The following is a 57671-nucleotide window of genomic DNA, read 5'->3' as shown; positions in this document are numbered from 1 at the left end:
TGATCACTTCGTTTTCCAACACCCCACAAGCCCAGGATGACCTGTACACCGTTGCGACCCTTGACTTGCAAGGGGGGCTTACCGAGGACTCGGAGAATGGCACGACATTCATCCTGAACGTGATGGCGAACGACCTTGGAGGCAAGGCGAAAACCCTCTACTCGCTGGACGACGGGTGCGAGAACGAAGGCTCTGCCAGCTCGGCGGACCTGCTGACCAAGGACATCGTCGACGCAGACAACACCAGCAAGTTCGGCGCTCTGATCGAGTTCACGGACGATGGAAAGGTCGCCTATACGATGACCGATACGAGCCGGGCACACTTCCAGTCTCTTGCTGCCGGTAAGACCGCCACGGATAGTTTTACCTACGCCATCCGCATGTCCAATGGTGCCTTGAGCTGGGCCACGGTGCAGATACAAATCACCGGAACCAACGATGCGCCGGTGGTGACAGGCACAGTAACCGGCAACGCCACCGAGGACGGGCAAGCCGTCACGTTGAACGCGCTAGCACACGCCTCAGACGTTGATCAAGGCACGACACTTTCTGTCATTAACGTCCCGGACTCTCTGCCTGCCGGCGTGAGCTATAACTCGGAAACGCATTCTTTCACGCTTGACCCGTCGAACGCTGCCTACCAACACCTCGCAGCAGGCGTGCCGATGACGGTGACGGTGAGCTTTGATGTTACCGACGGCATCGCCACGACTCCCGAGTGGGTGTCATGGGTGATTACCGGCACCAACGACGGGCCGGTGGTAGCCGCAGCGGATGTCACCGGTGGCGTAACCGAGTTGGTCGCGCCTGTCGGCAATCTCACCGACAGCGGCACCATTGCGTTCACCGACGCGGACCTCATGGATGCGCACAGCATCAGCGCGGTCACGTCTTCTGGTGGCGCACTCGGCAGCCTGACGGCCAGCGTAACCACGCAGGCCTCGGATGTGGACGGCGCCGGTGGCGTGATCACCTGGAACTACAGCGTTGCGGCCAGCGCCGTCGAATACCTGGCCAAGGACCAGACCAAGGTCGAGACTTTCACCTTCAATGTGCTGGATGGCAACGGCGGCAGCGTGGAGCGCACCGTCAGCGTCACCATCACCGGCACCAACGACCAGCTGCAAATCACCAGCAACGTGCAGGCTGGCAATGCCGAGGAAGACAGCGGCGACTACGCGGCCAGCGGCAGCATCACCTTCACCGACGTCGACCTGATCGACACCCACAGCGTCACCGTCACACCGGGCGCGGCTTCCGGCTACCTCGGCAGCTTCACCACCACTCCACTGAGCGACAGCACCGGCACCGGCAGTGGTTCGCTGGGCTGGAACTTCGCGGTAGACAACGCCGCCCTGCAGTTCCTCGGCGAAGGCCAGATCCGCACCCAGACCTATAACGTGGCGATCGGCGACGGCGTGGTGCAGACCGTGAGCATCACGATTACCGGCGACAACGACCAGCTGCACATCACCAGCGACGTGCAGGCCGGCAATGCCGAGGAAGACAGCGGCGACTACGCGGCCAGCGGCAGCATCACCTTCACCGACGTCGACCTGATCGACACCCACAGCGTCACCGTCACACCGGGCGCTGCTTCCGGCTACCTTGGCAGCTTCACCACCAATCCACTGAGCGACAGCACCGGCACCGGCAGTGGTTCGCTGGGCTGGAACTTCGCGGTAGACAACGCCGCCCTGCAGTTCCTCGGCGAAGGCCAGATCCGCACCCAGACCTATAACGTGGCGATCGGCGACGGCGCGGTGCAGACCGTGAGCATCACGATTACCGGCGACAACGACCAGCTGCAAATCACCAGCGACGTGCAGGCCGGCAATGCCGAGGAAGACAGCGGCGACTACGCGGCCAGCGGCAACATCACCTTCACCGACGTCGACCTGATCGACACCCACAGCGTCACCGTCACACCGGGCGCTACTTCCGGCTACCTCGGCAGCTTCACCACCACTCCACTGAGCGACAGCACCGGCACCGGCAGTGGTTCGCTGGGCTGGAACTTCGCGGTAGACAACGCCGCCCTGCAGTTCCTCGGCGAAGGCCAGATCCGCACCCAGACCTATAACGTGGCAATCGGCGACGGCGCGGTGCAGACCGTGAGCATCACGATTACCGGCGACAACGACCAGCTGCACATCACCAGCGACGTGCAGGCCGGCAATGCCGAGGAAGACAGCGGCGACTACGCGGCCAGCGGCAGCATCACCTTCACCGACGTCGACCTGATCGACACCCACAGCGTCACCGTCACACCGGGCGCGGCTTCCGGCTACCTCGGCAGCTTCACCACCACTCCACTGAGCGACAGCACCGGCACCGGCAGTGGTTCGCTGGGCTGGAACTTCGCGGTAGACAACGCCGCCCTGCAGTTCCTCGGCGAAGGCCAGATCCGCACCCAGACCTATAACGTGGCGATCGGCGACGGCGCGGTGCAGACCGTGAGCATCACGATTACCGGCGACAACGACCAGCTGCACATCACCAGCGACGTGCAGGCCGGCAATGCCGAGGAAGACAGCGGCGACTACGCGGCCAGCGGCAGCATCACCTTCACCGACGTCGACCTGATCGACACCCACAGCGTCACCGTCACACCGGGCGCGGCTTCCGGCTACCTCGGCAGCTTCACCACCACTCCACTGAGCGACAGCACCGGCACCGGCAGCGGTTCGCTGGGCTGGAACTTCGCGGTAGACAACGCCGCCCTGCAGTTCCTCGGCGAAGGCCAGATCCGCACCCAGACCTATAACGTGGCGATCGGCGACGGCGCGGTGCAGACCGTGAGCATCACGATTACCGGCGACAACGACCAGCTGCAAATCACCAGCGACGTGCAGGCCGGCAATGCCGAGGAAGACAGCGGCGACTACGCGGCCAGCGGCAACATCACCTTCACCGACGTCGACCTGATCGACACCCACAGCGTCACCGTCACACCGGGCGCTACTTCCGGCTACCTCGGCAGCTTCACCACCAATCCACTGAGCGACAGCACCGGCACCGGCAGTGGTTCGCTGGGCTGGAACTTCGCGGTAGACAACGCCGCCCTGCAGTTCCTCGGCGAAGGCCAGATCCGCACCCAGACCTATAACGTGGCGATCGGCGACGGCGTGGTGCAGACCGTGAGCATCACGATTACCGGCGACAACGACCAGCTGCACATCACCAGCGACGTGCAGGCCGGCAATGCCGAGGAAGACAGCGGCGACTACGCGGCCAGCGGCAGCATCACCTTCACCGACGTCGACCTGATCGACACCCACAGCGTCACCGTCACACCGGGCGCTGCTTCCGGCTACCTTGGCAGCTTCACCACCAATGCACTGAGCGACAGCACCGGCACCGGCAGCGGTTCGCTGGGCTGGAACTTCGCGGTAGACAACGCCGCCCTGCAGTTCCTCGGCGAAGGCCAGATCCGCACCCAGACCTATAACGTGGCGATCGGCGACGGCGCGGTGCAGACCGTGAGCATCACGATTACCGGCGACAACGACTCGCCAACGATCACCTCCAACGGCAGTGGTGCGACAGCCTCGGTCAGCGTGGCGGAGAACAGCACGGTGGTTACGACAGTGGTGGCGACCGATGCTGATCTGCCAGCGCAAACGCTGAGCTACAGCATCGTCGGCGGAGCGGATGCCGCGAAGTTCGCGATCGTTTCAGGCACGGGCGCACTGAGCTTTATCTCTGCGCCTAACTTTGAGGTGCCGACTGATTCGGGAACGAACAACGTCTATGACGTGATTGTTCGGGCGTCGGACGGCACGCTGTTTGACGACCAGGCGATCGCGGTGAGCGTGACGGGAGTCAACGACAACAGCCCGGTTATCACCTCCAACGGTGGTGGTGCGACGGCCTCGGTCAGTGTTGCGGAAAACACCACGGTGATCACGACAGTGGTGGCGACCGATGCTGATCTGCCAGCGCAAACGCTGAGCTACAGCATCGTCGGCGGAGCGGATGCCGCGAAGTTCGCGATCGTTTCAGGCACGGGCGCACTGAGCTTTATCTCTGCGCCTAACTTTGAGGTGCCGACTGATTCGGGAACGAACAACGTCTATGACGTGATTGTTCGGGCGTCGGACGGCACGCTGTTTGACGACCAGGCGATCGCGGTGAGCGTGACGGGAGTCAACGACAACAGCCCGGTTATCACCTCCAACGGCAGTGGTGCGACGGCTTCGGTCAGCGTGGCGGAGAACACCACGGCAGTCACGACGGTGGTGGCAACCGATGCTGATCTGCCGGCACAAACACTGAGCTACAGCATCGTCGGCGGTGCGGATGCTGCGAAGTTTGCGATCGTTTCAGGCACGGGTGCGCTGAGCTTTATCTCTGCGCCCAACTTTGAGGCGCCGACTGATTCGGGAACGAACAACGTCTATGACGTGATTGTGCGGGCGTCGGACGGCACGCTGTTCGACGACCAGGCGATCGCGGTGACCGTGACAAACACAGTCGATACTCTATCGTGGGTCTATACGACAAGTAACCCAAAGACTTTGACGGCTACGACTGAGGCCTCCGGTGTCGTCAGAGTTTCGGTCTACGATAACACTACGAACATGGCTCTTGCCGATGCGACAAACCAGGGTGGGGGAATCTGGAAACTAACACCGCCAGGGAACATAAAAAACGATAATGTGACGGTAACCGCGTGGGATGCTGCGGGTAATACTGCGACCTCGACGCATACAGCTCCGGCTGGCGTAGCCGGCGAGGCTATCAACCTGGCACTGACCGATCCCACGCCCGACACCTCCGACGCCATTACCTACACGGTGAGCGGGGTTCCGATAGATTGGGTGCTGAGTGCCGGAACCAACAACGGTGACGGCAGTTGGACGATACAGACCAGCGACCCTTCCGCACTGACGGTCATGACGCCATCCACCTATGCCGGTGCGATGGAGCTCACAGTAACCTACGGATGGACCAATGCGGACGGCAGCACAAGCAGTTATATCGTTTCCAACAACGTAGAAGCCTACGCCCCCGGCTCGCCGATCTTCGCCTTGTCCACCGACGACAACCTGACCGGCTCGTCCGGCGCCGACCTGTTCGTCTTCGCCCAGCCGATCGGCAACAACCAGATCTACAATTTCGATACCACGGCGGACAAGATCGACCTGATTGGCTTCGCCGGCGTCGACAGCTTTGCTGACTTGAGTATCACTAACGACGCAAACGGCAATGCACTGGTCAGCATCGGCTCCGGCCAGACGGTCACCCTCAAAGGAGTGGATGCGGCTAACTTGAGCGAAGCGAACTTCCAGTTCGATGTGGACCCGGTCACAACCAATACCGGTACCCTGACCATTGCCGACGGCGCGATCATGCCGTTCGGTGGCAGCATCCATAACAGCGGCACCATCGAACTCGGCTCCACCGGCAGCGAGACCGATCTTGAGATTCTGTTCCGTGGCGCGACCTTGACCGGTGGCGGCCAGGTGCTGCTATCCGACAGCGCGCAAAACGTGATTTTCGGTGGCAGCGCCGACACCGTGTTGACCAATGCCGACAACCGCATTTCCGGCGCCGGCCAGTTGGGCGCCGGGCAGATGGTGCTGGTCAATGCGGGGTTGATCCTGGCCAGCGGGCTGAACAGCCTGGTGCTCGACACCGGCACCAACACCATAACCAACAGCGGCGTGCTGGAGTCCACCGGCGCAGGCGGCATGACTGTGGCTAGTGCGGTCGACAACTCCGGTCACCTGTGGGCCAATGGTGGCGATGTGCGCCTGCTGGCCGACGTCACGGGCAACGGCAGCGCCACCATCGACGGCGACGCGACGCTGAGCTTCGCCGGCGCCGCCCATGCCTCAGTCGCCTTCCACGGCGACGGTGCGGGCACGCTGGTGATCGCACAGGCCGAAGCGGCGGGCTCGCTGGTCGGCATCCTGGGCCTTGAGAGCGATGACTTGCTGACGTTCGGCGATCTCGCCTTCGGCGCCAACACCCAGCTCAGCTACAGCGTCAACGCCAATGGCGCCGGCGGCCTGCTGACGGTGGACGACGGCGTGCAGCGGGCCGAGGTAAACCTGCTGGGGCACTACTCGGTGGACGACTTCCAGGTCACCGACGGCGGCGAGGCCGGCACCCTGGTCAGTTACAGCGGTGCGTCCAGCGGCACACTGGTGGGCAGCATGGCGGCAGACGTGCTCAGTGGCGGCGATGGCAACGACATCCTCGCGGGTCGTGGTGGGGAGGACACCCTCAGCGGTGGCGCGGGAGCCGATGTGTTCGCCTACCTCAACGTGAACGAAGGCGGGGACAGCATCCTCGACTACAACTTCGCCGAAGGTGACGCGCTCGACCTCTCCGCCCTGCTCAACGCCAACTTCGTCAGCGGCAGCAGCCAGGCGTCCGACTTCGTCCAACTGGTGCAGTCCGGCAGCGACGTCACCGTGCAGGTGGATACCGATGGCACAGCCAATGGTACGAACTTCGCCGATGTGGCGGTCCTTGCCAACGCTGGCACGACCGGCGCCGATCTGGTGCGTACCTGGTTCGGGGATACCGACCATACGCTGACGGCCTGACAGACTGGAGCTACCCGGGAGGGCAAGCATGTGCCTCCCGGGCTGCCTCCTCAGTGCACCCAGTCTTCGTAATCCAGCCCTGGAACGCGACTGAATTCACGCACGTTGTTAGTGACCAACATACAGCCCGAGGCCATCGCGTGACCGGCAATAGCGGTGTCATTATCGCCAATGATCAAGCCTGCTTCGGTGAGTTTGCGCTTCACCTCGACCGTCGCGTCTATGGCGCTGTGATCCCACGGCAAGACCTCATCCAGACGCTTCACAAACTCGTCGACCAGTGTTTTGTGCTTGGGCGATGCTTTCTTGCCAATCTGCCCGTAACGCATTTCGGCGTAGGTAATCGCAGAAATCACGATCCGATTATTTCGCGCGACCTCTGCGGCCAACCGCTGCAAAACAGACTCAGGGCGTTCGCGCATAATGAACGAGCAAATGCAGGTATCCAGCATGTACGTGGTCACAGATTGAATCTGCCTTCATCACCGACAATGCTCGGGCGCTCTTGCAGAAAATCCGCATCAGCCTTGGGCAGCTCAGCCAGCGACAGCCAGCTCGGGCGCACGGGGCGCAGGGTGATAGTGTCGCCGCTGCGCGTAATCTCCAGCTCCCCGACACCCTCATAAGCCATGTCAGCGGGCAAGCGAATCGCTTGATTCTTGCCGTTCTTGAAAATTGAGACAGTTCGCATAACGTCGCTCCTACATATGTCTTGCATATGCAATATAGCGGCAGCACCATACCTATGCAAGGCATATGGCACATTAGAGAGCCATTTCAAATGCTCGCCGGATCGTGGCTTGATCCACCGTCAGAACGTTGATAGCCCACGGCTTGAGTATTTAGAGAAGTGGGGACCAGACAGGAGGCAAGATCGAGAAAGCCAGTGCGCAATTGCGCTGACTACCTGATTATATTGGTGTCCCAGGGCAGGTTCGAACTGCCAACCTTCCCCTTAGGAGGGGGATGCTCTATCCAATTGAGCTACTGAGACATATCGGTGACCGCAAAGAAATGCGCGGTGCGAAGGACGGCGTGCATGTTAACGGGCAGGCCTGCTTTTGTCATGTCGTCCGTAGGCTTTTTAAGTGTAGGCCAGAGCCAACGCGGGACACCGGACGCAAAATCAGCTTTGATCGGGTTTTGCGCTGACACCCTCCTGCTCCAGCAGCCCGAGGAAATGCTCGACAGTGACGGCCAACTCGCCCGAATTATCCAGGTGCATGACTGGGGTCGCGTCACTTGAAGCACTGGCGAGAAACAAGTCATTGCGCCGCAGTCTCGCTTCAATTTCCTCGGCATTTTCACGCCCGCGCCGCACAAGCCGATGACGTAAAACCTCGCTATTCACCGTTAGCAAAATGGGTAGCAACGTCGGATAGCGCCTGCGTGCTTCAACCAGATGCTCTCTGGAGCCGTTGACCAGCACATTGCGCCCCAGGCTCAGCCACTCATCGATCTGGACCGGAATCCCGTAATCCAGACCGTTGGCCCGCCAATGCAAGGCAAAGCCTTCCAGCTGTCCAAGTCGCTCGAATTCCGCTTGAGAGACACCCAGGGCATCTTCCCCTAACGATTCGGCCGAGCGCGTGATGACTCGTCGCACCACCTCACAGCCGAGCCTGCGCAAAGGTTCACGGGATGCATCTATAAGGCTGTCTTTACCTACCCCAGACGGCCCCATCAAATAAATCAGTCTGCCCGGCATCTCGGTAACGTCTCTTATCGCTCGCCAACCTAGTAAATCGGCCATTTGCCACTATCCTATACGAGAAGGATAAATGATCGTATCCGCATAAAATGCGCGCACCGGAGGCTTAACACTCCTGTCGGGCAAGAGGACGCGGCCAGAGGTGCGGCTGGGGTAATTCTTTTCAAACCAGTCCGCATTTCTGATAATGGGTACTGGCATTGCGCCTTTACCCAGTTCAATATTTGTCACAGAATTGACGCCAACGATCTGGCATTTTAGAGGCATGATGCGGGCCTCTTAACAATTCAGGTTGAACATTTGGTTGCGAAGCTTGTCCAACTGACATCCTGCGGCCAATTCCGAAAACCGCTCCCCTGAACTAACCGGTTAAATATATGCGCCCATTGAAACAGGCAGTTTATTCCAGCCGTACGGCTGACAAGTTCGTCGTGCGTCTGCCCGATGGAATGCGTGAACGCATCGCCGAGGTGGCTCGCAATCATCATCGCAGCATGAACTCCGAAATCATCGCGCGCATGGAGCAAAGTCTTATTCAGGAAGGCGCGCTGGGGGAAGAGTTGAGCATGCGACTGGACAGCCCGGAGCTGTCACTGCATGAACGCGAACTGCTTCAACGTTTCCGCCAACTCTCACATCGTCAGCAAAACGCACTGGTTTCCCTGATCGCCCATGACGCTGAAATGGCAACAGACGCCTCCTGATTCCATCCCGAAAGCTCAGCCAGCCTTGATGCTGGCTTTTTTTTGGCCGAAATTCGGCATGGCCGACGAAGCGCTGCTGCGCCAAGGCCCCATAAAGAGTGGATACAAGGGATCGCGCAGCCCGCCAATTAGCGGGCTGCGCAGAGAAGACTCAGAGCAGGAAAATCGTCGCCAGCCCGAGGAAGATGAAGAACCCGCCACTGTCGGTCACCGCAGTGATCATCACGCTCGCCCCCATTGCAGGGTCGCGCCCGACACTCGACAGGGTCATGGGAATCAGGACTCCCATCAGTGCCGCGAGTAACAGATTGAGGGTCATCGCCGCGGTCATCACCACACCCAGTGACCAACTGCCATACAGCAAAAAGGCGACCACGCCGATCACTCCGCCCCAGACCAGGCCATTGATCAAGCCGACGGCCAGTTCCTTGCGCATCAGGCGGGAAGTATTGCCGGTACTGACCTGATCCAGCGCCATGGCGCGCACGATCATGGTGATTGTCTGGTTCCCCGAGTTGCCGCCAATACCGGCAACAATCGGCATCAAAGCGGCCAGGGCCACCAGTTTCTCGATGGAGCCTTCGAACAGACCGATCACTCGAGAGGCGACAAAAGCAGTAATCAGGTTGATTGCCAGCCAGGCCCAGCGGTTGCGCAGGGACTTCCAGACTGAGGCAAAAATATCTTCCTCTTCACGCAGACCCGCCATGTTGAGAACTTCGTTTTCGCTCTCTTCACGAATCAGGTCGACCATTTCGTCGATGGTCAGACGGCCGATCAACTTGCCGTTCTTGTCGACCACCGGAGCCGAAATCAAGTCATAACGCTCGAATGCCTGAGCGGCATCGTAGACATCTTCATCCGGGTGAAAACTCACCGTATCGCTGGCCATGACATCCGATACTTGCTTGTCCGGATCGTTGACCAACAACCGCTTGATCGGCAGCACGCCCTTGAGCACGCCGTCGTAGTCGACCACGAACAGTTTGTCGGTATGGCTCGGCAGCTCCTTGAGCCGACGCAGGTAACGCAACACCACTTCGAGACTGACATCCTCACGGATAGTCACCATCTCGAAGTCCATCAGGGCACCGACCTGATCCTCGTCATAGGACAACGCGGAGCGGACACGCTCACGCTGCTGGCTATCGAGGGTTTCCATCAGCTCGTGGACGACGTCTCGCGGCAGTTCAGGCGCCAGGTCAGCCAGTTCGTCGGCATCCATTTCCTTGGCGGCCGCCAGGAGTTCGTGATCGTCCATGTCGGCGATCAGCGTTTCCCGAACGGAATCCGATACTTCAAGAAGGATGTCGCCGTCGCGCTCGGCCTTGACCAGTTGCCAGACCATCAGACGCTCTTCGAGCGGCAAGGCTTCAAGGATGTAGGCAACGTCGGCGGAGTGCAGGTCATCGAGTTTGCGCTGCAACTCGACGAGGTTTTGCCGGTGAACCAGGTTCTCGACCCGGTCGTGATGAGCACCTTCCTGGCGATGAGTCAGGTCTTCGACCACCCGCTGGCGATGCAGCAGCTCAACGACTTGAGCGAGGCGGTCTTGCAGGCTTTCTTGCGTTTTCTTTACTTCAACTTCAGACATAGGCGAACTCCACTCCCAGCAGCGGGGCGCGCCGGAAGGATCAATCAGTCAATTCATGATTGTAAAAACGAGGTACTGAGTAACTACTGGGTAAGTCCATGGAGGTATTCCACAAGCCCCGGCGGGGCTGACGGGCGCAATGATACACCGCTTGATGCCTTTTAACGCGAAAAAATCTGGCGAAGAACAAGCGCTTGCGACGCAAACTTGAGCGCTGTCCGAATCTATAGAGCTGCGACGACTCATTCAGAAAAGAAAACACACACGGGCTCAAAAAAGTCCCGTCTATCCTTTTTCGGGACCGTCATGGAGGACGTCGCATGTCACTGAAAAAGACCTCGCTGTTGTTTTTCGCCCTGCCCTGGCTACCGCTGCAAGCAAACGCCAGCGCCGTGCACCGATGTGAAAATGCCTATGGCCATGTCACCTTCACCTCCCTGGGTTGTGCGCCCCATGAGACATGGCTGATTCAGAATGCGGACAATTTTGCACCGGGAGGTGTCAAGACGCTCTCCCCGAAGAGCAGATCCCAGGAAACATTCAGTACGAAATTCGCAAAAGACCAGCCGGTCATCGTCGGCCAGTCCGATGACCGCTGTGGAAATATGCTCAGTGCCAAAGAACGCCGCCAGGCGATCATCAATCAACGAATCATGCCCGGCATGAGCCAGCAGGAAGTCGAAAGCGCACTCGGCAAGCCAGACAAAATCAGCATTCGAAATGCGACCACGAGCTATCGCTACGACGCAAGGAAAGGTCGCAGCGCGCAAATCGTGTTCGATGAGAAAGGTTGTGTAAAAGGTAAAGGCTAGACAGCAAAAAGCCCGCACTTGGCGGGCTTGGTGTTTTACAGCCTGTTTACGCCTTCACACGCAGCTTCTTCAGTTCTTCGTCGCGCAACTCACGACGCAGAATCTTGCCCACGTTGGTGGTCGGCAGGGCATCGCGGAACTCAACGGCTTTCGGCACCTTGTAGCCGGTGACGTTGGCGCGCATGTGCGCCATCACCTGCTCTTTGGTCAAGGTCACGCCCGGTTTGGCCACGAGGAAAATCTTGATCGCTTCACCCGATTTTTCGTCCGGGACACCAATGGCAGCGCACTGCAACACGCCTGGCAACGTCGCCAGCACGTCTTCCAGTTCGTTCGGATAGACGTTGAAACCGGAGACCAGAATCATGTCCTTTTTGCGATCGACGATGCGCATGTAGCCATCTGGCTGGATAAGCGCGATATCGCCGGTCTTCAACCAGCCTTCGCTGTCGAGGATTTCGTCGGTGGCGTCCTGACGCTGCCAGTAACCCTTCATGACTTGCGGGCCCTTGACGCACAGCTCGCCAATTTCGCCCAGTGGCTGTTCGACGCCAGCGTCATCAATGACTTTGCACAGCGTGGACGGAACCGGAATACCGATGGTGCCAATCTGGATGTTCTGGTTCGGATTGACCGTCGCCACCGGGCTGGTTTCGGTCATGCCGTAACCTTCGCAAATGGAACAGCCGGTCACTGCTTTCCAGCGCTCGGCGGCGGCCAGTTGCAGGGCCATGCCACCTGACAGGGTGATTTTCAGCGCCGAGAAGTCCAGCTTGCGGAATGCCTCGTTGTTGCACAGCGCCACGAACAGCGTGTTCAAACCGACAAAACCGCTGAACTTCCACTTCGACAGTTCCTTGACCATCGCCGTCAGATCGCGCGGATTGCTGATCAGGATATTGTGGTTGCCGATCAGCATCATCGCCATGCAGTGAAAGGTGAAGGCATAGATGTGGTACAGCGGCAGCGGCGTGATCAGGATCTCGCAGCCTTCATTGAGGTTGGAACCCATCAGCGCCTTGCACTGCAGCATGTTCGCCACGAGGTTGCGATGAGTGAGCATCGCGCCCTTGGCCACACCCGTGGTGCCGCCGGTGTATTGCAGCACTGCGACATCGCTGCTGGCCGGATTGGCATCGCAAACCGGTTGGCCGCGACCTTTGCTCAACACGTCGTTGAACTTGATGGCCTTGGGCAAATGCCAGGCCGGGACCATCTTCTTCACATACTTGATGACGCTATTGACCAGCAGGCGTTTGAGCGGCGGCAGCAGGTCACCCACTTCGGTGACGATCACATGCTTGACCGAGGTCTTGGGCACCACGGCTTGCGCCAGGTGCGCCATGTTGGCCAGGCAGACCAGTGCCTTGGCACCGGAGTCATTGAATTGGTGTTCCATTTCCCGCGCGGTGTACAGCGGGTTGGTGTTGACCACGATCAAACCGGCGCGGATGGCACCAAACACGGCGATCGGGTATTGCAACAGGTTCGGCAACTGCACGGCGATTCGATCGCCCGGTTGCAAGTCGGTATGCTGTTGCAGGTAAGCGGCAAAAGCGCCCGACAATTCGTACAGCTCACCATAAGTGAGCGTCTTGCCGAGGTTGCTAAAAGCCGGTTTGTTGGCAAAGCGTTGGCAGGATTGCTTCAACACCGCCTGAATATTCGGATACTCGTCCGGATTGATATCGGCAGCAATCCCGGCAGGGTACTTATCCTTCCAAAAGTTTTCGATCATGGAAGCCCACTCCTCAGCAACGCGAATTCATCACCGCATTTGATGCGATTATTATTGGTGTGTGTTTTTTATTGGTGTCTCTTTGTTGGTGAGTCTGGCTGTTTACTTAGGCCGAGAAGTCACAAAGCGGGCCGAGAGTAGCAGCTTTGCCAAGGACCTACTAGAGCCAAAGAAGACCCGCACAGTCACATTTGTGACTTACGAATGCTAGGTAGTCACTTTTAGAGTAAAGATTCCATTGAGCCTTTGAGCGCTCTGAAATAGCCCTTGCGCCTGCCCCAAAAGCTTCGCGGGCAAGTCGGATCGCCGCACCGCCGCTCCCACAAGGACACGGCGATCCATTAATGTGGGAGCGGGCTTGCCCGCGAATGACGATCTACAAACCAATCACGCGATATCGCGCAGTTCCCGCCGTAAGATCTTGCCCACCGGCGTCATCGGCAGCGAATCACGCAGCACGATGTGTTTCGGCACTTTGTAGCCGGTGAAGTTTTCCTTGCAGTAAGCCTTCAGCTCTTCAAGGCTGACGCCTGACTCGCGAGCGACCACAAACAACTTCACCGCCTCTCCCGAACGATCGTCCGGCACACCGATCACCGCGCAATTGGCGACTTTCGGGTGAGCCATGACCACGTCTTCGATTTCATTCGGGTACACGTTGAAGCCCGAGACGATGATCATGTCTTTCTTGCGATCGACAATCCGGACGAAACCGTCCGGATCGATCACCGCGATGTCGCCGGACTTGAACCAGCCTTCGGCATCCAGAACCTGCGCTGTGGCTTCCGGTTGCTGCCAGTAGCCCTTCATGATTTGCGGGCCTTTGATACAGAGTTCGCCGCGCTCGCCCAACGGCTGCTCGACGCCTTCGTCGTCAATGACCTTCAGGGTAGTACCCGGCACCGGCAGCCCCACCGTGCCCAGCCGGGATTTGTCGCCGTAAGGGTTGGCGCATGCGACCGGCGAGGTTTCGGTCAGGCCGTAACCTTCGGTAATCCGGCAACCCGTCAGCTGCGCCCAGCGCTCGGCAGTGGCCTTGACCAGCGCGGTACCGCCGGAGTTGGTGAGTTTCAGGCTGGAGAAGTCCAGGGTCTTGAAATCCGGGTGATCCATCAGCGCGACGAACAAGGTGTTGAGCCCGAGCAATGCCGAGAAACGCCAGTTTTTCAGCTCTTTGATAAAGCCGGCAATGTCCCGCGGATTGGTGATCAGCACGTTGTGGTTGCCGGTGACCATCATGCCCATGCAGTTCGCGGTGAAGGCATAGATGTGATACAGCGGCAGTGGCGCAATCATTACCTCCTGGCCTTCCTTGAGCAGCGGCTGGCCATCGGCACCGAGCTGGGACAGACAAGCACGCACCTGTTGCATGTTGGCAACCAGGTTGCCATGGGTGAGCATCGCGCCCTTGGCCAGGCCCGTGGTGCCTCCGGTGTATTGCAGCACTGCGACATCGTTGAGGCCGACCTTCAACGGTTTGATGCCATGACCACGGCCCTGACGTAGTGCACTTTTGAACGAAATGGCCTGGGGCAGCTGGTACGCCGGCACCATCTTCTTCACTTTGTCGACCACGGTGTTGACCAGCCAGCCCTTGGCGGCAGGCATCAGATCGCCCATCTTCGCTTCGATCAGGTACTGGATGTCGGTATCCGGCAGCACTTCCTGGACTTTCTGGCCGAACATATTCAGGTAGACCAGCGCCCGGACGCCGGAATCCTTGAACTGGTGACGCATCTCACGCGGGGTATACAGAGGATTGGTGTTGACCACGATCAACCCGGCACGCAATGCGCCGAATACGGCAATCGGGTAGTTCAGGACATTGGGCATCTGCATCGCAATACGATCGCCAGGCACCAGATCCGTGTGCGCTTGCAGGTAACCAGCGAATGCTGCGCTGTAGCGTTCCAGCTCGGCATACGTCAGGGTCACGCCCATATTGCTGAACGCAGGACGATCAGCGAATTTCTTGCAGGAACGCTCGAAAACCTCGATCACCGAGGTGTAGGCACCCGGATCGATATCCAGCGGAACGCCGGCCGGGCGTTTGTCATTCCAGAAATCAGGTTGCATTGTTCTTGTCCTCTTTACCTGGGCATATCCGGGCCGCATCTCTGCTTCTTTGAAAGGCGGGGCTCTGCGGACGTTAGCAGCTATGGCGATTCAGGCAAATATGCGCACGAGCGTCATTGATAGCGTGAATCTTGTTCCTGAGGCATGCCCTGATCAGACGGCAATCGTCTGATGAGCTATACAATGCAACGACCCCGTGCAAAGGAATCGCCATGATCCACGATACTTTCTGGCTGACCGCGAGTGACCGCAGCCGCCTTTACGTCAACCAGTGGCTGCCCGAAGGCCCGCTCAAAGCGGTGATCCTGTTGGCCCACGGCATGGCCGAACACAGTGGTCGCTACGCTCGCCTGGCCGAAGTGCTCTGCGCCCAAGGCTATGGGCTGTACGCCCTGGACCAGCGCGGTCACGGCAAAACCGCCGAGCACGGGGTGCTGGGGCATTACGCGGACCAGGACGGCTGGCGCAAAGTGGTCGGTGACCTGGCGTGCCTTAACCAGCACATCGGCCTGCAACATCCGGGAACACCTATCGTGCTGCTCGGCCACAGCATGGGCAGCTACATCGCCCAAGGTTATCTGCTGCACCACAGCGCCAGCCTGCACGGGGCGATTCTCAGCGGTTCGAATTTTCAACCCATTGCGCTCTACCGCATCGCCCGGCTGATCGCCCGTTTCGAACGCTTGCGCCAGGGTGCCACCGGTCGCAGTGCGCTGATCGAGTGGTTGTCGTTTGGATCGTTCAACAAAGCCTTCAAACCCAATCGCACACCCTTTGACTGGCTCAGCCGGGATCCCGACGAAGTCGACAAGTACGCCAACGACCCGCTCTGCGGCTTCCGCTGTACCAACCAGTTATGGATCGACATGCTGGGCGGGTTGCAGCAGATCAGCAAAGCGTCCAATCTCGCTCAGATCGATCCGGGCCTGCCGCTGTTGGTGATTGGCGGTGAATGTGATCCGGTGAGCAACGGCATACGTCTCAAGAACCTCGCCAACGCGTTACGCGATGCCGGGAGCCAGTGCCTGCAACTGAATATCTACCCCCAGGCCCGGCACGAACTGTTCAACGAAAGCAATCGCGATGAAGTGATGAGGGATGTGCTGGCGTGGCTGGAGCAGGCCCTGAACAATCGTCGGCCGCCCAAAACAGAATAATTTTTCTTAAAACCAAGCTAGTTAATTTACTTATTTCGTCACAGGACTTGAGATAGATGACCCAGGTTACCAACACCCCATACGAAGCCCTCGAAATCGGCCAGACCGCCAGCTACAGCAAAACCGTTGAAGAGCGCGATATTCAGCTCTTCGCCGCGATGTCGGGCGACCACAACCCGGTGCACCTGGACGCCGAGTTCGCCGCAGCGACCATGTTCAAGGAGCGCATCGCTCATGGCATGTTCAGCGGTGCCCTGATCAGCGCCGCGGTGGCGTGCGAGTTGCCTGGGCCGGGCACTATCTATATCGGTCAGCAAATGAGCTTCCAGAAGCCGGTGAAAATCGGCGACACCCTGACCGTGCGTCTGGAAATCCTCGAGAAGCTGCCGAAATTTCGCGTGCGCATCGCCACTCGGGTGTTTAACCAGCGTGATGAGTTGGTGGTCGATGGCGAGGCCGAGATCCTGGCACCGCGTAAACAGCAGACCGTGACACTGCCGACGTTGCCGGCGATCAGTATTGGCTGATTGACCGCACCCGATCGTTCCCACGCTCCGCGTGGGAATGCATCCCGTGACGCTCCGCGTCACATCCGGAGCGGACGCGGAGCGTCCATGGCGGCATTCCCACGCGGAGCGTGGGAACGATCATCGATTCCCCTCTTCCACCTGCACACTCGCGGTCATTCCCGCGCTCAGGTTGATGCCTTCGGGCAGTTTGTCGAGCTTGATCCGCACCGGAATTCGCTGGGCCAGGCGTACCCAGTTGAAGGTCGGCTCCACCTCTGCCAGCAGTTGTGTGTCCGGCGTGGCGTTGCGGTCGGTGATGCCGCGGCTGACGCTTTCGACATGTCCTTGCAGCGCTTCACCGGCGCTCATCAACCAGACCTTGACCGGGTCACCGACCCGGATCCGCGGCAGTTTGGTCTCTTCGAAGTAGGCTTGCACATAGAAGGTCGAATCATCGATCAAGGCCATCACCGGTTGCCCGGCATTCACGTAGTTGCCTTCAGCCAGACGCAGGTTTGTGATGTGCCCACTGCGCGGCGCATGCACCTCGCTGCGGGCCAGATTGAGTTCGGCGACCTTGGCTTCAGCCTGGGCCTGACGCAGTTCACCTCGGGCAATGCCGGCGTTGATCTGCGCATTCTCCCGCAGTTCGGCACTGATCGCCTGCGGCCCCAGGCTGGCGCGGCGACTGGCTTCATGCTCGCGCAAGCTGAGTTGCTGTTGACGGGTCTGCACCACCGCCCGGGCTTTCTCCAGCGCTGCTTCGAAACGGTCACGATCGATGCTCAGCAGCACATCACCGGCCTTCACCTGCTGGTTATCGTAGGCCTTGAGATGGCGCACCCAACCCGAAACATCCGGCGCGACGATGACCACGTCGGCACGGATCCGCGCATCCCGGGTCCAGGGCGTGAGCATGTAGTACTGCCACAGGTGGAAGCCGGCGAACACCGCCACAGCCACCAGGCACAGGGTAATAGCGACACGTACCGGTGCACGCATGGTCAACTCCTTATAAGGGTCCGAGGCCGACGGTGATCAGGGTCAATACACAAACGTACAAGGCACAATCGAATAGTGCTTCGTGCCAGATCCAGCGTCCCAACGGCGTAATGCGCAGCAACATGCGCAACGCTCCCGTCAGCAGCAGCGCCAGCACGACATAAATCAGAAACGGACTGAGCAAAATCCCGCCCATTGACCACTCACGCAGCCCCATGGCTTTCCTCCTGTTGGCGACACCAGCTGCGCCAGCTGTTTTGCAATTGCAGCACCGCGCCTTGTGCCAGTTTCAGTGCATCGCTGGGCGGCAACGCTTGCAGGGTTTGCAACAACGCCGCACTGGGTTCGGCAAGTGCATCGGCGTGACTGCCAGCCGGACCTTGCGCCAACACCTGTTCCAGCTGCTGAAGATAGCTGCGCTGTGGCCTGCTGACCGGGACCTGCGCCACGGCCAGGCTCAAGCGCAAATGCAGCAGTTCATCGCCGATGTCCAAGCCGAGCAGCCCGTCATCCCAGCGACTGCGGGCCTGCTGTGGCAACTCCGGATAATGCCGCGCCAGTTGCAGCAGACGATCAGCCATGCGCCCACCGAACCAGCTTTCCGCACCGCGCAAATTGCGCCGGGTCAGACGCACCAGATCATCGAGGGTCGCGGCCAGCAAACGGCGACTGTGCCACGCCGGATCTCGCAATATCAGCAGATGGAAGGCCAACACCGCAGCGCCCACGCCGAGCAATATCGCCTGTGCGCTGTTAAAGAACGTCGCGACATCAAACTTCATCGCGTTCAATGGCGACACCAGCACCACGAAGTGCAGGCAAAAAGAGGTGGCGGTCGCGCCGATCTGTGGTTTGGCCATGCCCAGCGCGCCGAAGAACAAGGGTACGCCCATGGCCATGCAGAGCATCGGGAAGCCGCTCCATTGCGGCAGCAGGATTTCGCCAACGACGAAGGCCACGGGAATCGCCAGCAAGATCCCGCGCAAAAAACTCATGCCGATCTGCGCACCGTTTTCACGGCTGGCAAACAGGCTGCAGACCACACACGTCAGCAACATCGCCCCCGATGCAGCGGGCCAGGCAGTCGCCAGCCAGAAACACGCGACCGTCAAAAAAGCCAGCGCACTGCGAGCACCGAACACCAGCGCCAGTGCGAGGTCGCGGTGAGGTGTCAGGCTGTTGGGTTGCTCGCTTGGCTTGCCGCCCTCCTCCACCGAGCGCAATGCCAGCCCTGCCATCAACGCGGTATCCAGCAGCAAGGCCAAACGCGCCAGGCAATAACTTTGTGCCGAGCTGAACTGCGGGTCGTGGGCGGCGTCCTGCACCTGGGGCCGCAAGGCTTGCAACGCCTGCGTGTCCGATGCACCCAGCGCCTGCTGCACCTCACTCAGCCAAGGCGCCAACTGCAGCGCTTCGCGCTCGTCCAGTTGCCGCCATTGCCGACGCACCGAACGGGCGATCCGCAGCAGCATCAACAGTTTTTGACTCAAGCCGCTGACCGCCCGGGCGCGCTGGCGGCCCTGGACGCCCTCGAACCAGGCGTGCTCGCGCTGGGCATCCACCGCGACGATTCGCCCGAGAATGTCCAACAAGCCTTTACGTGCCTGAGCATCGCCGGCCAGGGTTGCACGGGCAGTTTGCAGCCCGCTCTGCCAGGCGGTGCGCGCCTGCCCGGCCAATTGCCGCTCGACCCGCATCGGCCAGAGCAAGGCGCTGCTGGCGGTGGCGCAGAGGATGCCAAGGCTGATTTCAGTACAGCGTGCTACCGCTTGATCGAACACCGTCAACGGATGGGTCAGCGCCGGCAAGGCAATGATCGCCACGGTGTAACCGGCCAGCACAAAGGAATAGGACCAGGCGCTACGCAGCAAGGTCGAGCTGGCCGTGCACAGTCCCAGCCACAACGCCAATGCCAACAGAAATAGCCAGGGTGTCTGGGCAAACAGCCCCATGAACACCACCGACATGACGGTTCCCACCAGGGTGCCCAACAGTCGTGCCAGCCCCTTCTGAACCACCATCCCGGACAACGGCTGCGCGACGATAAACGCCGTCATCAAGGCCCAGGCCGGTTGTTCAAGACCCCAGCGCAACGCCAGCCACAGCGCCAGGCCACCACCGAGTACGGTCTTGATCGCAAATTGCAGCGCAGGAAGGTTGGGTGCAAGCAGGGCCTGTAAGGTCATACGCACGAAGTGAACCCTTGATACGACAAACTAACGATAGTCGGGATAGTGTGGAGACAGGATATACAAATTATTAGCTAGCTAACTATTATAAGTCCATCTGTATCCGCGTTATTTGCATGATCTATCAATTGGCCTGCATGCAGGATGCCTGTATTTTCGAAGACATTGAATCAACACGGCTGTCCCATGAATCCCGAAAAGCTTGAACTGCTGGTCACTCGCGAAATGCCCTTCGGCAAATACAAGGGTCGCATCATTGCCGACCTGCCCGGCCAATACCTGAACTGGTTCGCCCGCGAAGGTTTCCCTCACGGCGAACTGGGCGGTTTGTTGGCCTTGATGCAGGAAATCGATCACAACGGCTTATCCGATCTGCTCGATCCATTACGCGCCAAGCACGGTAAACCCAAACCTCGCCACTGACCGAGTCGAACCATGCCCGAGAATAACCACCGCGCCCACGACGAAGATTTCTGGCTGACATTCGCCGACCGCTTCGACATTGAGCCACGGCCGCCAAAGGGGCGCGACTGAATTACCTGCGTAATCTATGGGTGCATACGGATTACACCGGGGTTTACCACGACGGCGGCGGACATGCGGTTGTTGACGCGGGCATTGATTGAGTTGAGCAGTTAGATCTTCGTTGCCAGCACCATCGCCTTCGCGGGCAAGCCCGCTCCCACATGGGATTTGTATTGATCACATGATTGGGGGCCGCCACAAAACCTGTGGGAGCGGGCTTGCCCGCGAAACAGGCGCCGCGGTATATCAGGCATAGTCCTTTCTTACCGGCAAAAAAAAACGGTGCACTGACCAAGTGCACCGTAAAGCCGTAGAACAACAACGATTTGGTAAAACCAATCAGTCCAGCAGAGCCAACGCCTCTGCAGTGCATTCCTGGATCCGGGCCCAGTCGCCGTTTTTGATCCACTCGGGATCCAGCATCCAGCTACCGCCAACGCACATCACATTCTTCAGCGCCATGTAGCTCTTGATATTGGCCGGGCTGACGCCACCGGTCGGGCAGAAGCGCACTTCGCCGAACGGACCGCCAAGGGCCTTGATCGCGGCGACGCCACCGCTGACTTCCGCCGGGAACAGCTTGAAGCGGCGATAACCCAGTGCGTAGCCCTCCATGATTCCGGAAGCGTTGCTGATGCCGGGCAACAGCGGAATCGGGCTGTCGACGCTGGCTTCGAGCAGATCGCGGGTAATCCCGGGGGTGACGATGAATTGCGAGCCGGCCGCTTCGGCCGCGGCAAGCATGGTGCGATCAAGCACGGTGCCGGCACCGGTAACCAACTCCGGACGCTGCTCGCGCAACAGCTGAATCGCCTTGAGGCCGAACTGCGAACGCAGGGTCACTTCCAGGGCAGTCAAACCACCGGCCGCCAGCGCATCGGCCAGCGGCAGAATGTCTTGCTCGCGGACGATGGTGATCACCGGCAGAATCCGCGCCTTGACGCAGAGGCTGTCGATCAGGGCAACTTTGTCCGCCATGGAAACGGTCGGGCGTGTGTTTGTCATAGCGGCTGATCCTTGGCTCATGGGCACCAGTAAATCTCTAACGTAGGTTGCAAAAACGCGCGAATCGGCATGTCGGCGACTTCGTCACCGGCCAGTGCGGCACTGAGGGTGGTCAATTTGGACTGACCGGAAATCGACAGGACCTTGAACTTCGCCGACGCCAGTAGCGCACGGCTCATGCTCAGGCGCTGATGGGGCACGCTCGGCGCCAGCATTGGCCAGCAACGGCGCGAGCCGTCGGGTTTGAGCGCTTCTTCAAGGTTCGGGCTATTAGGGAACAGCGAGGCGGTATGCCCATCGTCGCCCATGCCCAAGACCAATGCATCGATCGAAGGCAACTCAGCCAGCAGCCGATCGGCGTTCTCGGCAGCCCGTTCAAGATTGGCCGCTGCGCTGTAAAGGCTGAGAAACTGCGCTTTGGCCGCAGGGCCCTGGAACAGGTAGCGCTTGAGCAGGCCGGCATTGCTGTCGGGATGCTCCACCGGGACCCAGCGCTCATCCGCCAGACTGACCACCACATTCGCCCAATCCAGCGTCTGCTTGGCCAGGTGCTGGAAAAACGCCACCGGACTGCGCCCACCGGACACCACCAGCACCGCTGTGCCGCGCTCGCTGATAGCGTCGCTTAACTGCTTGGCCACGTTCAGGGCCAGGCCCTCGGCCAGCAGCACCGGGCTGCGGAACTCATGGGCGCGGACACCCTGAGGCAGTTTCAATTCAGATATCGCCATACCATGACCTCCCATCCCGCGTAATCAGTGCAATTGAGCTCATTGGCCCCCAGGACCCGGCCGCGTACGGCTTGGGCGCATCACCGGATTTTTTCCATCCGGCGATCAACTGGTCACACCACTTCCACGCGGCTTCGATTTCATCTTTACGGACAAACAGGTTCTGATTGCCGCGCATGACTTCCAGCAACAACCGTTCGTAGGCATCGGGAATCCGTGCGCTGCGCCAGGTGTCGGAAAAATTCAACTGCAACGGACCGCTGCGCAGTTGCATGCCCTTGTCCAGGCCTTGCTCCTTGGTCATCACGCGCAAGGAAATACCTTCGTCCGGCTGCAGGCGGATGATCAGTTTGTTGCTGATCTGCAGGCGCTGCTCGGGAGCGAAGATGTAGTGCGACGGCTCCTTGAAGTGGATGACGATCTGCGACAGCTTCTGCGGCATGCGCTTGCCGGTGCGCAGGTAAAACGGCACCCCGGCCCAACGCCAGTTGCGAATATCGGCGCGCAGGGCAACGAAGGTTTCGGTGTCGCTCTGGGTGTTGGAGTTAGGTTCCTCCAGATACCCGGGCACCGATTTGCCTTCGCTGTGGCCGGCGATGTACTGGCCGCGCACCACTTGCGTGGTCAGGCCTTCCGGGCTGATCGGCGCCAGCGCCTTGAGGACTTTGACTTTTTCGTCACGGATGCTGTCGGCAGACAGGTCGGCCGGCGGGTCCATGGCGATCAGGCAGAGCAGTTGCAGCAGGTGATTCTGGATCATGTCCCGCAGTTGGCCGGCCTTGTCGAAATAGCCCCAACGGCCTTCGATACCGACCTTCTCGGCCACGGTGATTTCCACGTGGGAGATGTAATTCTGGTTCCACTGGGTTTCGAACAGGCTGTTGGCGAAACGCAGGGCGATGAGGTTCTGCACCGTCTCTTTGCCCAGATAGTGGTCGATCCGGTAGGTGCGGTTTTCCGGGAAGAACTGCGCCACCGCATCGTTGACCTTGCGCGACGACTCGAGGTCCGAACCGATGGGTTTTTCCAGCACCACGCGGGTGTTCTCGGTCAGGCCGACCTTCGACAGGTTCTCGCAGATCGCGCCGTAGACCGCCGCCGGGGTGGCGAAGTAAGCAATCACCCGCTGAGCGGTTCCGGCCTGCTCGGCCAGGGCGACATAGTCGTCAACCTTGAGGAAGTCGACATGCAGGTAACTCAGGCGCGCCAGAAAGCGTTCGGCCACCGTTTCATCGAATTCCTTGGCATCCACATAACGGCGCAGTTCGGCCTCGATGAATGCCAGATGCTGCTGCTCGCTGCCAGACTCACGAGCCAGCGCGATAATCCGCGTGTCGGCGTGCAGCAGGCCAGCGCCATCAAGTTGATACAAGGCCGGAAACAACTTGCGAAGCGCCAGATCGCCAAGGGCGCCGAACAAGGCAAAGGTGCACGGTTCAACCGTAATCGAGGGCATGATGTTTGTTCTTTTATCAAGTTAAGCTAGAAATACCTTTTTCTCAGGCATCATTCAAGGGAAAATGTAGTAATAAACACAACATTTACTCAAAATATAGATTCCGAGTGGTGGTAGGTCGAGGCCATCAGTAGGATAGGCCACCGCCAAGGGCCGCTTCAAAGGCCCAATTTGCATAGCCGACCAAGGAAATCCGAATGGACCGCGTGCGAAATCTTCTGGAAACGATCCAGAAACGCCTCGAAGAATTGAACAAGGCTGAGCGCAAAGTCGCCGAAGTCATCCTGCTCAACCCGCAGCAAGCGACTCGCTTCAGCATTGCCGCACTCGCTCAGGCCGCTTCGGTCAGCGAACCGACGGTCAACCGTTTCTGCCGCTCGTTCGGCGTCAGCGGCTACCCGGAACTCAAACTGCAGCTGGCCCAGAGCCTGGCCAGCGGCGCGGCGTATGTCAGCCGTGCGGTGGAGGCTGACGACAATCCTGAAGCCTACACCCAGAAGATCTTCGGCAGCGCCATCGCGTCGCTGGACAGCGCTTGCCAGGCGCTGGACCCGAACCTGATCAGCCGCGCCGTCGATCTGTTGATTCAGGCCCGGCAGATCCACTTTTTCGGCCTCGGTGCTTCGGCGCCCGTGGCGCTGGATGCACAGCACAAGTTCTTTCGCTTCAACCTGGCCGTCACCGCCCATGCCGACGTGCTGATGCAGCGGATGATTGCTTCGGTCGCTCACACCGGCGAGTTGTTCGTGATCATTTCCTACACCGGCCGCACCCGCGAACTGGTGGAAGTGGCGCGCATCGCCCGGGAGAACGGTGCTTCGGTACTCGGCCTGACCGCCGCTGGCTCGCCCTTGGCCAAGGCCAGCACCCTGAGCCTGAACATTCCGCTGCCGGAAGACACCGACATTTATATGCCGATGACCTCGCGGATCATCCAGCTCACGGTGCTCGACGTGCTGGCCACCGGCATGACCCTGCGCCGTGGCGTGGACTTCCAGCCGCACCTGCGTAAGATCAAGGAAAGTTTGAATGCCAGTCGGTATCCGATTGGGGATGAGTTTAGTTAACTGAGCGCCGATCGTTCCCACGCTCCCGCGTGGGAATTCAGCCCGTGACGCTCCGCGTCACTGGACGCGGAGCGTCCCTAGAGGCATTCCCACGCGGAGCGTGGGAACGATCAACCCCAACCCGCGCCTGCAAACTCAAATGCGCCCTCTCCCCCGGCGCCAGGCTGAGGCTGTCGGTCCCGCCGCTGGCCGCTTCGACGCAGACAAACCCCGAGACCTCACTCCAGCTCACCCCCAGCAGCGGCCGCGCCCCGGGATGCCAGACCACGGTGTCGGCGCTGTCCCCGGTATCGATGCATAACTCGCGCTGCCAGGCGTGATCTTTCAGCTGCAATTCGCCCTCATGCCGGAACACCCGCTGGCAACCGCCCTCTACCCGTAACTCGCCTTCTTGCTGGCAAGCCTGACGACTCAATTGGTCAAAACCCTGCGCTCCGTCGAGCCCAGACAGCGCTACCTCGCCAACGTCGCCAATACGCCAGTAAGCGTGCAAAGCATGGCTCAACTGGCACGGCAGGCTGTCCTGATGTTCAGTGCTCAGGCGCAAGTCCATGTTTTCGCCCAGGTGCGCATGCAGATCCACTTGCCAGTCGCACAGCTGCAATTGCCAGTGCAGGCGCACGCCGTCGTCGTCACTGCGGCTGTCGAGCAACTTCCAGTCGATCAACCGTGCCCAACCATGGGAAGGCCAGGCGTTTTCGCTGGGATGACGGCCATACCACGGCCAGCACACCGGAACACCACCACGAATCGCCCCGACCTGCGGCCACTTCGCCGCACACCAGAGCCAGGGTTTTTGCCCCTGTGGCTGGAAGTGCAACAACTGCGCGCCCTGACGACTGAACACCGCCTGACACAGCGGATGATCGATCACCAGCACATCACGCAACTGATAGCGCTCCCACGCAAACGTCGGGCGCTCGCGCAAGGATTTGAAAAAGCGTTGTAGCGGATGCTCAAGCATGTGCCGCGGTCCTGAAAATCATTTGCCCTACCAGTTGAAATCATTTGTGGCGAGGGAGCTTGCTCCCGCTGGAGCGCGGAGCGCTCCCAAAACCAGACTCTGCGGTTCATCAGTTGGACCGCATTCGCCGAATTTACGACTGCTGCGCAGCCGAGCGGGAGCAAGCTCCCTCGCCACAGGTATTGTGCTCCACTCGTGTTTCCACGGTGACCGCACAATCCCCAAAAAAAAGCGGACAGCCTGGGCCATCCGCAAAATGCGCACATAGAGAGGGAGCTTATCGCAAGAGTGTTAGAACACCGACTGAATTTTCAAACCGGCGACGATCGCGTCGTCGACTTGATTAACACCACCGGGGTGCTTCACGTATTGCAGGTTCGGACGCACGGTCAGCCAGTTGGTGACGTGGAAACCGTAGTTGATCTCGGCGTTGTATTCGGTGTCCTGGATCGGCAGGAAGGTCGGGTTGTCGTAGTCGTCGACACCGTTGACGGCGTTGATCAACTGCCGGTTTTTCTGCGCATCCTCGTTGACGTGGATGCGGGCGATACCGATACCCACGTCGTCTTTCGGACGGGCGTTGAACGGGCCTTTGTAGGTCAGCATGAGCTGCTGATAGTTATCGACGTAGTTAGTTTCTTTGTCATGGAAGGTCGCGTTGGCGGCAATATGCAGGCCGCGGCTCTTGTCACCGTTGTGGTCGGTGAGTTGCTGCTGCGCCACGAACCAGTAGCCAGACTTGCTGCTGTGGCTGCGGTAGGCGGCACCGCTCACTGCTGCATCCTGACCATTGGCATCCTCGCGGACGTCATCGGCCTTGGCAGTGCTTTTGTAGTAACCGACGCGGTACTCGCCGGGCAGGCTGTTGACCTCAGGTGACCAGACCAGTTCGACCGGAATGATGGTGCCCTCGGTGCCGCTGGTGCTGAGTTTGAAGCCGTTGCCGGTTTCCAGCTGCGACGGGTTCTGGTTGTAGGCACCGATCTGCGCGTAGAGCTCAGGGGTGATGTTGTACTTCACACGGACAGCCGCCTGACTGACGGGCCAGTTGTACCAGATGCCGCCGACCCAGTTGCCCACCTGAGAACCGCAGAACGCCAGGTTCTGGAACTCGCACGGGAAGCTGTTGAAGTCTTCGCCTTCACCGAAATAACCGGCCTTGATGTCGAGCTTGCCATCAAAATACTTCTGCTTGACCCACAACTGGGTCAGACGCCAGGTCTGGCCACGGCCCCAGACTTCCTGCGAGGAACTGAGGGTGCCGGCACGCGGATCGCCGATGCGGTCGTTGGAGATGTTTTTGCCGCTACGCTCGGTGATCGCCAGTTTGAACTCGGCATCGTTCCAGCCGAAGATTTTTTCCAGGTCCAGCTTCGCACCAATGGCGAACTGGTCGCTGTAGCGCGCCGTGGTGTCGTCGTTATAACCGCCCTTGAGGTTGGAACCGACTTCGCCCACGTATTCCAGCGTGAAGTCGTAACCGGCCTCGATCAGCCTGGTCCGCTCTCCCCCCCAATCCCCGGTCATCCACTTCGACTCGGAGCTGAACGCCTCGGCAGCATGCACGCTACCGGCCAGACTCATCAGCGCAATCGCTGAGAATTGGCAGATAATCCGGGCGTTGGTGTTCTTCTTTCTCATCCCTACATCCTCGTCTTTATTGTTATTAACTGTTTTTATCTAACGCGGTTTACATCGGTTGCGGCGAGCGACAGGTCGCGCGCCGCGTATCCCCCTGTGGGAGCGAGCTTGCTCGCGAAGGCGGTGTATCAGTCGACATTAGTGTTGAATGTCAGTCCGCATTCGCGAGCAAGCTCGCTCCCACATTTTTTGATCTTCAGCGGCCTATGAATTGCGCGACGTTGGCGCTGTGAGCTTCGGTTTTCGGCAGACCGGCAGCCCCCAGGCGTTCACCGGTCTTGGCGTCGAACAACAGTACTTTGGCTGGATCGAATTGCAGGGTCAGGGTCTCGCCCACCTGCGGCGCGACGTCCGGCGCCAGGCGGCAGCAGACTTTGGTTTCGTTGAGATTGACGAATACCAGGGTGTCCGGACCGGTCGGTTCGGTGACCTGGACTTCGGCACGAATAATCGGCAAACCGTTAGGCTCGCTCGGCGCCAGGACGATCTGTTCCGGGCGCATGCCGAGGATCACTTCACGGTCTTCAAGACCCGCGTCCTGCATGCCCAATGGCAGCTCGCAACGCGCCTGCCCACTGTCGAGCAGCGCCACCAGACGGCCTTCCTTGCGTTGCAAACGCAGCGGGATGAAGTTCATCGGCGGCGAGCCAATGAAGCTGGCGACGAACAAATTGGCCGGGTCGTTGTAGATCTGCTTCGGTGTACCGAATTGCTGAATGATCCCGTCCTTCATCACCGCCACCTTGTCGCCCAGGGTCATGGCTTCGATCTGGTCGTGGGTGACGTAGACCGTGGTGGTTTTCAGGCGCTGGTGCATCAGTTTCATTTCGGTGCGCATCTCGACCCGCAGCTTGGCGTCGAGGTTGGACAGCGGTTCGTCGAACAGATAAATCTTCGGCCGCCGGGCCAGTGCGCGGCCCATGGCCACACGCTGTTGCTGACCACCGGAAAGCTGGCCGGGTTTGCGGTTGAGCAGGTGTTCGATTTGCAGAAGCTTGGCGACGCGAGCGACTTCTTCGTCGATCTCGGCCGCGGGCATTTTGCGGATCTTCAAACCGAAGGCGATGTTGTCGCGCACGCTCATGGTCGGGTACAGCGCGTAGGACTGGAACACCATGGCGATGTCGCGGTCTTTCGGGCTCATGCCGCTGATGTCGGAGTCGTCCACCAGGATCGACCCGCCGCTGATGTTTTCAAGCCCCGCGATGCAGTTCATCAAGGTCGACTTGCCGCAACCGGACGGGCCGACGAGGATCAGGAACTCACCGTCATCGATTTTCAGTTCGATGTTTTTCAGGGTGTCCGGCAAGCCGCTGCCGTAGGTTTTGTTGACGTTGCGTAATTCGAGAGTTGCCATGTTTTACCCCTTGACCGCGCCGGACGTCAGACCACGCAGGAAATACTTGCCAGCGAATATGTAGACCAGCAGTGTCGGCAGCCCGGCGATCATCGCCGCTGCCATATCAACGTTGTATTCCTTGGCCCCGGTGCTGGTGTTGACCAGGTTGTTCAGGGCCACGGTAATCGGCTGGGCATCGCCACTGGCGAACACCACGCCGAACAGGAAGTCGTTCCAGATTTGGGTGAACTGCCAGATCAGGCAGACCATGATGATCGGCACCGACATCGGCAGCAGGATCCGCCCGAAGATGGTGAAGAACCCTGCCCCGTCCAGCCGCGCAGCCTTGACCAGCGCATCCGGAATGCTCACGTAGTAGTTGCGGAAGAACAGCGTGGTGAACGCCAGCCCGTAGACCACGTGCACCAGCACCAGGCCCGTGGTGGTGTTAGCCAGGCCGAGTTTGCCGACGGTGAACGAGGCCGGCAGCAGCACGGTCTGGAACGGCAGGAAGCAGCCGAACAACAGCAGACCGAAGAACAGCTGCGAACCGCGGAAGCGCCACATCGACAGTACGTAGCCGTTCATCGCGCCAATGAACGTGGAGATCAGTACCGCCGGAACGGTGATTTTCACCGAGTTCCAGAAGTAGCCGCCGACCGTGTCCCAGGCCTTGAGCCAGCCGATGCCGTCGATCACTTGCGGCCAGCTCAGGAGGTTGCCGGTGCGGATGTCATCGGGGCTCTTGAAGCTGGTCAGCAGCATCACTACCAACGGAATCAGGTACACCGCCGCCGCCAGCAGCAAGGTGGCGTAGACCGCCACGCGGCTGAGACTCAGGGCCGGTTTGCCGGGCAGGTTATTCATGGCGTTTGCCCCTCAGTTCGGAGTACAGGTACGGCACCAGAATCGCCAGGATCGCGCCGAGCATCATCATTGCGCTGGCCGAACCGATGCCCATCTGGCCGCGGCTGAAGGTGAAGGAATACATGAACATCGCCGGCAGGTCGGAGGAGTAACCCGGGCCACCGGCGGTCATCGCCGCCACCAGGTCGAAGCTCTTGATCGCGATGTGCGCGAGGATCATGAAGGCGCTGAAAAACACCGGACGCAGGCTTGGCAATACGATGCGCAGATAGATGGTCGGCAGGCTCGCACCGTCGACTTGCGCGGCACGAATGATCGACTGATCGACTCCGCGCAGACCGGCCAGAAACATCGCCATGACAAAGCCCGAGGCTTGCCAGACCGCGGCGATCACCAGGCAGTAGACGACGCGATCCTGATCCACCAGCCAGTCCATGCGAAAGCCTTCCCAGCCCCAGTCGCGCAGCATCTTGTCCAGGCCCAGGCCCGGGTTGAGCAGCCACTTCCAGGCGGTACCGGTGACGATCATCGACAGCGCCATCGGGTACAGGTAGATGGTGCGGATGAAGCCTTCCTTGCGAATGCGCTGGTCCAGCAACACCGCGAGAAACACCCCGAGCACCAGGCTGATACCGATGAACATGCCACCGAATACAGCGAGGTTTTTGCTCGCGACCCACCAGCGATCGTTATCCAGCAGGCGCACATATTGCTGCAGACCGACCCACTTGTAGCTCGGCATAAAGCTGGAATTGGTGAAGGACAGAACGAATGTCCAGATTATGTAACCGTAGAAACCGACCAGCACGATCAGCATGCTTGGCGCCAGCACCAACTTGGGTAGCCAACGCTGCAGCGCATCGAACGGTGAGGTTTTGCGCAATACCGCCACAGAGCTCATCGGGAAAGTCCTGTTGAAGGAAGTGAAATCCAGACCGAGCGCCTCCAACAGCATGGGCCAGGGCTCATGCAGTACAGGCAACGGTGAGGGGTTTGCCGCAGGCTTGCCTGCGGCGGGTGCAGGTGTTACATGGCGGCCTTGATCGCTGAGGACATTTGCTTGCCGGCCTTGGCCGGATCAGCATTTTTGTCGCTCATGAAGTTGGTCACCACATCAAAGATCGCGCCTTGTACTGCCAGGCTCGTGGCCATGTTGTGGGCCATGCTCGGCTCAAGCTTGCCGTTCTTGTCCGCTTCGGCGAAGTCCTTCGCCGAAGCCTGGCCACAGGCGTCGAACTTGCTCATGTCCAGGTCATTGCGCACCGGGATCGAACCTTTGTTCTGGTTGAACACGTACTGGAACTCAGGCTCCAGAGCGATCTTGGCCACATCGTTTTGTGCAGCGATATTGCCTGGGGTGTTGTTCTTCGCGGACAGCTTGAACATCGCCAGAGAGTCGATGTTGTAGGTGTAGCTGCCTTGAGTGCCCGGGAACGGAACGCACTGGTAATCCTTGCCGGCGACCTTGCCGGCAGCAGTCCATTCGCTCTTCGCCCAGTCGCCCATGATCTGCATGCCGGCCTTGCCGTTGATGACTTCGGCAGCGGCGATATTCCAGTCACGCCCGGCGCGGTTTTCGTCCATGTAAAGGCCGAGTTTTTTCAGCGCGGTGAAGACTTCGACCATTTTCTCGCCGGTCAGGGTTTTCTCGTCGAGGTCGATCAGCGCTTTCTTGTAGCCATCAGCGCCCATGATGCTCAGCACCAGGCCTTCAAAAATAGTGCTGTCCTGCCAAGGCTGACCGCCGTGGGCCAGCGGGATGAAACCGGCGGCCCTGAGCTTGTCGCCAGCGGCATAGAATTCTTCGAGAGTGGTCGGGGCTTTTTCGATGCCGGCCTTTTTGAAGACTTCAGGGTTGATCCACAACCAGTTGACCCGGTGGATGTTCACCGGCACAGCCACGTAGTGACCGTCGTACTTCATGGTGTCGGAAACGGTCTTGGAGAGCAGCTTGTCCCAGTTGTTCTGGCTGGAGACTTCATCGAGGTTGGTCAGCAGCCCCAGAGCGCCCCACTCTTGCAGGTCAGGGCCTTTGATCTGTGCGGCAGAAGGCGGGTTGCCAGAGACCGCGCGGGTTTTCAGCACGGTCATGGCCGCGGCACCGCCACCACCGGCGACAGCGCTGTCCTTCCATTCATAGCCGTCTTTTTCAACGAGATCTTTCAGGACTTTGACAGCTTTGGCTTCGCCGCCCGAGGTCCACCAGTGCACAACTTCCACCGTACCTTTGGCATCGGCAGCAAGGGCACTGAGGGGAAACAATGAGGCGAGAGAAATGACAGTGGCGAGGCGAGTGATCGCATTCATCTGAAGTACCTTTCTTGTTGTTATGCATGCAAGTCTGGTGCTTGCGCTGCATAGGATTTTAACCAGAGCTTGAGCCTTCGCAGGTAACGAAGGGACGCGCAAATGTCACGATATGGTTACACAGCCGCGTTCCCGGATAACTGCGCCAAGGCCGTGGCCATGCTCGGCGCCAGCGGCAAGCGCGGCAGCAGGACGGCTTGCCAGGCGTGATAGAGATCGGGTTTGCCGGCCCAAATATCGGCACTGGGCCGGTTCTGCGGGTCCAGTTCGTGATGCCAGCTGCCGTTGACCCGGTCGATCAAGCGGCTTTCGCTGAACTCCCAGAAGCACCGATACCAGGTTTCGTAACGCTGCTCCCCGGTGCGCTTGAGCAAGGCACTGGCGGCGGCGCTGGCTTCGCAATGGGTCCAGTGCAAGCGCTGGCGAACCACCGGGCGTTTGTCCCAGTCCAGGGTGTAGACGATGCCCGGTGCGCCATCGACCTCCCAGCCATGAAGGCAATTGTTCTCGAACAGTTTTTGCGCGTCGATCAGCAACCAGCCGGGCGTCAGCATGCCGGCCTGCGCCCGTGCCGCCTCGAGGTGCAAGAGCAGGCGTGACCATTCAAAACCATGGCCCGGCGTCGTGCCATAGGGCCGAAAACCGTCGCCCGGGTTGTTCTGGTTGTACTCGCGCAGCGGCTGCCAGTGACGGTCGAAATGCTCGATGACCATGAACTCGTTGGCTGCAGCATGGGTATGGATCACTCGCTCGACGATGCGCAAGGCGCGGTCCAGCCAGCGGTTGTCCCGGGTGACATCCGCCAGGGCCAGGAAGGCTTCGGTCGCGTGCATATTGCTGTTGGCGCCGCGATAGGCTTCAGTGAAGCTCCAGTCGCGATTGAAGGACTCGCCCATGGCACCCTCCTCCTCGCTCCAGAAATGCTCGTCGATCACTTTGATCGCATCCGCCAGCAAGGCCTGTGCACCCGGGCGCCCGGCGACCACCGCAGAGCTGGCAGCCAGCGCAACAAAGGCATGCAGGTAGGCGGCTTTGTCCGTGTTGCCGTCGCGGTGGAACGGCGCAGCAAACCAGCCACCGTGTTCGCTGTCACGCAGCGGTCCGCTCAGGGCGGCGATGCCGTGGTCGATCAACCCTGAAAACCCGGGAATGCCCTGGATGTGTGCCATGGCAAAGCTGTGGGTCATGCGCGCGGTATTTATGGTGTCGGCTTGGGCATCGGCCGGCAGGCAGCCCAGATAGTCGAGATTGCCGAAACCTTCGGCGACCTTCGAAGCCTTGGCAAATGCCAGCAGGCGCTGGCCTTCGGCGGCGAGCCAGGCGTGGTGGGCAGGTGCGTTCAGCCAGCTGCTGAAGGCTTGCGGGGTGGTGTCCATGGGGAACCTTTTTTTGTTGTTATGACTGAGTTGAGTCTAAACAACAGGAGGAGTGGTGCAGGTAACGAAGGACCGGAGGTATGTCACCGATCAGTGACATAAGGCCAGACTTCATAGTTGTGGTGAATGCCCTGCCGCCATCGCGAGCAAGCTCGCTCCCACAGTGGATCTGCTTTGAACACAAATGCTGTGTCCACTGAAGATCTAATGTGGGAGCGAGCTTGCTCGCGATGAACGATAACGCGGTGGACCTGACGAACCGCTAAGTCAATCCACCGAACGCGGCAAATGCAAGGTCACCCGCAACCCACCCTCACGCAGGTTCTGCAAACTCACTTCCCCGCCATGGCTATGGGCGATATTGCGGGCGATGCCCAGTCCCAGGCCGTACCCCTGCTGCTGACCGGCCAGCCGAAAGTGCGGTTCGAAGCACTGTTCCAGCCGCTGTTCAGGCACCCCCGGCCCTTCATCGTCGACATGCAGGATGAACGCGCTGTCATCGTCGTCGATGTGCAGATGGGCCCGCTTTCCGTACTTCAAGGCATTGTCGATCAGGTTGCCGATGCAACGCTTGAGCGCCAGCGGCTTGCCGGGATAGGTCGCCAGTGCCCGGCCCTGCTGGGTCACTCGACCATTGCCGTTCGGGCTCAGATAGGGCTCGACCAGGCAATCGAGCACATGGTTGAGGTCCACCGGCTCGATGTTTTCGTGAATATCGGTGTCTTTGACGCATTGCAGCGCGCCTTTGACCAGCAACTCCAGTTCATCGAGATCGCGGCCGAACTTGGTTTGCAGCTGTTCGTCTTCCAGCAGTTCGACCCGCAGTCGCAGGCGGGTAATCGGCGTGCGCAAGTCATGGGAAATGGCGCTGAACAACTGGCTGCGCTCGGTCAGGTAGCGGCTGATGCGCTCACGCATGGCGTTGAAAGCACGACCCACCTCGACCACTTCGCTGCCACCACCCTCCGCCACCGGCTCGACTTCGGCGCCCAACGACATGTCCCGCGCAGCCCGCGCCAGGCGTTTGAGCGGCCGGCTTTGCCAGTGCACCAGCAGGCCGATGAACAGCAGCAAAAAGCCGCTGGTCAGCAGAATGAACCAGACCTGCTGCGAGGGCAGTCCTTGCTCTTCGAGGCTGGTGTAGGGTTCGGGCAGCAGCGAGGCGATGTACAGCCATTCGCCCGGGGCCAGCTGGATCTGGGTGACCAGCACCGGCGGATTGACCGGCTCCAGCGTCAACGCGTAATGGGCCCAGGAGCGCGGCAACTCATCGAGCTTCAAACCACCATTGAAGATCCGCAGGTCATCGGCGCTGACGAACTGCACCGAGATATCGGCATCATTGCCCAGGGACTGGCGCAGCACCTCCTCCACCGCCTTGAGCACCGCTTGCTTGCGGGGTGTCGGTGGCAGCACTTCCATCCCCAACGGTTTGTCGTTGAGGGTCACGACGAAACGTGTGCCGCCCATGCTGCGCAACTGGTCGAGGACCAACGGCCGGTAAGCCACCGGCAAGGACCGGAAGTAACTGACGCTGGCAGTCATCGAATGGGCCAGGCTGCGGGCGCTGGTGACCAGTCCTTCAAGCTGGGTAGCACGCAATTGCGACACCCAGATCACACTCGACAGCGCCTGCGCGAACAGCACAGCCAGCAACGTCAGCAGCAGCATTCGCCCAAGCAACGAACGCGGCACGGGCACGCGCCGGGCGATCCTGGTGAAAAACTCAGTGACCATTGCCGACAACCACATTCGCCGCCAATTGATAACCGCTGCCGCGTACCGTGCGGATCAGGCGTGGCGGTTTGTCGGTATCGCGCAAACGCTGGCGCAAGCGGCTGACCGCCATGTCGACGATACGGTCCAGCGGCATCAGATCGCGGCCGCGGGTGGCGTTGCCGATGGTGTCGCGGTCGAGGATTTCCTGGGGGTGATCGAGGAACAGTTTCAGCAAGGCGAAATCGGCGCCGGACAAAATCACTTCTTCGCCGTCAGTATGAAACAAACGATGGCTGACCATATCCAGTCGCCATTCATCAAAGGACAACACTTCGCCGCCGGAGCGTTCCTGGCCGAACTGGGCCCGACGCAGCAAGGCCTTGATCCGCGCCTGTAATTCACGAGGGCTGAAGGGTTTGCCAAGGTAGTCGTCGGCCCCCAGCTCCAGACCGATGACCCGGTCAGCTTCGTCGGAACTGGCAGTGAGCATGATGATCGGCACATGAGCCTGACGCGGGTGCTGGCGAATCCAGCGACACAGACTGAAGCCGTCTTCGTCCGGCAGCATCACATCGAGAATCACCAGATCGCTCGGTGCCTCGTTCAAGGCCTGGCGAAACCCCGCACCGTCGGGCGTGGTCCGCACCTGAAAGCCGGCACGGCTGAGGTAGGTGTCGAGCAACTCGCGTATCTCTTGATCGTCATCGACCAACAAAATCGACTTGTTGACTGAGCTCACGGGGGTCGTCCTTGTTGTTATGGATGAAGCGGATTATGCCTTATGGATCAAAAATATTTTTTGTCTGTGAGGGCCTCTTCGCGGGCAAGCCCGCTCCCACAAGGTTTGCATTGTACCTGTGGGAGCGGGCTTGCCCGCGAATGAGGCGACTCGGTTTCAGCTAGGCAACCGCCTGCTCCAGCGCCACGCCCGCGCCGGTCAGGCCGGAATACGGCGCGGTCACCAGCCACACCGGAATGCCTTTGAAGTAATCGCTCATGCAGCCCTTGTCGGCAAAGCAACGAGCAAAACCACTCTCAAGAAAGAAGTCGGCAAACCGCGGGATCACGCCACCGACGATATACACCCCGCCACGCGCGCCGGTGGTCAGCACGTTGTTGCCGGCGACGCGGCCGAGCCAGCAGCAGAACTGCTCCAGCACTTCCAGCGCAATCGGATCACCCGCCAACCCGGCAGCGGTGATCGCTTCCGGGGTATCGAGGACCGGCTCATGCCCGTCCACCGCGCAAATCGCTCGATAGACCCGTGGCAAGCCGCTGCCGCTGAGCGCAGTTTCCGCGCTGACATGGCCGATCTCACTGTAGATGTGTTGCCACAACTGGGTTTCCCGCAGGCTACTCGACGGCAAGTCGACGTGCCCGCCTTCACCCGGTAGCGCCATCCAGCGACCTTCGCCCAGATCCAGCAAAGTGCCGACACCCAAACCAGTCCCGGGACCAATCACCACCGCCGGGCGCAACGGCTCGGCAGTCCCTTCGCAGACCACGCGATACTCACCCGGCTGCAAGCGCGTCATGCCCAGCGCCATGGCCGAGAAATCGTTGACCAACAGCAGCTGGTCGACCTGCAGGGTCTGGCAGAAGGCTTTGCGACTCAGCCGCCAGTGATTGTTGGTGAAGCGAAATTCGTCCCCCCCCACGGGACCGGCCACCGACAGGCATACCGATCCGATCGAACCGAGGGGCAAGCCCAGCCCGCTCAGATAGACACCAATGGCCTCTTCCGGGCTGGCGTGGTCTGCCGTCGCCAGCACCTGGACCGACTCCAGCTGCTGGTCTTTCCACAACGCAAAACGCGCATTGGTTCCACCAATGTCACCGACCAGCGCTAGCTTCACTTAAGGGTCTCCAGGGCAGAGGTAAAGGCGCTGGCGCCCTGCTCTGCCGAGCTGAAGGCCATGCGCATGAAACCGAACAATTCACGACCGCAGCCAATGCCGTTGTCCAGCAGACCTTTGGCCGGCTCGCGCGCTGCAAATTCATCGGCGTCCACCATAAGCTGCAAGGTGCCTTTGACGCCATCGACACGGATGATATCGCCATCGAGCACCCGCGCCAGTGCGCCGCCGACAAAGGCTTCGGGACTGACGTGGATCGCCGCCGGGATCTTCCCGGAAGCACCGGACATACGCCCGTCGGTGACCAGCGCGACCTTGAAGCCACGGTCCTGCAACACGCCGAGGAACGGGGTCATCTTGTGCAGCTCCGGCATGCCGTTGGAACGCGGCCCCTGGAAGCGCATCACCGCGACAAAATCCTTCTCCAGCAGACCCGCCTTGAACGCATCGGCCAGGTCCTGCTGATCCTGGAACACCATCGCCGGTGCTTCGACGATCTGATGCTCTGGTGCAACCGCCGAGACCTTCATCACGCCGCGACCGAGGTTGCCTTCCATCACCCGCAGGCCGCCCTCTGGCGAGAACGCCCGAGCCACCGGCCGCAAGATGTTTTCATCGAGGCTTTCGATCGGGCCTTCACGCCAGACCAGTTCACCGTTCTCGAGGAACGGCTCCTGGGTGTAGCGGCTCAGGCCATGGCCGGCCACGGTGTTGACGTTTTCGTGGAGCAGACCGGCTTCGAGCAGTTCGCGGATCAGGAACGACATGCCGCCCGCGGCCTGGAAGTGGTTGATGTCGGCTTTGCCGTTCGGGTAGACGTGGGACAGGGTCGGCACCACCTCGGAGAGGTCGGCCATGTCCTGCCAGGTCAGTTGAATCCCCGCCGCCATGGCGATGGCCGGCATGTGCAGGGTGTGGTTGGTCGAGCCGCCAGTGGCGTGCAGGGCAACGATGGAGTTGACCAGTGAACGCTCATCGACGATCTCGCCCAGCGGCGTGAAATTGCCGTTTTGTTTGGTCAGGCGGGTGATCTGGTGCGCGGCTTCGCGGGTCAGGGCATCGCGCAGCGGGGTGTTCGGGTTGACGAACGAAGCGCCCGGCAAGTGCAGGCCCATGACTTCCATCAGCAACTGATTGGTGTTGGCGGTGCCGTAGAAGGTGCAGGTGCCGGGGCTGTGGTAGGACTTCATCTCCGATTCCAGCAGCTCTTCGCGGCTGCACTTGCCTTCGGCATAGCGCTGGCGGACGTCGGCTTTTTCCTTGTTGGAAATCCCCGAGACCATCGGCCCGCCCGGGATAAAAATCGTCGGCAAGTGACCGAAGCGCAGTGCGCCCATCAGCAGGCCCGGCACGATCTTGTCGCAGATACCGAGCATGATCGCCGCATCGAACATGTTGTGGGACAGCGCCACGGCCGTCGACAGCGCGATCACTTCGCGGCTGGCAATACCCAGTTCCATGCCCGGCTCGCCTTGGGTCACGCCGTCACACATGGCCGGCACGCCACCGGCGAACTGGCCGACCGAACCGATCTCGCGCAGTGCCTGTTTGATTTGTTCCGGGTAGTGCTCGTACGGCTGATGCGCCGAGAGCATGTCGTTATATGACGAAACTATTGCCACGTTGGCGGCATTCATCATCCGCAGGGTTTTTTTGTCTTCAGCGCCACAACCCGCCACGCCGTGAGCGAAGTTGGCGCATTGCAGCCTGGCGCGTTGCGGGCCATCGCTGGCGGCACCGCGAATCAGTGCGAGGTAAGCCTCACGAGTAGCGCGACTGCGGGCAATAAGCCGTTCGGTGACCTCAAGGACGCGGGGATGCATGTGTAGAACTCCAGGCTAACGGATGTGGCGACCTGATTGTCTATGCTGATCGAAGCCGCCCGCACGAGAGGTTGGCAGAGTTTTTTCGATCATCCGGACCAGTTGATTCAGGTCACTCGTTGTAGATAAAACAAAATATTGCCACTAAAAAGGCTTGTTTTCTATTTTTTTACGAATAATCTTGTTATTCCAACAACAAAACGACGACAGGCGCCTTTTCAAATGACTCTACGAATTGCAATCAATGGCTTTGGCCGTATCGGCCGTAACGTCCTGCGAGCACTCTATACCCAAGGTTACCGTCAGGATCTGCAGATCGTCGCCATCAACGATCTGGGGGACAGCGCGATGAATGCGCACCTGCTCAAGTACGACACTGTCCACGGCACCTTCGATGCCGATGTGCAGCACGATCGGGAAAGCCTGACCGTCAATGGTGATCGTATCGCGGTCAGCGCCATCCGCAACCCGGCCGAGCTGCCATGGTCTGCCGAGAAGATCGACGTGGTCTTCGAATGCACCGGTCTGTTCACCGACCGTGCCAAAGCCGCCGCACATATTACTGCCGGCGCACGCAAAGTGATTATCTCGGCACCGGCCAAAGGCGCCGATGCCACCGTGGTCTACGGGGTCAACCACGACATTCTGCGCCAATCGCACCAGATCATTTCCAACGCGTCGTGCACCACCAACTGCCTGGCTCCCGTGGCCCAGGTGCTGCACCGCGAACTGGGCATCGAAAGCGGTTTGATGACCACCATCCACGCCTTCACCAACGACCAGCATCTGACCGACGTCTATCACGTCGACCCGTATCGTGCGCGTTCGGCCACCCAGAACATGATCCCGAGCAAGACCGGCGCCGCAGAAGCGGTAGGCCTGGTGCTGCCGGAACTGGCGGGCAAACTGACCGGCATGTCGGTGCGGGTGCCGGTGATCAATGTGTCGCTGGTGGACCTGACCGTGCAGCTCAAGCGCGAAGCGACGGCCGATGAGGTCAACGCCCTGCTCAAGGAAGCCAGTCAGCACTCGAAAATCCTTGGCTACAACACCCTGCCGCTGGTCTCCAGCGACTTCAACCACAACCCGCTGTCGTCGATTTTCGATGCCAACCACACCAAGGTCAGCGGCAAGCTGCTCAAGGTGCTGGCCTGGTATGACAACGAATGGGGTTTCTCCAACCGCATGCTCGATAACTGCCTGGCGCTCTGTAACGCAGAATAAGGCGGATCACCTGTGGAACAACAACCGATGATCGGTATCAGCTTTACCCGGAAAACCATGGCGGCGCGCAAGCGTATCGCCCTGGTTGCCCATGACCACTGCAAGGTGTTCCTGCTCGACTGGGCCGAACGGCAAAGGGACAATCTGGCCCAGCATGACCTGGTCGCTACCGGCACCACCGGCCTGTTGCTGAGCAAAAGGCTTGAGCTGCCCGTGGAAAGCATGATCAGCGGTCCACTGGGCGGCGATCAGCAGCTCGGTGCGCGGATCGCCGAGCAGCGGGTGGACATGCTGGTGTTTTTCTGGGACCCCTTCGAGCCACAGCCCCACGACCCGGATATCAAGGCATTGCTGCGGGTCGCGGCGGTCTGGAACATCCCGGTGGCCTGCAATGAATGCAGTGCCGATTATCTACTCAGCAGCCCGCTGATGGATCAACCGCATTCGTACCGGATTCCCGATTACGAGGCTTACCTGCAGAGCCGTAAATAATTCTCTCACAAAGTAGTACTTGACCATTCGCGCAGATGATAAGCATTATCATTTGCTGAAAAATGGATCAGGTCCTACTGTGAGTCAATCGCGCTTCAATCACGTCTTCCTCGCTCAGCGAGTTTCTCTGCTGCGCACGCTGGAGCGGATGGTCAACAACCACAGCACCGCCGAGGACCTCTTGCAGGAAACCTACCTGCGAGTGACCCGAGCCTTGAGCGAACGGGCCATCGATCATCTGGAGCCCTTCGTTTTTCAGACCGCCCGCAACCTTGCTCTGGATCATCTGCGCTCGCGGCGTATCCAGGCCCGAACCCTGCTCGAAGACGTCCCGCTGGACGTGGTTCAGAGCGTCGCCGCGCCCCTGAGCAGTGCTGAAGATGCCGCCCATGCCGAACAGTTGCTCGAACGCCTGAACATCAGCCTCAGCCAACTCAGCCCCCGCCAACAGCAGATTTTCATTCTCAGCCGCCTGCACGGGCACAGCTATCTGGAGATTGCCGAGAAGCTCGGCGTGTCGTTGAGTACCGTGCAAAAGGAGTTGAAGCTGATCATGGCGATCTGCATCGGCGTTGCTGAACGTCTAAACAGCTGATCAGTCTGTAGGACTGTTTGCTACCCTTAGCCCTCTTTCCAGATCTCTCTTCAAAAAACAGCCGTGCGCAGACACCGCCGAGGAACACCCGTGACGGACACTAACCGATTCCGCCCGCCAGTCATGGCGCCGGACACTTCCAGCGACAATGCCATGGACCAGGCGCTGGATTGGCTGATCGTGCTGGAAAGTCCAAGCGAAGAGCAAACCCGGCAATTCCATGACTGGTTGGCGGCCTCGCCATTGCACGCCGAGGCTTTTACCAAAGCCCAGGCCATCTGGAACGGCCCGCAGGTGGCGCAGTGCGCGCAAAACCTCAGGGCGAAACGCAAAACATCCATCCTCACCCGCCTGCGCCCGAACTGGAAGCCGCTGGCCACAGCGGCCGTGTTGATGCTCGGTCTGTTCAGTTTCAGCGACCTGCCGCTGCGCTTGCAGGCCGATCATCTGACCGTGGTCGGTGAGCGCCAGCGTCTGCAACTGGAGGATGGCTCCCAAGTGCTGCTCAACACCCGTTCGGCCTTCTCCAGCACCATCAACGACCAGCAGCGCCTTGCCCGTCTGTATCAGGGCGAGGCGTTTTTCGACGTGCCGGCCAATCGTGGTCAGCCGCTGGAAATCGCTGCCGGCCCGGTCCGGGCCAGCGCGCGCGATAGCGCATTCGCCGTGCGTTATCTGGATGGCGTGGCTCAGGTCAGGGTTCAGCGCGGTGACGTCGATCTGCAGGCAACCCATGACGCTGCACAAGTACGGCTGTCCGCCGGGGAAAGTATCCGCATCGGCCCGAATGGTTTTGATCGGCCGGCCAGGCTCGATGCCGCCACCGATCTGGCCTGGGTCCAGGGCCGACTGGTGTTCGAGAACTGCCCGCTGAGCCAGGTGCTGGCGGAACTGCGTCGCTACTATCCGGGCTGGATCATCAACACCAACGAGCAGTTGGCCGACGTCGCCGTCACCGGCAATTACCGCCTCGACCAGCCACTGGACGTGGTCCGTTCCCTCGCCCACATCACTTCCGCCAGGCTTCAGGAATTCCCCGCGCTGGTGATCTTGAACTAAATGAGAATTATTTTTACTCGATAGCTGAAGCTCATTCGTCTCGTTATAGCCAATGCAATTGATTCGCATCTCGAGATGCCGATCAGCACCTATAAAGATTCGTGCGACACGGAGCGCTATCGATGTCCTCTCGCCTTACCCGCCAGTCCTCTTCACCTTCACGCGTATTGTCCCTGTTGACTGCCGCCATCCTGATAGCAGGCAGCGCACCGCTCATGGCCGCCGCCGCCGCCGAGCAACCGAGCCGCAACATGGGCGATTATTCGTTCGCCATTGCACAGCAGCCACTGGTGTCGGCGCTCAATGCGTTTACCGCCGTCACGGGCTGGCAAGTCGGCTTGTCGGCCGAACTGGCTGAAGGCGTGGCCTCGCCGGGTGTGCGGGGTTCGTTGCCGCCGGAAAAAGCCCTGGATAGCCTGTTGGTGGGGACCAACCTGAGCTATCGCAAACTGGGCAATAACAACATCGTGCTGGAAAAACGCAGCAACAGCGGTGCCCTCAATCTGCAACAGGTGACCATCAGCGCCACCCGTCAGGAACAGGACGTGACCACGGTGCCGAGCACTGTCACGGTTCACACCCGTGAAGAACTGGACCGACAGAACGTCAACAGCATCAAGGAACTGGTGCGCTACGAGCCGGGTGTTTCGGTGGGTGGTGCAGGCACCCGTGGCGGCATCAGCGGCTACAACATCCGCGGCATCGATGGCGACCGGATTCTGACTCAGGTCGATGGCGTAGCGATTCCCAACGGCTTCTTCAACGGCCCGTACGCCAAGACCCAGCGCAATTACGTTGATCCGGAAATCGTCAAACGCGTGGAGATCCTGCGCGGCCCGGCGTCGGTGCTCTACGGCAGCAACGCGATTGGCGGGGCAGTGAGCTATTTCACTCTCGACCCGGACGACATCATCAAACCCGGCGAGGATTTCGGCGCACGCCTGAAGACCGGCTACAGCTCTGCCGACGAGAGCTGGCTGAAATCTGGCACCGTCGCCGGCCGCGTCGAGCAGTTCGACGGCCTGCTGCATTTCAGCCAGCGCGACGGTCACGAAACCGACTCCTTCGGCAGCAACAACGGCACCGGTCTGGACCGCACCGCTGCCAACCCGGAAGACGTGCGCACCAGCAATGTGCTGGCCAAACTGGGCTGGAACTACAACGAAGATTCGCGTCTGGGCCTGACCTACGAAAAATACAAGGATGATCGCGACACCAATCAGAAAAGCGCGGTAGGTGGCCCGTTCGACAAGGGCCAGGGCCAAGGCATGTACCGTTCGCGTACCGGTAACGACACCATTACCCGCGAGCGTTTCGGCCTGGAAAACAGCTTCGCCCTCGATACCGCAGTGGCCGATCACCTCAAATGGAGCCTGAACTACCAGATCGCCAAGACCGACCAACGCACCCTGGAAAACTACTTTCCGTTTACCCGCAACGTCATGCGCAGCCGCGACACGCTTTACCAAGACCGCCAATGGGTACTCGATGCTCAGTTGGACAAGGCTTTCAGCATCGGTGAGACCGATCACCTGCTGACCTACGGCACCACCCTCAAGCAACAGAAAGTCACTGGTTCGCGCAGCGGTAACGGCACTTGTCTGGCGGTCGGTCGTGGTTGCACGGCCATCGGCGCCATCAGCCCGGCCGATGTGCTGAAGAAGTCCAGCGACTTCCCGGACCCGACCATCAACACCTACAGCCTGTTCGCCCAGGATCAAATCAGCTGGAACCAGTGGACCTACCTGCCGGGCCTGCGCTACGACTACACCCAGCTCAAGCCGCACATCACCGAGGAATTCCTCAACACCGTCGCCGCCGATGGCAAAGGCACGGTCAGCGACAAGAACAAGATCTGGGAGCGTGTGTCGCCCAAGTTCGGTCTGACCTATGCGCTGACCGATCAGTACACCTGGTACGGTCAATACGCTGAAGGTTTCCGCACTCCGACCGCCAAGGCGCTGTACGGCCGCTTCGAGAACACCACCACCGGCTACAGCGTGGCGCCCAACCCGGACCTGGAACCGGAAAAAAGTAAAAGCTACGAGAGCGGTCTGCGCGGTAATTTCGAGTCTGGCTCGTTCGATGTGGCGGTGTTCTATAACAAATACCGCGACTTCATCAACGAAGACGCGATCAAACCCGGCTACACCGAGACCACGTTCCAGAGCAACAACATCAAGCACGCCACCATCAAGGGTGTGGAAGTCAAAGGTCGCCTGCAACTGGACCGCCTCGGCGCACCACAAGGTCTCTACACCCAGGGTTCGGTGGCCTATGCCTACGGTCGCAACAACGACACCGGCGAGCCGATCAACAGCGTCAACCCGCTGACCGGCGTGTTTGGCCTGGGCTACGATCAGGACAACTATGGCGCCTTGCTCAGCTGGACCCTGGTCAAGAAGAAAGATCGCGTCGACGACAGCAACTTCAAATCGCCGGACGGTGTCAGCAGCCAGTTCAAAACGCCAGGCTTCGGCATTCTCGACCTCAGCGGTTTCTACAAGGTTACCGACGACGTCACCGTCAGCGCCGGCCTCTATAACCTGACCGACAAGAAGTACTGGTTGTGGAATGACGTGCGCGGTTACGACAGCGTCGGCGAAGCCTCGGTGACGCAACCGGCCAACCTCGATCGCCTGACCCAACCGGGTCGCAACTTCGCGGTCAATCTGGTCTGGGATATCTGACCCGGTGTCCTCCCCGCGCTCTTTTTACATGAGCGCGGGGAGTTTTTTTTACTGTCCGGCGCCGTCCCGTTCGTCTCGTTATCTAGCGCCTCTTTTTCTCAAGGACTTCTCATGACCACTCAGGACACTGTTCAACGCCCGACTCTGCGTTCGCAACGTTTGAACCAGATCACCCACTCGCCACATACCAAACTCGATGCTCTGGTCAAAGCCCATGCACCGTTCGAAACCCGGGCCAGCTTCGCGCGTTTCGTGGTTGCCCAGTATTTGTTTCAGTCGGAGCTGGTGACGCTGTACAACTATGCCGAACTGATCGCCATCGTCCCGGACCTGCCCGTTCGTTGCCGCGCCGAACAGGCGAAGGCTGACCTCGCCGATCTCGAGACAGAGGTGCCGGCGGCGGTCACCGGTGCGGTTAAAAACCCGAGCAAAGCCCAAGCCCTGGGCTGGATCTTCGTTTCCGAGGGCTCGAAACTTGGCGCGGCGTTTTTGATCAAGCGCGCCGTCGCCCTGGGCCTGAGCGACACCTTCGGTGCCCGTCATCTCGGTGAGCCGGCCGGCGGTCGTGCCGAAGGCTGGAAAAGCTTCATCAAAACCCTCGATGGGCTGGAGTTCAGCGTTGAGGAAGAGGCTGATGTCGAAAAGGGGGCGATTGATGCGTTCAACCGCTTTACCGTTCTCCTCGAACAGGCTTACGCCACCACCCCCGAACTCGCCTGACTGAATGCAACCCCTTGTGGGAGCGAGCCTGCTCGCGATAGCGGACTAACATTCACCCTCTAGGTGACTGACAGCTCGCTCCCACAGGGTATGTGTATAACCGCAAGCCTTACGATACACCTTGAGCCCCATGCCTCACCCAGCCACCTCAAAACTCACCCAACTGCTTTTCGGCCTGCTGGCCTACGTCAGCCTCGGCATTGGCCTCATCGCCATTGTCGTGCCTGGCCTGCCGACCACCGAATTCATCCTGCTGGCCGCCTGGGCCGCGACCAAAAGCTCGCCGCGCCTGAGTGCCTGGCTGGAGAACCACCGGTTGTTCGGGCCGATTCTGAGCAACTGGCGTAACGGCAAAATCATCGCCCGCCGGGCCAAGGTCAGCGCCACCCTGAGCATGTTGTTGTGTGCCGGATTAATGCTGGCAATCCTCGAACACAGCTGGCCGATCTACCTGGCCATTGCCGGCATGAGCCTGGGCAATCTGTGGATCTGGTCAAGGCCGGAGTCGCTAACCCAACCATCCTGAAACACCCAGATCCCCTTTGATCTATGCTGTCCTCTCCTCCGGAGGCCTTCGATGACTGGTTTTCTGACATCCATTCAAGCCGCACTCGGCTTGCCGCAACCCCCTGAAGCCATCGCATGCTGCTCGAGCAAACGACCTGGGGCCCGGCGCATCGTCTACAGGTGCCACTGAAAATGACCGGCACGCCACTGCAATGGACGATCCCGGCCGGGGAGTTGGGTTCGCACCGGGCTCAATGGTGGTGACCGGCAAAAAGGGAATGCACCAATGCACTGGCAAAGTCGCGGTGATCGGTTCACTCTCGGACATCGAAGCGATCGTCCAGGGCAAGGCCGGCACCGGCATTACCTATCTGTAATAACCTCTGGGCAGGCCCATGGTCTGCCCTTCTTCAGCCCTTGAGGAGAGACGCCTATGGCCACGTTCGAGCCCGGTCACCTGCATTTCGAGCGCTATGCGCTCAACAAGGACGACTACAGCTACAACCTCCATCTTGACTATGAAGTCGCTCAGGATCCGAAGGAAGGCCAAGGCATGTGCTTCACGCTGCACGGCACGATCGAGGGCAAGGACCTGAAGGAAGCATTCTTCCTGCCCAAGGACCAGGCCTTCGACTTTGCTCGCCACGCCACCCATATTGCACAGAAATACGGCATGCCCAAGACTGCCAGCTTTGTCTCGATGCACAAATACTACGACGAGATGTTCGAGGACGTACGCAAGCAACTCGATATCAAGTCCGGCGACCCGGTGAAGCCCGAACATCTGGAATAACCCCCTATCCCTGTGGGAGCGAGCTTGCTCGCGATAGCGGTCGGACAGTCGACATCTCTGTTGAATGTTAATCCGCCTTCGCGAGCAAGCTCGCTCCCACAGGAGATCATCGTTACCTGAAGCCCTGCGCCGGATTTCACCTAACCCCCTCCTCCAAGGCATACTTGCCACCCTCCGCATTCCAGAACCGTCAGCCGCCCCATGCGTATCCACGTCAGTTTCATCGACCGCGTCGGCATTACCCAGGAAGTCCTGGCCCTGCTGGGTGGGCGCAATCTCAATCTGGATGCGGTGGAGATGGTTCCGCCCAACGTCTACATCGACGCCCCGACCTTGAGCCCACAGGTGCTGGAAGAGCTGCGCGATGCCCTTTTCAGCGTGCGCGGCGTACAAGCGGTAACCGTGGTCGACATCCTTCCCGGCCAGCGTCGTCATCTGCAACTCGATGCCTTGCTCGCGGCGATGACCGATCCGGTGCTGGCCCTCGACAGCGCTGGCAAAGTGCTATTGGCCAACCCGGCGTTGATTGCCCTGTACGGCCGCGAACCCGCCGGGGAAAGCATCGCCGAACTGTTTGCCGATCCGGCGCTGCTGGAGGCGTTGCTCGAACATGGCTTCCGCCTGCCGTTGCGTGAAATCACCGTCAACGGCCAGACCTTGCTACTCGACGCCACACCGATCACCGACGCCGGAGCCCTGCTGACGCTGTACCAGCCCAATCGCATCGGTGAGCGTCTGTCCGCGCTGCACCACGACCATGCCGAAGGCTTTGATGCACTGCTTGGCGAGTCCCCGGCGATCCGTACCCTCAAGGCTCGCGCCCAGCGTGTCGCGGCCCTCGATGCACCCTTGTTGATCCAGGGCGAAACCGGCACCGGCAAAGAGCTGGTGGCTCGCGCTTGTCATGCAATCAGCGCACGCCACAGTTCGCCGTTCCTGGCGCTGAACTGCGCGGCGCTGCCGGAAAACCTCGCCGAAAGTGAACTGTTTGGCTACGCCCCCGGCGCCTTCACTGGCGCTCAACGCGGTGGCAAGCCGGGGCTGATGGAACTGGCGAACCAAGGCACGGTGTTCCTTGACGAGATCGGTGAGATGTCACCGTACCTGCAAGCCAAACTGCTGCGTTTTCTCAACGACGGCAGCTTCAGGCGCGTGGGTGGTGATCGCGAGGTCAAGGTCAACGTGCGGATCCTCAGTGCGACCCACCGCGACCTGGAAAAGATGGTCAACGAAGGCAGCTTTCGTGAAGACCTGTTCTATCGCTTGAACGTGCTGAACGTCGAAGTCCCGCCGCTGCGTGAACGCGGTCAGGACATCCTGCTGCTGGCGCGCTACTTCATGCAGCAGGCCTGTGCGCAGATCCAGCGCCCGGTCTGTCGCCTGGCCCCCGGTACTTACCCGGCGCTGCTCGGCAACCGCTGGCCAGGCAATGTCAGACAGTTGCAGAACGTGATCTTCCGCGCCGCTGCAATATGCGAAAGCACCTTGGTGGACATCGGAGATCTGGACATCGCCGGCACCTCCGTGGCGCGTCAGAGCGACACCGAAGTCGACAGTCTGGAACAGGCGATGGAAGAGTTCGAGAAGACCCTGCTGGAAAAACTCTACGTCAATTACCCCTCGACCCGGCAACTGGCCAGCCGCCTGCAAACATCTCATACCGCGATTGCTCATCGGCTGCGCAAGTATGGCATTCCGAACAAGCTTTGACTTCTGCAGGAACACAATCCCATTACCAACATAGAACCACTGTGGGAGCGAGCTTGCTCGCGATAGCGGAGTGTCAGTCGATAATGATGGCGACTGACACTCCGCTATCGCGAGCAAGCTCGCTCCCACAGGTACTGCATTGCCTTCAAAACAGGGTTCAAAAACGACCTTCATCTGTACTGAAAGCGCTACAGTGGAACGATATCGCTACACACTTCGATAATCGCCGCTGCGCAAGGCTTTGATCCTCATAGGCTTTTTTCTTCGCCTCAGGCTGTAGCGATTTCGCTACAACCATGGATTTCCACATCCACTCAAAAACACCCAAACCATTGATTTATAAACAATAAATAACATTGGCCGCGATTTTGCTTAATAACTCCCCATTCAGCTCTGCCCTGCACGAGCATTCAATCGCGTCCACCAGACGAGTCTGGCCCCTGAGGAGTTTCCATGAGCGAGTTGCGTTTTACTGAAGATCACGAATGGCTGCGCGCCGAAGCTGACGGCAGCGTAACCGTCGGCATCACCGCTTTCGCGCAGAACGCGCTGGGCGATGTGGTTTTCGTGCAACTGCCGGACCTGCAGTCCTACGACAAAGGCGCAGAAGCGGCGACCGTTGAATCAGTAAAAGCCGCCAGCGGCGTTTACATGCCTTTGGACGGTGAAGTGGTTGAAACCAACCCGGCCCTCGAGAGCAGCCCTGAACTGGTCAACGAAGATCCCCTGGGCGAAGGCTGGTTCTTCCGCTTCGTCCCGGCAGACGCCAGCGCTGTCGGCAAATTGCTGGATCAAGACGCCTACGACCGTCTGATCAAAGCCAACGCCGAAGCCTGAGGAGCGCCGACATGACTATCAACCTGAGCACCGCCAACGAATTCATCGCGCGCCACATCGGCCCGCGTTCGGGCGATGAGCAAGCCATGCTCAACAGCCTCGGCTTCGATTCCCTGGAAGCCCTGAGCGCCAGCGTCATCCCGGACAGCATCAAGGGCACCAGCGTGCTCGGCCTGGAAGACGGCCTGAGCGAAGCCGATGCCCTGGCCTCGATCAAAGCCATCGCCGCGAAAAACCAGCTGTTCAAGACCTACATCGGCCAGGGTTACTACGGCACCCACACGCCGTCGCCGATCCTGCGCAACCTGCTGGAAAACCCGGCTTGGTACACCGCCTACACCCCGTATCAGCCGGAAATCTCCCAGGGCCGTCTGGAAGCGCTGCTGAATTTCCAGACCCTGATCAGCGACCTGACCGGCCTGCCGATCGCCAACGCCTCGCTGCTCGATGAAGCCACCGCCGCTGCCGAAGCCATGACCTTCTGCAAACGCCTGAGCAAGAACAAGGGCAGCCACGCGTTCTTCGCGTCGGTGCACTGCCACCCGCAGACCCTCGACGTCTTGCGCACCCGTGCCGAGCCGTTGGGCATCGACGTGGTGGTCGGTGACGAGCGCGAACTGACGGAGGTCAGCGCGTTCTTCGGCGCCCTGCTGCAATACCCGGCGAGCAACGGCGACCTGTTCGACTACCGCGAACTGACCGAACGGTTCCACGCCGCCAATGCGCTGGTCGCGGTGGCCGCTGACCTGCTGGCCCTGACCGTACTGACCCCGCCGGGCGAATTCGGCGCCGACGTAGCCATCGGCAGTGCGCAACGCTTCGGCGTGCCGCTGGGCTTCGGTGGCCCGCACGCGGCCTACTTCTCCACCCGCGACGCGTTCAAGCGCGACATGCCCGGCCGTCTGGTCGGTGTGTCCGTGGACCGTTTCGGCAAGCCGGCCCTGCGCCTGGCCATGCAGACCCGCGAGCAACATATCCGCCGCGAGAAAGCCACCAGCAACATCTGCACCGCCCAGGTGCTGCTGGCCAACATCGCCAGCATGTACGCCGTCTATCATGGCCCGAAAGGCCTGACGCAGATCGCTAATCGCATTCATCACCTGACTGCGATCCTCGCCAAAGGCTTGAGCGCACTCGGCCTGAACGTCGAGCAAGAAACCTTCTTCGACACCCTGACGGTTAAAACCGACGCGCAAACTGCCGCCCTGCACGACAAGGCCCGCGCCCAGCGCATCAACCTGCGTGTGGTCGATGCTGAGCGTCTCGGTCTGTCCCTCGACGAAACCACCAGCCAGACCGACATCGAAACCCTGTGGAGCCTACTGGCCGACGGCAAAGCACTGCCGGACTTCGCCGCCCTCGCCGCCGCGGTCGAAAGCCGCATCCCGGCTACTCTGGTGCGCCAATCGCCGATCCTCAGCCACCCGGTGTTCAACCGTTACCACTCGGAAACCGAGCTGATGCGCTACCTGCGCAAGCTGGCCGACAAGGACCTGGCGCTGGATCGCACCATGATCCCGCTGGGTTCCTGCACCATGAAACTCAACGCCGCCAGCGAAATGATCCCGGTGACCTGGGCCGAGTTCGGTGCCCTGCACCCGTTCGCCCCGGCCGAGCAGAGCGCCGGCTACCAGCAACTGACCGACGAACTGGAAGCGATGCTCTGCGCCGCCACCGGTTACGACGCGATTTCCCTGCAACCGAACGCCGGCTCGCAAGGCGAATACGCTGGTCTGCTGGCGATCCGCGCCTACCACCAGAGCCGTGGCGAAGACCGTCGCGACATCTGCCTGATCCCGTCGTCCGCCCACGGCACCAACCCGGCCACCGCCAACATGGCCGGCATGCGCGTGGTGGTCACCGCCTGCGATGCCCGGGGCAACGTCGACATCGAAGACCTGCGCGCCAAGGCCATCGAGCACCGCGAACACCTCGCCGCGTTGATGATTACCTACCCCTCGACCCACGGCGTGTTCGAAGAAGGCATCCGCGAAATCTGCGGGATCATTCACGACCACGGCGGCCAGGTGTACATCGACGGCGCCAACATGAACGCCATGGTCGGCCTCTGCGCACCGGGCAAGTTCGGCGGCGACGTGTCGCACCTGAACCTGCACAAAACCTTCTGCATCCCCCACGGCGGTGGCGGCCCGGGCGTCGGCCCGATTGGCGTCAAGTCGCACCTGACGCCGTTCCTGCCGGGGCATGGCACGATGGAGCGCAAGGAAGGCGCGGTCTGCGCCGCACCGTTCGGCAGCGCGAGCATTCTGCCGATCACCTGGATGTACATTCGGATGATGGGCGGCGCCGGCCTCAAGCGTGCTTCGCAGCTGGCGATCCTCAATGCCAACTACATTTCCCGGCGCCTCGAAGAGCACTACCCGGTGCTGTACACCGGCAGCAACGGCCTGGTGGCCCACGAATGCATCCTCGACCTGCGCCCGTTGAAAGACAGCAGCGGCATCAGCGTCGATGACGTCGCCAAACGCCTGATCGACTTCGGCTTCCACGCCCCGACCATGTCCTTCCCGGTGGCCGGCACGTTGATGATCGAACCGACCGAAAGCGAATCCAAAGAAGAACTGGACCGCTTCTGCGACGCCATGATCCGCATCCGCGAAGAAATCCGCGCGGTGGAAAACGGCACGCTGGACAAGGACGACAACCCGCTGAAAAACGCGCCGCACACCGCACAGGAAATCGTTGGCGAGTGGACGCATCCGTACAGCCGTGAGCAAGCGGTGTACCCGGTTGCCTCGTTGATCGAAGGCAAGTACTGGCCACCGGTCGGCCGGGTCGACAACGTGTTCGGCGATCGCAACCTGATCTGCGCCTGCCCGTCGATCGAAAGCTACGCTTAAAACTGTGTGGGGCGAGGTCACTCGCCCCACACAAGAACACCGCATATCCCTTGTGGGAGCGAGCTTGCTCGCGAAGACGGTGTGTCAGTTGACATCAATGTTGTCTGTCACGCCGCTTTCGCGAGCAAGCTCGCTCCCACAGGACCGCAGCCCCCATAAGATCTATGTCGGTCCTCATAACAAGAAACCGGAGAACAACCATGTCGTTAAGCGTGTTCGACCTGTTCAAGATTGGCATCGGCCCCTCCAGCTCCCACACCGTCGGCCCGATGCGCGCCGCTGCGCGCTTCGCCGAAGGTCTGCGCCGTGAAGGGCTACTGGCCGCAACCACCTGCGTCAAAGTCGAGCTGTACGGCTCACTCGGCGCCACCGGCAAGGGCCATGGCAGCGACAAGGCTGTGTTACTGGGCCTGGAAGGTGAACATCCGGACACCGTGGACACCGAAACCGTCGCCGCCCGCCTGCAGGACATTCGCGGCAGCGCACGTTTGAACCTGCTCGGCGAACACAGCATTGCGTTCAACGAGAAAGAACACCTGGCGATGATTCGCAAACCGCTGGCCTATCACCCCAACGGCATGATTTTTCGTGCCTTCGATGCCGCCGGTATACAGGTCCGCAGCCGCGAGTACTACTCGGTAGGCGGCGGCTTCGTCGTCGATGAAGATGCAGCAGGCGCTGATCGCATCGTCGAAGACGCCACGCCGCTGACCTTCCCGTTCAAGAGTGCCAAGGACTTGCTTGGCCATTGCACCACCTACGGCCTGTCCATCAGCCAGGTGATGATGACCAATGAAAGCGCCTGGCGCCCGGAAGCGGAAACCCGTGCCGGCCTGCTGAAGATCTGGCAAGTGATGCAGGACTGCGTCGCCGCCGGTTGCCGCAATGAAGGGATTCTGCCCGGCGGTTTGAAGGTCAAACGTCGTGCGGCGGCGCTGTATCAGCAATTGTGCAAGAGCCCTGAAGCGGCCCTGCGCGATCCACTCTCGGTGCTCGACTGGGTCAATCTGTACGCCCTCGCGGTCAACGAAGAAAACGCCAACGGCGGGCGCGTGGTCACGGCACCGACCAATGGTGCGGCAGGGATTGTTCCTGCGGTTTTGCATTACTACATGCGCTTCATCCCGGGCGCCAACGAAGACGGCGTGGTGCGTTTTCTGCTCACTGCGGCGGCGATCGGCATTCTGTACAAGGAAAACGCCTCGATCTCCGGTGCCGAAGTCGGCTGCCAGGGCGAGGTTGGCGTCGCCTGCTCGATGGCTGCCGGAGCGCTCTGCGAAGTGCTGGGCGGCACTGTGCAACAGGTCGAAAACGCCGCCGAGATCGGCATGGAACACAACCTCGGGCTGACCTGCGACCCGATTGGCGGCCTGGTCCAGGTGCCGTGCATCGAACGCAACGCCATGGGCTCGGTGAAAGCCATCAACGCGGTGCGCATAGCCCTGCGCGGCGACGGTCAACACTACGTCTCCCTCGACAAGGTCATCCGCACCATGCGCCAGACCGGCGCTGATATGAAAAGCAAGTACAAGGAAACCGCCCGTGGCGGTTTGGCGGTCAACATTATCGAGTGCTGATGCGCACGCATTGGCATCTGCACAACTTTTCAGGAGCTGAACATGTCCACCGAACAACTGTTGAAAACCCCACTGCACGCCCTGCATCTGGAACTCGGCGCGCGCATGGTGCCATTCGCCGGCTACGACATGCCGGTGCAATACCCGCTGGGCGTGATGAAGGAACACCAGCACACCCGTGATCAGGCCGGGTTGTTCGATGTTTCGCACATGGGCCAGATTCGCCTGACCGGCGCCAATGCCGCCAAGGCGCTGGAAACCCTGGTGCCGGTGGACATCATCGACCTGCCGGTGGGCATGCAACGTTATGCGATGTTCACCAATGAAACCGGCGGCATTCTCGATGACCTGATGGTCGCCAATCTCGGCAACGACGAACTGTTCCTGGTGGTCAATGCCGCCTGCAAGGATCAGGATCTGGCGCACCTGCGCAAACACCTCGGCGACCAGTGCCAGATTCAGCCACTGTTCGAAGAACGCGCCCTGCTCGCCCTGCAAGGCCCGGCGGCGGTAACGGTACTGGCGCGCCTGGCTCCAGAAGTATCGAAGATGACCTTCATGCAGTTCGCCAGCGTGAAGTTGCTGGGCGTGGACTGCTACGTCAGCCGTTCCGGTTACACCGGTGAAGACGGTTTCGAAATTTCCGTTCCGGCCGCCAACGCAGAAGCCCTGGCTCGCGCACTATTGGCTGAACCAGAAGTGGCAGCGATCGGCCTCGGTGCCCGCGATTCATTGCGCCTGGAAGCCGGTCTGTGCCTCTACGGCCACGACATGAACACCGAGACCACCCCTATCGAGGCCAGCCTGCTCTGGGCGATCTCCAAGACTCGTCGCGCCGATGGCCTGCGTGCCGGTGGCTTCCCTGGCGCAGAAACCGTGTTCGCTCAGCAACAAGCCGGTGTGAGCCGCAAGCGGGTCGGTCTGTTACCTCAGGAACGCACTCCAGTACGTGAAGGGGCGGAAATCGTCAACGAAGCAGGCGCTGTGATCGGTACCGTATGCAGCGGCGGCTTTGGACCAACGTTGGGCGGCCCATTGGCCATGGGTTACCTTGACAGTCATTACATGGCAATCGACACACCCGTATGGGCGATCGTACGTGGGAAAAAGGTGCCTATGAGTGTAAGCAAAATGCCATTTGTGCCACAACGCTACTATCGCGGTTGATTGACTGTTTCCATCAGTAACGCGGTTGCGTTAACAGTGCACTAATCTGTAACGCAACCGCCATAAAGCAGTGCATGCTTTTGACTATGAGTTTCGATAGTGAACTTTTTTATATCAGTCGAAAACAATTGAACTGCCCTATCGGATAAGCCCCCTCGTTACTCTGAAAACCCCCATCACACTGAGCAAAACCGCGGCTTCGAAGGGGGTTGTCTTTTCTCCCTTAGTTGGCGTAGAGTTTCTTCACTGTGTTTGCATGGGTCGCTTGGAACCGTGACCTGGGCAGTAGCCATAAGTTTGCTACACCCGTTCTACGTGTCTTGATTTCCTGCAACCAGCCCCAGCACTCTTTCAGGTGAAAGAGGCTGCCATTAATTTTTAGCGTCAAAGGAAATAAGAAATGTCCCAACGTCAGAGCGGTACCGTCAAGTGGTTTAACGACGAAAAAGGTTTTGGTTTTATCACTCCAGAAAGCGGTCCGGATCTGTTCGTCCATTTCCGCGCTATTCAGGGCAACGGCTTCAAGAGCCTGAAAGAAGGCCAGAAAGTGACTTTCATTGCTGTGCAAGGCCAGAAAGGCATGCAGGCTGACGAAGTACAAGCAGAAGCCTGATCTTCCCCAACGAAAAAGCCCCTGATGCTGACATCAGGGGCTTTTTTGTGCGCGTAATTCCGTAAAATGGCTTTTTTTCAGCCGAGAACTCTGTCATGTCGAAACACCTGCTAAGCCCACAAGGCGACTTTCCCGCCGCCGGCCTGGGCCGTCGCCTGGCAGCGATGTTCTATGACTTCCTGTTGTGCACTGCCCTGTTGATCGTCACCGGGGGCATTTATAAAATGGTCCAGATGGCAATCATCGGCGAAGAAAAAATGCGCGCCCTGACCGACTCCGGCGCCCTGGACGGTGATCCGCTGCTTTCAACGATTTTGCTGTTCGTCCTGTTTGGCTTCTTCGCCAAGTTCTGGACCTGGTCCGGTCAGACCCTTGGCATGCAAGTCTGGTGCATCCGGGTGCAGAATCCCGATGGTACAGCGATCAGCCTGTGGCAGGCCTTGCTGCGCTTCGTCGTGGCGATTGCTTCGCTGCTTTGTGTAGGCTTGGGGTTCATCTGGTCCCTGTTCGACAAACAGAAACGCAGCTGGCACGACATCTACTCAAACAGCCAGCTGGTGCGGATTCCAAAGAAGACGAAGTAGCTTCAGATGTACACAAAACCTGCCACAGGCTGCGATCTTTTGATTGGATTTTTGGGTGTATATCCGTTGCTGCGGTAACGGCCACTTGGGTCGGGGTACATATCCGTTTCTGCGGTAACGGCTGCCTGGGGTCGGGGGACATATCCGTTTCTGCGGTAACGGCTGCTTGGGGTCGGGGGACATATCCATTCCTGCGGTAACGGCCACTTAGGGTTACGCCCTTACGGCGTGTCACTTTCGAAAAGCGCGAAAGTAACCAAAGCGCTTCTGCCCCTCCATTCGGTGCCTCGCTAAGGCTCGGCATGCCCTCACTCCGGCATTGCTCCGGGGGCCCGCCGCGATCGGCCTCTGGGAAAGGGGCAGGCAGATCCAAAGCCGAAGCAGAGCAACAGCAGAAGCAACAGCAGAAGCAACAGCAGAAGCAACAGCAGAAGCAACAGCAGAAGCAACGGCAACGGCAACGGCAACGGCAACGGCAACGGCAACGGCAACGGCAACGGCAACGGCAAGATCAACAGCTTCGCGAGCAAGCTCGCTCCCACATTAATGGCTCGGCGTACCACTCGCTTTTCACCACTCAACAGGCCGAGCGTTAGCTCGCCTGCAGCTTTTGATCTTGATGCACCGCCCCCTCGAGAGGCCGAGCACAGGTTCTGCGCAGTGGGCAACCCGGCATGGATGCCGGGTTAGCCGCGCACGGCCATGGATGGCCGATCGCGGCGGGCCCACGGAGCAGGACCGGAGCGAGGGCATGCCGAGCCTAGGCGAGGCACCGAACGAAAGGGGCAAAAGCCCTTGGTTACTTGGGGCTTTTCCAAGTGACCCGCCGTCAGGGCGGAACCCTAAGTGGCCGTTACCGCAGGAATGGATATGTACACCAGCAAGAGATTGGTCGGCTGTCAGGCCGCCATCGCGAGCAAGCTCGGCTCCCACATAAATCGGTGTACATCCGTGAGAGACCGGCTGCCTTCACGCACGCAAAAAAAAAGGGCGACCGAAGTCGCCCAAAATGCCTTGCGTGCTCATGTACCGGAAAGACCTAAGGCCTTTTGCGCTTATGTGCGTCTCTCCAGATAAAAAACCCAAAACCTGCGAAAAACAGAACCATGAGGCTGACTGTCAGCACTCCGGCGATCACCACGTTATCGAAATACATGACCGACCTTCCTGCACTTGCCCTGTTGCGATAGGGCTAAGTTAACCAATCAGGCGTCGATAAAAATTGACCGGGATCAATAGCACCCGAAACAAGGCGTAAAGGAGGGAAATAACTGACCTGCATCAACGGATACAAGGTGTTTCAACGCTTCTTCGGTTTGTTTTTCGATTTTTTCCTGGATTTCCCCAACGGCATGGCCTGCTCGAATGCCTGGCGCACTTCGTTCAGGCGCTTTTCATTGAGGTCATGCACGCGCTTGGCACGTTCGGAATTCAGGTCTATCAGCTTGTCGTCTTGGCTCATGGCGTTGATAGCATCGTCTGGCTGTCGGTCGAATTCAGGCGCAGCAGTTGTG

At 59.9% G+C, this 57671-nt stretch carries 47 protein-coding genes, 1 tRNA gene and 2 pseudogenes (2 of these 50 running past the window's edge); 23 read left to right on the top strand and 27 right to left on the bottom strand.

All coding sequences use genetic code 11. The features are described from left to right. Positions 1 to 6560: the 3' portion of a VCBS domain-containing protein gene (locus tag AC3I0A_RS06300; protein ID WP_489376770.1), read on the top strand. Its footprint begins 31 nt before the window's first position; only the last 6560 of its 6591 coding nucleotides appear in the window; its start codon lies beyond the left edge, outside the window; its stop codon occupies positions 6558 to 6560. A gap of 50 nt (positions 6561 to 6610) precedes the next feature. Here AC3I0A_RS06300 and AC3I0A_RS06295 read toward each other — a convergent pair whose 3' ends face one another. From AC3I0A_RS06295 to phnN, 4 genes are all read right to left on the bottom strand, one after another. Then, on the bottom strand, positions 6611 to 7024 hold the full coding sequence (locus AC3I0A_RS06295) for a type II toxin-antitoxin system VapC family toxin (protein WP_489376769.1): 414 nt from the start codon (positions 7022 to 7024) through the stop codon (positions 6611 to 6613). Next, positions 7021 to 7251, bottom strand: coding sequence for a type II toxin-antitoxin system VapB family antitoxin (vapB, locus tag AC3I0A_RS06290; protein WP_489376768.1), 231 nt, complete (start codon positions 7249 to 7251; stop codon positions 7021 to 7023). Before vapB ends, AC3I0A_RS06295 begins: the two co-directional genes overlap by 4 nt. Before the next feature lie 226 nt (positions 7252 to 7477). Next, a tRNA-Arg gene (locus AC3I0A_RS06285) sits at positions 7478 to 7554 on the bottom strand. Positions 7555 to 7686: 132 nt separating this feature from the next. Then, entirely contained in the window at positions 7687 to 8268 is a 582-nt protein-coding gene (gene phnN / locus AC3I0A_RS06280; RefSeq protein ID WP_489378436.1) for a phosphonate metabolism protein/1,5-bisphosphokinase (PRPP-forming) PhnN, read from the bottom strand. A 380-nt stretch (positions 8269 to 8648) separates the two neighbouring features. Between phnN and AC3I0A_RS06275 the strand changes: the two genes are divergently transcribed. Beyond that, positions 8649 to 8975 carry an Arc family DNA-binding protein gene (locus AC3I0A_RS06275; RefSeq protein ID WP_489376767.1) on the top strand — a complete coding sequence of 109 codons (327 nt, stop codon included), beginning with the start codon at positions 8649 to 8651 and terminating at the stop codon, positions 8973 to 8975. A gap of 151 nt (positions 8976 to 9126) precedes the next feature. Here the strand turns inward: AC3I0A_RS06275 and mgtE are convergent, their stop codons facing one another. After that, positions 9127 to 10569 (bottom strand): magnesium transporter, encoded by a 1443-nt coding sequence (gene mgtE / locus AC3I0A_RS06270; RefSeq protein ID WP_489376766.1) that lies wholly within the window; start codon positions 10567 to 10569, stop codon positions 9127 to 9129. A 320-nt stretch (positions 10570 to 10889) separates the two neighbouring features. Here mgtE and AC3I0A_RS06265 point away from each other — a divergent pair, with 320 nt between their 5' ends. Next, a complete protein-coding gene (locus tag AC3I0A_RS06265) occupies positions 10890 to 11381 on the top strand; it encodes a cell envelope protein SmpA (RefSeq protein WP_489376765.1) in 492 nt (163 codons plus the stop codon). A 46-nt stretch (positions 11382 to 11427) separates the two neighbouring features. On the opposite strand, the gene fadD1 is transcribed toward AC3I0A_RS06265, so the two are convergent. Together fadD1 and fadD2 are read right to left on the bottom strand one after the other, a co-directional pair. Beyond that, positions 11428 to 13119, bottom strand: a complete 1692-nt coding sequence (fadD1, locus tag AC3I0A_RS06260) for a long-chain-fatty-acid--CoA ligase FadD1 (RefSeq protein ID WP_489376764.1) — start codon at positions 13117 to 13119, stop codon at positions 11428 to 11430. A 387-nt stretch (positions 13120 to 13506) separates the two neighbouring features. Then, the gene (gene fadD2, locus AC3I0A_RS06255; RefSeq protein WP_489376763.1) at positions 13507 to 15195 is read right to left on the bottom strand and encodes a long-chain-fatty-acid--CoA ligase FadD2; all 1689 of its coding nucleotides are present in this window, start codon (positions 15193 to 15195) and stop codon (positions 13507 to 13509) included. A gap of 212 nt (positions 15196 to 15407) precedes the next feature. Here fadD2 and AC3I0A_RS06250 point away from each other — a divergent pair, with 212 nt between their 5' ends. Together AC3I0A_RS06250 and AC3I0A_RS06245 are read left to right on the top strand one after the other, a co-directional pair. After that, entirely contained in the window at positions 15408 to 16352 is a 945-nt protein-coding gene (locus tag AC3I0A_RS06250) for an alpha/beta hydrolase (protein ID WP_489376762.1), read from the top strand. A 56-nt stretch (positions 16353 to 16408) separates the two neighbouring features. Then, complete coding sequence (locus tag AC3I0A_RS06245) at positions 16409 to 16879, top strand: MaoC family dehydratase (RefSeq protein WP_150709687.1); 471 nt, start codon at positions 16409 to 16411, stop codon at positions 16877 to 16879. Between the two features lie 120 nt (positions 16880 to 16999). Here AC3I0A_RS06245 and AC3I0A_RS06240 read toward each other — a convergent pair whose 3' ends face one another. The 3 genes from AC3I0A_RS06240 to AC3I0A_RS06230 are packed head-to-tail and all read right to left on the bottom strand — an operon-like array spanning position 17000 to position 20055. Then, positions 17000 to 17863, bottom strand: coding sequence for an efflux RND transporter periplasmic adaptor subunit (locus AC3I0A_RS06240; protein WP_489376761.1), 864 nt, complete (start codon positions 17861 to 17863; stop codon positions 17000 to 17002). A 10-nt stretch (positions 17864 to 17873) separates the two neighbouring features. Continuing rightward, a complete protein-coding gene (locus tag AC3I0A_RS06235) occupies positions 17874 to 18080 on the bottom strand; it encodes a DUF1656 domain-containing protein (protein WP_489376760.1) in 207 nt (68 codons plus the stop codon). Continuing rightward, complete coding sequence (locus tag AC3I0A_RS06230) at positions 18067 to 20055, bottom strand: FUSC family protein (protein ID WP_489376759.1); 1989 nt, start codon at positions 20053 to 20055, stop codon at positions 18067 to 18069. The genes AC3I0A_RS06235 and AC3I0A_RS06230 overlap by 14 nt, the downstream gene beginning before the upstream one ends. Positions 20056 to 20238: 183 nt before the next feature. On the opposite strand from AC3I0A_RS06230, the gene AC3I0A_RS06225 reads away from it, so the two are divergent. Continuing rightward, a complete protein-coding gene (locus tag AC3I0A_RS06225) occupies positions 20239 to 20475 on the top strand; it encodes a DUF3820 family protein (RefSeq protein ID WP_019693207.1) in 237 nt (78 codons plus the stop codon). A 441-nt stretch (positions 20476 to 20916) separates the two neighbouring features. Here AC3I0A_RS06225 and AC3I0A_RS06220 read toward each other — a convergent pair whose 3' ends face one another. The 3 genes from AC3I0A_RS06220 to zwf are packed head-to-tail and all read right to left on the bottom strand — an operon-like array spanning position 20917 to position 23769. After that, positions 20917 to 21582, bottom strand: coding sequence for a bifunctional 4-hydroxy-2-oxoglutarate aldolase/2-dehydro-3-deoxy-phosphogluconate aldolase (locus AC3I0A_RS06220; RefSeq protein ID WP_489376757.1), 666 nt, complete (start codon positions 21580 to 21582; stop codon positions 20917 to 20919). A gap of 17 nt (positions 21583 to 21599) precedes the next feature. Next, the gene (gene pgl / locus AC3I0A_RS06215) at positions 21600 to 22313 is read right to left on the bottom strand and encodes a 6-phosphogluconolactonase (RefSeq protein WP_489376756.1); all 714 of its coding nucleotides are present in this window, start codon (positions 22311 to 22313) and stop codon (positions 21600 to 21602) included. Next, positions 22300 to 23769: a glucose-6-phosphate dehydrogenase gene (zwf, locus tag AC3I0A_RS06210; protein ID WP_489376755.1), complete on the bottom strand. Its 1470-nt coding sequence runs from the start codon at positions 23767 to 23769 to the stop codon at positions 22300 to 22302. The genes pgl and zwf overlap by 14 nt, the downstream gene beginning before the upstream one ends. 206 nt (positions 23770 to 23975) lie before the next feature. Between zwf and AC3I0A_RS06205 the strand changes: the two genes are divergently transcribed. Then, positions 23976 to 24836, top strand: a complete 861-nt coding sequence (locus AC3I0A_RS06205; protein ID WP_191624367.1) for a MurR/RpiR family transcriptional regulator — start codon at positions 23976 to 23978, stop codon at positions 24834 to 24836. A 115-nt stretch (positions 24837 to 24951) separates the two neighbouring features. Here the strand turns inward: AC3I0A_RS06205 and AC3I0A_RS06200 are convergent. The 11 genes and pseudogenes from AC3I0A_RS06200 to edd all read right to left on the bottom strand — a co-directional run. After that, positions 24952 to 25800, bottom strand: a pseudogene (locus AC3I0A_RS06200) (D-hexose-6-phosphate mutarotase); the annotation flags it as partial. Positions 25801 to 26091: 291 nt separating this feature from the next. Then, a complete protein-coding gene (locus AC3I0A_RS06195) occupies positions 26092 to 27441 on the bottom strand; it encodes a carbohydrate porin (RefSeq protein WP_489376753.1) in 1350 nt (449 codons plus the stop codon). A 196-nt stretch (positions 27442 to 27637) separates the two neighbouring features. Then, a complete protein-coding gene (locus AC3I0A_RS06190) occupies positions 27638 to 28798 on the bottom strand; it encodes an ABC transporter ATP-binding protein (RefSeq protein WP_489376752.1) in 1161 nt (386 codons plus the stop codon). A gap of 3 nt (positions 28799 to 28801) precedes the next feature. Continuing rightward, positions 28802 to 29647 (bottom strand): carbohydrate ABC transporter permease, encoded by an 846-nt coding sequence (locus AC3I0A_RS06185; protein WP_489376751.1) that lies wholly within the window; start codon positions 29645 to 29647, stop codon positions 28802 to 28804. Further along, complete coding sequence (locus AC3I0A_RS06180; RefSeq protein ID WP_489378435.1) at positions 29640 to 30548, bottom strand: carbohydrate ABC transporter permease; 909 nt, start codon at positions 30546 to 30548, stop codon at positions 29640 to 29642. The genes AC3I0A_RS06185 and AC3I0A_RS06180 overlap by 8 nt, the downstream gene beginning before the upstream one ends. 125 nt (positions 30549 to 30673) lie before the next feature. Continuing rightward, positions 30674 to 31954 carry an ABC transporter substrate-binding protein gene (locus AC3I0A_RS06175; protein WP_489376750.1) on the bottom strand — a complete coding sequence of 427 codons (1281 nt, stop codon included), beginning with the start codon at positions 31952 to 31954 and terminating at the stop codon, positions 30674 to 30676. A gap of 116 nt (positions 31955 to 32070) precedes the next feature. Further along, the gene (locus AC3I0A_RS06170; RefSeq protein WP_489376749.1) at positions 32071 to 33330 is read right to left on the bottom strand and encodes a D-mannose isomerase; all 1260 of its coding nucleotides are present in this window, start codon (positions 33328 to 33330) and stop codon (positions 32071 to 32073) included. Between the two features lie 267 nt (positions 33331 to 33597). Continuing rightward, complete coding sequence (locus AC3I0A_RS06165) at positions 33598 to 35067, bottom strand: ATP-binding protein (protein WP_489376747.1); 1470 nt, start codon at positions 35065 to 35067, stop codon at positions 33598 to 33600. After that, positions 35057 to 35788: a response regulator gene (locus AC3I0A_RS06160; protein WP_489376746.1), complete on the bottom strand. Its 732-nt coding sequence runs from the start codon at positions 35786 to 35788 to the stop codon at positions 35057 to 35059. Before AC3I0A_RS06160 ends, AC3I0A_RS06165 begins: the two co-directional genes overlap by 11 nt. Positions 35789 to 35948: 160 nt before the next feature. After that, positions 35949 to 36905: a glucokinase gene (locus tag AC3I0A_RS06155; protein WP_489376745.1), complete on the bottom strand. Its 957-nt coding sequence runs from the start codon at positions 36903 to 36905 to the stop codon at positions 35949 to 35951. Then, complete coding sequence (gene edd, locus AC3I0A_RS06150; protein ID WP_489376744.1) at positions 36902 to 38728, bottom strand: phosphogluconate dehydratase; 1827 nt, start codon at positions 38726 to 38728, stop codon at positions 36902 to 36904. The genes AC3I0A_RS06155 and edd overlap by 4 nt, the downstream gene beginning before the upstream one ends. 222 nt (positions 38729 to 38950) lie before the next feature. Between edd and gap the strand changes: the two genes are divergently transcribed. The 16 genes and pseudogenes from gap (at position 38951) to AC3I0A_RS06070 (ending at position 56157) form a co-directional block, all read left to right on the top strand. Continuing rightward, on the top strand, positions 38951 to 39952 hold the full coding sequence (gene gap / locus AC3I0A_RS06145; RefSeq protein ID WP_489376743.1) for a type I glyceraldehyde-3-phosphate dehydrogenase: 1002 nt from the start codon (positions 38951 to 38953) through the stop codon (positions 39950 to 39952). A gap of 27 nt (positions 39953 to 39979) precedes the next feature. Next, the gene (locus tag AC3I0A_RS06140) at positions 39980 to 40444 is read left to right on the top strand and encodes a methylglyoxal synthase (RefSeq protein ID WP_489378434.1); all 465 of its coding nucleotides are present in this window, start codon (positions 39980 to 39982) and stop codon (positions 40442 to 40444) included. A gap of 79 nt (positions 40445 to 40523) precedes the next feature. Next, a complete protein-coding gene (locus tag AC3I0A_RS06135) occupies positions 40524 to 41039 on the top strand; it encodes an RNA polymerase sigma factor (RefSeq protein WP_489376742.1) in 516 nt (171 codons plus the stop codon). Between the two features lie 90 nt (positions 41040 to 41129). Continuing rightward, a complete protein-coding gene (locus tag AC3I0A_RS06130) occupies positions 41130 to 42098 on the top strand; it encodes a FecR family protein (RefSeq protein WP_489376741.1) in 969 nt (322 codons plus the stop codon). Positions 42099 to 42220: 122 nt separating this feature from the next. Beyond that, positions 42221 to 44788, top strand: coding sequence for a TonB-dependent receptor (locus AC3I0A_RS06125; RefSeq protein WP_489376740.1), 2568 nt, complete (start codon positions 42221 to 42223; stop codon positions 44786 to 44788). Positions 44789 to 44899: 111 nt separating this feature from the next. Then, positions 44900 to 45508 carry a biliverdin-producing heme oxygenase gene (locus AC3I0A_RS06120; protein ID WP_489376739.1) on the top strand — a complete coding sequence of 203 codons (609 nt, stop codon included), beginning with the start codon at positions 44900 to 44902 and terminating at the stop codon, positions 45506 to 45508. Positions 45509 to 45638: 130 nt separating this feature from the next. Then, positions 45639 to 46034, top strand: coding sequence for a YbaN family protein (locus AC3I0A_RS06115; RefSeq protein ID WP_489376737.1), 396 nt, complete (start codon positions 45639 to 45641; stop codon positions 46032 to 46034). Between the two features lie 116 nt (positions 46035 to 46150). Continuing rightward, positions 46151 to 46279: pseudogene (locus AC3I0A_RS06110) on the top strand (hypothetical protein); the annotation flags it as partial. Between the two features lie 169 nt (positions 46280 to 46448). Continuing rightward, positions 46449 to 46808 (top strand): DUF5064 family protein, encoded by a 360-nt coding sequence (locus AC3I0A_RS06105; protein WP_489376736.1) that lies wholly within the window; start codon positions 46449 to 46451, stop codon positions 46806 to 46808. A gap of 201 nt (positions 46809 to 47009) precedes the next feature. Further along, complete coding sequence (locus AC3I0A_RS06100) at positions 47010 to 48518, top strand: sigma-54-dependent transcriptional regulator (protein ID WP_489376734.1); 1509 nt, start codon at positions 47010 to 47012, stop codon at positions 48516 to 48518. Positions 48519 to 48971: 453 nt separating this feature from the next. Continuing rightward, a complete protein-coding gene (gcvH, locus tag AC3I0A_RS06095; protein WP_489376733.1) occupies positions 48972 to 49355 on the top strand; it encodes a glycine cleavage system protein GcvH in 384 nt (127 codons plus the stop codon). An 11-nt stretch (positions 49356 to 49366) separates the two neighbouring features. Continuing rightward, positions 49367 to 52216 carry an aminomethyl-transferring glycine dehydrogenase gene (gcvP, locus tag AC3I0A_RS06090; RefSeq protein WP_489376731.1) on the top strand — a complete coding sequence of 950 codons (2850 nt, stop codon included), beginning with the start codon at positions 49367 to 49369 and terminating at the stop codon, positions 52214 to 52216. Between the two features lie 200 nt (positions 52217 to 52416). Further along, on the top strand, positions 52417 to 53793 hold the full coding sequence (locus AC3I0A_RS06085; protein ID WP_489376730.1) for an L-serine ammonia-lyase: 1377 nt from the start codon (positions 52417 to 52419) through the stop codon (positions 53791 to 53793). 42 nt (positions 53794 to 53835) lie between these two features. Beyond that, complete coding sequence (gcvT, locus tag AC3I0A_RS06080; RefSeq protein WP_489376729.1) at positions 53836 to 54960, top strand: glycine cleavage system aminomethyltransferase GcvT; 1125 nt, start codon at positions 53836 to 53838, stop codon at positions 54958 to 54960. 400 nt (positions 54961 to 55360) lie between these two features. After that, positions 55361 to 55573, top strand: coding sequence for a cold-shock protein (locus AC3I0A_RS06075; protein WP_007977299.1), 213 nt, complete (start codon positions 55361 to 55363; stop codon positions 55571 to 55573). A 95-nt stretch (positions 55574 to 55668) separates the two neighbouring features. After that, positions 55669 to 56157, top strand: coding sequence for an RDD family protein (locus tag AC3I0A_RS06070; protein WP_489376728.1), 489 nt, complete (start codon positions 55669 to 55671; stop codon positions 56155 to 56157). Between the two features lie 308 nt (positions 56158 to 56465). Here AC3I0A_RS06070 and AC3I0A_RS06065 read toward each other — a convergent pair whose 3' ends face one another. The 3 genes from AC3I0A_RS06065 to AC3I0A_RS06055 all read right to left on the bottom strand — a co-directional run. Continuing rightward, positions 56466 to 56687, bottom strand: a complete 222-nt coding sequence (locus AC3I0A_RS06065) for a hypothetical protein (RefSeq protein WP_489376727.1) — start codon at positions 56685 to 56687, stop codon at positions 56466 to 56468. 509 nt (positions 56688 to 57196) lie between these two features. Beyond that, positions 57197 to 57313: a cytochrome c oxidase subunit CcoM gene (ccoM, locus tag AC3I0A_RS06060; protein ID WP_489376725.1), complete on the bottom strand. Its 117-nt coding sequence runs from the start codon at positions 57311 to 57313 to the stop codon at positions 57197 to 57199. 144 nt (positions 57314 to 57457) lie between these two features. Continuing rightward, positions 57458 to 57671, bottom strand: partial view of a hypothetical protein gene (locus AC3I0A_RS06055; protein ID WP_489378623.1) — the 3' portion only. The gene runs 74 nt beyond the window's last position; the window shows 214 of its 288 coding nt (coding positions 75-288); its start codon lies beyond the right edge, outside the window — the gene reads right to left on this strand; the stop codon is at positions 57458 to 57460.

The organism is Pseudomonas sp. KH_024_B2 (genome assembly GCF_057839965.1).
The sequence above is the reverse complement of the archived record's forward strand: the minus strand, read 5'-3'. Positions and strand labels throughout refer to the sequence as shown.

What these genes read in the sequence shown, in the direction of transcription:
- AC3I0A_RS06100 (WP_489376734.1), top strand. Translation starts at nt 47,010, where the DNA reads ATGCGTATCCACGTCAGTTTCATCGACCGCGTCGGCATTACCCAGGAA.
- AC3I0A_RS06235 (WP_489376760.1), bottom strand. Translation starts at nt 18,080, where the DNA reads ATGGGGCTGCGTGAGTGGTCAATGGGCGGGATTTTGCTCAGTCCGTTT.
- gap (WP_489376743.1), top strand. Translation starts at nt 38,951, where the DNA reads ATGACTCTACGAATTGCAATCAATGGCTTTGGCCGTATCGGCCGTAAC.
- AC3I0A_RS06185 (WP_489376751.1), bottom strand. Translation starts at nt 29,647, where the DNA reads ATGAATAACCTGCCCGGCAAACCGGCCCTGAGTCTCAGCCGCGTGGCG.
- pgl (WP_489376756.1), bottom strand. Translation starts at nt 22,313, where the DNA reads ATGGCGATATCTGAATTGAAACTGCCTCAGGGTGTCCGCGCCCATGAG.
- gcvP (WP_489376731.1), top strand. Translation starts at nt 49,367, where the DNA reads ATGACTATCAACCTGAGCACCGCCAACGAATTCATCGCGCGCCACATC.
- vapB (WP_489376768.1), bottom strand. Translation starts at nt 7,251, where the DNA reads ATGCGAACTGTCTCAATTTTCAAGAACGGCAAGAATCAAGCGATTCGC.
- gcvT (WP_489376729.1), top strand. Translation starts at nt 53,836, where the DNA reads ATGTCCACCGAACAACTGTTGAAAACCCCACTGCACGCCCTGCATCTG.
- AC3I0A_RS06105 (WP_489376736.1), top strand. Translation starts at nt 46,449, where the DNA reads ATGGCCACGTTCGAGCCCGGTCACCTGCATTTCGAGCGCTATGCGCTC.
- AC3I0A_RS06115 (WP_489376737.1), top strand. Translation starts at nt 45,639, where the DNA reads ATGCCTCACCCAGCCACCTCAAAACTCACCCAACTGCTTTTCGGCCTG.
- AC3I0A_RS06265 (WP_489376765.1), top strand. Translation starts at nt 10,890, where the DNA reads ATGTCACTGAAAAAGACCTCGCTGTTGTTTTTCGCCCTGCCCTGGCTA.
- AC3I0A_RS06220 (WP_489376757.1), bottom strand. Translation starts at nt 21,582, where the DNA reads ATGACAAACACACGCCCGACCGTTTCCATGGCGGACAAAGTTGCCCTG.
- AC3I0A_RS06195 (WP_489376753.1), bottom strand. Translation starts at nt 27,441, where the DNA reads ATGAGAAAGAAGAACACCAACGCCCGGATTATCTGCCAATTCTCAGCG.
- AC3I0A_RS06070 (WP_489376728.1), top strand. Translation starts at nt 55,669, where the DNA reads ATGTCGAAACACCTGCTAAGCCCACAAGGCGACTTTCCCGCCGCCGGC.
- AC3I0A_RS06190 (WP_489376752.1), bottom strand. Translation starts at nt 28,798, where the DNA reads ATGGCAACTCTCGAATTACGCAACGTCAACAAAACCTACGGCAGCGGC.
- mgtE (WP_489376766.1), bottom strand. Translation starts at nt 10,569, where the DNA reads ATGTCTGAAGTTGAAGTAAAGAAAACGCAAGAAAGCCTGCAAGACCGC.
- AC3I0A_RS06175 (WP_489376750.1), bottom strand. Translation starts at nt 31,954, where the DNA reads ATGAATGCGATCACTCGCCTCGCCACTGTCATTTCTCTCGCCTCATTG.
- AC3I0A_RS06120 (WP_489376739.1), top strand. Translation starts at nt 44,900, where the DNA reads ATGACCACTCAGGACACTGTTCAACGCCCGACTCTGCGTTCGCAACGT.
- edd (WP_489376744.1), bottom strand. Translation starts at nt 38,728, where the DNA reads ATGCATCCCCGCGTCCTTGAGGTCACCGAACGGCTTATTGCCCGCAGT.
- fadD2 (WP_489376763.1), bottom strand. Translation starts at nt 15,195, where the DNA reads ATGCAACCTGATTTCTGGAATGACAAACGCCCGGCCGGCGTTCCGCTG.
- AC3I0A_RS06275 (WP_489376767.1), top strand. Translation starts at nt 8,649, where the DNA reads ATGCGCCCATTGAAACAGGCAGTTTATTCCAGCCGTACGGCTGACAAG.
- gcvH (WP_489376733.1), top strand. Translation starts at nt 48,972, where the DNA reads ATGAGCGAGTTGCGTTTTACTGAAGATCACGAATGGCTGCGCGCCGAA.
- AC3I0A_RS06170 (WP_489376749.1), bottom strand. Translation starts at nt 33,330, where the DNA reads ATGGACACCACCCCGCAAGCCTTCAGCAGCTGGCTGAACGCACCTGCC.
- ccoM (WP_489376725.1), bottom strand. Translation starts at nt 57,313, where the DNA reads ATGTATTTCGATAACGTGGTGATCGCCGGAGTGCTGACAGTCAGCCTC.
- AC3I0A_RS06125 (WP_489376740.1), top strand. Translation starts at nt 42,221, where the DNA reads ATGTCCTCTCGCCTTACCCGCCAGTCCTCTTCACCTTCACGCGTATTG.
- AC3I0A_RS06085 (WP_489376730.1), top strand. Translation starts at nt 52,417, where the DNA reads ATGTCGTTAAGCGTGTTCGACCTGTTCAAGATTGGCATCGGCCCCTCC.
- zwf (WP_489376755.1), bottom strand. Translation starts at nt 23,769, where the DNA reads ATGCCCTCGATTACGGTTGAACCGTGCACCTTTGCCTTGTTCGGCGCC.
- AC3I0A_RS06180 (WP_489378435.1), bottom strand. Translation starts at nt 30,548, where the DNA reads ATGAGCTCTGTGGCGGTATTGCGCAAAACCTCACCGTTCGATGCGCTG.
- AC3I0A_RS06250 (WP_489376762.1), top strand. Translation starts at nt 15,408, where the DNA reads ATGATCCACGATACTTTCTGGCTGACCGCGAGTGACCGCAGCCGCCTT.
- AC3I0A_RS06165 (WP_489376747.1), bottom strand. Translation starts at nt 35,067, where the DNA reads ATGGTCACTGAGTTTTTCACCAGGATCGCCCGGCGCGTGCCCGTGCCG.
- AC3I0A_RS06240 (WP_489376761.1), bottom strand. Translation starts at nt 17,863, where the DNA reads ATGCGTGCACCGGTACGTGTCGCTATTACCCTGTGCCTGGTGGCTGTG.
- phnN (WP_489378436.1), bottom strand. Translation starts at nt 8,268, where the DNA reads ATGCCGGGCAGACTGATTTATTTGATGGGGCCGTCTGGGGTAGGTAAA.
- AC3I0A_RS06075 (WP_007977299.1), top strand. Translation starts at nt 55,361, where the DNA reads ATGTCCCAACGTCAGAGCGGTACCGTCAAGTGGTTTAACGACGAAAAA.
- AC3I0A_RS06140 (WP_489378434.1), top strand. Translation starts at nt 39,980, where the DNA reads ATGATCGGTATCAGCTTTACCCGGAAAACCATGGCGGCGCGCAAGCGT.
- fadD1 (WP_489376764.1), bottom strand. Translation starts at nt 13,119, where the DNA reads ATGATCGAAAACTTTTGGAAGGATAAGTACCCTGCCGGGATTGCTGCC.
- AC3I0A_RS06245 (WP_150709687.1), top strand. Translation starts at nt 16,409, where the DNA reads ATGACCCAGGTTACCAACACCCCATACGAAGCCCTCGAAATCGGCCAG.
- AC3I0A_RS06225 (WP_019693207.1), top strand. Translation starts at nt 20,239, where the DNA reads ATGAATCCCGAAAAGCTTGAACTGCTGGTCACTCGCGAAATGCCCTTC.